Annotated in this window: 52 protein-coding genes and 2 tRNA genes (1 of these 54 running past the window's edge); 17 read left to right on the plus strand and 37 right to left on the minus strand. The window is 66.1% G+C overall.

From position 1 onward, the window contains the following. Window positions 1–11 precede the first annotated feature (11 nt). Window positions 12–86: transfer RNA gene (locus ACN4E0_RS13535), tRNA-Asn, on the plus strand. A gap of 6 nt (window positions 87–92) precedes the next feature. On the opposite strand, the gene ACN4E0_RS13540 is transcribed toward ACN4E0_RS13535, so the two are convergent. After that, window positions 93–833, minus strand: coding sequence for a sulfite exporter TauE/SafE family protein (locus ACN4E0_RS13540; RefSeq protein WP_419568668.1), 741 nt, complete (start codon window positions 831–833; stop codon window positions 93–95). A gap of 132 nt (window positions 834–965) precedes the next feature. Here ACN4E0_RS13540 and ACN4E0_RS13545 point away from each other — a divergent pair, with 132 nt between their 5' ends. After that, window positions 966–1,517, plus strand: coding sequence for a GNAT family N-acetyltransferase (locus ACN4E0_RS13545; RefSeq protein ID WP_419568670.1), 552 nt, complete (start codon window positions 966–968; stop codon window positions 1,515–1,517). 21 nt (window positions 1,518–1,538) lie between these two features. On the opposite strand, the gene secA is transcribed toward ACN4E0_RS13545, so the two are convergent. Beyond that, window positions 1,539–4,292, minus strand: a complete 2,754-nt coding sequence (gene secA, locus ACN4E0_RS13550) for a preprotein translocase subunit SecA (RefSeq protein ID WP_419568672.1) — start codon at window positions 4,290–4,292, stop codon at window positions 1,539–1,541. Between the two features lie 98 nt (window positions 4,293–4,390). Continuing rightward, complete coding sequence (locus ACN4E0_RS13555) at window positions 4,391–4,660, minus strand: hypothetical protein (protein ID WP_419568674.1); 270 nt, start codon at window positions 4,658–4,660, stop codon at window positions 4,391–4,393. 151 nt (window positions 4,661–4,811) lie between these two features. Between ACN4E0_RS13555 and ACN4E0_RS13560 the strand changes: the two genes are divergently transcribed. Next, the gene (locus ACN4E0_RS13560; RefSeq protein WP_419568676.1) at window positions 4,812–6,854 is read left to right on the plus strand and encodes a spermidine synthase; all 2,043 of its coding nucleotides are present in this window, start codon (window positions 4,812–4,814) and stop codon (window positions 6,852–6,854) included. 54 nt (window positions 6,855–6,908) lie between these two features. On the opposite strand, the gene ACN4E0_RS13565 is transcribed toward ACN4E0_RS13560, so the two are convergent. Then, window positions 6,909–7,340 (minus strand): energy transducer TonB, encoded by a 432-nt coding sequence (locus ACN4E0_RS13565; protein ID WP_419568678.1) that lies wholly within the window; start codon window positions 7,338–7,340, stop codon window positions 6,909–6,911. A 158-nt stretch (window positions 7,341–7,498) separates the two neighbouring features. Here ACN4E0_RS13565 and argJ point away from each other — a divergent pair, with 158 nt between their 5' ends. Both argJ and ACN4E0_RS13575 read left to right on the plus strand, forming a co-directional pair. Continuing rightward, complete coding sequence (argJ, locus tag ACN4E0_RS13570) at window positions 7,499–8,725, plus strand: bifunctional glutamate N-acetyltransferase/amino-acid acetyltransferase ArgJ (RefSeq protein ID WP_419568680.1); 1,227 nt, start codon at window positions 7,499–7,501, stop codon at window positions 8,723–8,725. 29 nt (window positions 8,726–8,754) lie between these two features. After that, window positions 8,755–9,522 carry an inositol monophosphatase family protein gene (locus ACN4E0_RS13575; protein ID WP_419568757.1) on the plus strand — a complete coding sequence of 256 codons (768 nt, stop codon included), beginning with the start codon at window positions 8,755–8,757 and terminating at the stop codon, window positions 9,520–9,522. Here ACN4E0_RS13575 and trxA read toward each other — a convergent pair. From trxA to ACN4E0_RS13620, 9 genes are all read right to left on the minus strand, one after another. Continuing rightward, window positions 9,519–9,839: a thioredoxin gene (gene trxA / locus ACN4E0_RS13580; protein WP_221603678.1), complete on the minus strand. Its 321-nt coding sequence runs from the start codon at window positions 9,837–9,839 to the stop codon at window positions 9,519–9,521. The two genes, ACN4E0_RS13575 and trxA, sit on opposite strands and share 4 nt — an antisense overlap. Before the next feature lie 51 nt (window positions 9,840–9,890). Beyond that, entirely contained in the window at window positions 9,891–13,376 is a 3,486-nt protein-coding gene (gene addA, locus ACN4E0_RS13585) for a double-strand break repair helicase AddA (RefSeq protein WP_419568682.1), read from the minus strand. Further along, entirely contained in the window at window positions 13,373–16,384 is a 3,012-nt protein-coding gene (gene addB / locus ACN4E0_RS13590; protein WP_419568684.1) for a double-strand break repair protein AddB, read from the minus strand. Before addB ends, addA begins: the two co-directional genes overlap by 4 nt. Beyond that, entirely contained in the window at window positions 16,377–17,099 is a 723-nt protein-coding gene (locus tag ACN4E0_RS13595; RefSeq protein WP_419568685.1) for a nucleotidyltransferase family protein, read from the minus strand. The genes addB and ACN4E0_RS13595 overlap by 8 nt, the downstream gene beginning before the upstream one ends. After that, window positions 17,096–18,085 (minus strand): aminoglycoside phosphotransferase family protein, encoded by a 990-nt coding sequence (locus tag ACN4E0_RS13600; RefSeq protein WP_419568687.1) that lies wholly within the window; start codon window positions 18,083–18,085, stop codon window positions 17,096–17,098. Before ACN4E0_RS13600 ends, ACN4E0_RS13595 begins: the two co-directional genes overlap by 4 nt. Beyond that, window positions 18,082–18,519: a tRNA (adenosine(37)-N6)-threonylcarbamoyltransferase complex ATPase subunit type 1 TsaE gene (gene tsaE, locus ACN4E0_RS13605; protein WP_419568688.1), complete on the minus strand. Its 438-nt coding sequence runs from the start codon at window positions 18,517–18,519 to the stop codon at window positions 18,082–18,084. Before tsaE ends, ACN4E0_RS13600 begins: the two co-directional genes overlap by 4 nt. Next, on the minus strand, window positions 18,516–20,861 hold the full coding sequence (locus ACN4E0_RS13610) for a PAS-domain containing protein (protein WP_419568690.1): 2,346 nt from the start codon (window positions 20,859–20,861) through the stop codon (window positions 18,516–18,518). The genes tsaE and ACN4E0_RS13610 overlap by 4 nt, the downstream gene beginning before the upstream one ends. A gap of 83 nt (window positions 20,862–20,944) precedes the next feature. Next, window positions 20,945–22,351 (minus strand): adenosylhomocysteinase, encoded by a 1,407-nt coding sequence (gene ahcY, locus ACN4E0_RS13615; RefSeq protein WP_419568692.1) that lies wholly within the window; start codon window positions 22,349–22,351, stop codon window positions 20,945–20,947. 129 nt (window positions 22,352–22,480) lie between these two features. Then, window positions 22,481–22,945, minus strand: coding sequence for an S-adenosyl-L-homocysteine hydrolase (locus ACN4E0_RS13620; protein WP_419568694.1), 465 nt, complete (start codon window positions 22,943–22,945; stop codon window positions 22,481–22,483). Between the two features lie 175 nt (window positions 22,946–23,120). Between ACN4E0_RS13620 and ACN4E0_RS13625 the strand changes: the two genes are divergently transcribed. Next, on the plus strand, window positions 23,121–23,600 hold the full coding sequence (locus ACN4E0_RS13625; RefSeq protein WP_419568696.1) for a peroxiredoxin: 480 nt from the start codon (window positions 23,121–23,123) through the stop codon (window positions 23,598–23,600). Window positions 23,601–23,726: 126 nt separating this feature from the next. On the opposite strand, the gene folE is transcribed toward ACN4E0_RS13625, so the two are convergent. The 3 genes from folE to ACN4E0_RS13640 are packed head-to-tail and all read right to left on the minus strand — an operon-like array spanning window position 23,727 to window position 26,387. Next, window positions 23,727–24,338 (minus strand): GTP cyclohydrolase I FolE, encoded by a 612-nt coding sequence (folE, locus tag ACN4E0_RS13630; protein ID WP_419568698.1) that lies wholly within the window; start codon window positions 24,336–24,338, stop codon window positions 23,727–23,729. After that, on the minus strand, window positions 24,335–25,876 hold the full coding sequence (locus ACN4E0_RS13635; protein WP_419568700.1) for a phospholipase D-like domain-containing protein: 1,542 nt from the start codon (window positions 25,874–25,876) through the stop codon (window positions 24,335–24,337). Before ACN4E0_RS13635 ends, folE begins: the two co-directional genes overlap by 4 nt. A 19-nt stretch (window positions 25,877–25,895) precedes the next feature. Continuing rightward, window positions 25,896–26,387 carry a hemerythrin domain-containing protein gene (locus tag ACN4E0_RS13640; RefSeq protein WP_419568702.1) on the minus strand — a complete coding sequence of 164 codons (492 nt, stop codon included), beginning with the start codon at window positions 26,385–26,387 and terminating at the stop codon, window positions 25,896–25,898. Window positions 26,388–26,480: 93 nt separating this feature from the next. On the opposite strand from ACN4E0_RS13640, the gene ACN4E0_RS13645 reads away from it, so the two are divergent. Continuing rightward, a complete protein-coding gene (locus tag ACN4E0_RS13645; RefSeq protein WP_419568704.1) occupies window positions 26,481–26,876 on the plus strand; it encodes a metallopeptidase family protein in 396 nt (131 codons plus the stop codon). An 80-nt stretch (window positions 26,877–26,956) separates the two neighbouring features. On the opposite strand, the gene ACN4E0_RS13650 is transcribed toward ACN4E0_RS13645, so the two are convergent. After that, window positions 26,957–27,033, minus strand: a tRNA-Arg gene (locus tag ACN4E0_RS13650). Between the two features lie 50 nt (window positions 27,034–27,083). Further along, complete coding sequence (locus ACN4E0_RS13655) at window positions 27,084–27,431, minus strand: NUDIX domain-containing protein (protein WP_419568706.1); 348 nt, start codon at window positions 27,429–27,431, stop codon at window positions 27,084–27,086. Between ACN4E0_RS13655 and ACN4E0_RS13660 the strand changes: the two genes are divergently transcribed. Both ACN4E0_RS13660 and ACN4E0_RS13665 read left to right on the plus strand, forming a co-directional pair. Next, window positions 27,426–27,770 carry a Flp family type IVb pilin gene (locus ACN4E0_RS13660; protein WP_419568708.1) on the plus strand — a complete coding sequence of 115 codons (345 nt, stop codon included), beginning with the start codon at window positions 27,426–27,428 and terminating at the stop codon, window positions 27,768–27,770. The genes ACN4E0_RS13655 and ACN4E0_RS13660 overlap by 6 nt on opposite strands. Window positions 27,771–27,893: 123 nt before the next feature. Then, complete coding sequence (locus tag ACN4E0_RS13665; protein ID WP_221603664.1) at window positions 27,894–28,064, plus strand: Flp family type IVb pilin; 171 nt, start codon at window positions 27,894–27,896, stop codon at window positions 28,062–28,064. A gap of 78 nt (window positions 28,065–28,142) precedes the next feature. On the opposite strand, the gene ACN4E0_RS13670 is transcribed toward ACN4E0_RS13665, so the two are convergent. The 5 genes from ACN4E0_RS13670 to ACN4E0_RS13690 form a co-directional block, all read right to left on the minus strand. Next, window positions 28,143–29,621 carry a M48 family metalloprotease gene (locus tag ACN4E0_RS13670; RefSeq protein ID WP_419568710.1) on the minus strand — a complete coding sequence of 493 codons (1,479 nt, stop codon included), beginning with the start codon at window positions 29,619–29,621 and terminating at the stop codon, window positions 28,143–28,145. 123 nt (window positions 29,622–29,744) lie between these two features. Next, complete coding sequence (locus ACN4E0_RS13675; protein WP_419568712.1) at window positions 29,745–30,689, minus strand: acetyl-CoA carboxylase carboxyltransferase subunit alpha; 945 nt, start codon at window positions 30,687–30,689, stop codon at window positions 29,745–29,747. A 10-nt stretch (window positions 30,690–30,699) separates the two neighbouring features. Further along, window positions 30,700–31,590 (minus strand): tyrosine recombinase, encoded by an 891-nt coding sequence (locus ACN4E0_RS13680; protein ID WP_419568714.1) that lies wholly within the window; start codon window positions 31,588–31,590, stop codon window positions 30,700–30,702. Window position 31,591: 1 nt separating this feature from the next. Next, entirely contained in the window at window positions 31,592–33,436 is a 1,845-nt protein-coding gene (locus tag ACN4E0_RS13685) for a hypothetical protein (protein WP_419568716.1), read from the minus strand. Then, on the minus strand, window positions 33,433–33,567 hold the full coding sequence (locus ACN4E0_RS13690; RefSeq protein ID WP_419568718.1) for a hypothetical protein: 135 nt from the start codon (window positions 33,565–33,567) through the stop codon (window positions 33,433–33,435). Before ACN4E0_RS13690 ends, ACN4E0_RS13685 begins: the two co-directional genes overlap by 4 nt. A gap of 75 nt (window positions 33,568–33,642) precedes the next feature. On the opposite strand from ACN4E0_RS13690, the gene ACN4E0_RS13695 reads away from it, so the two are divergent. From ACN4E0_RS13695 to ACN4E0_RS13710, 4 genes are read left to right on the plus strand one after another with little or no spacing between them, the layout of a single operon-like run. Beyond that, window positions 33,643–34,209 carry a shikimate kinase gene (locus ACN4E0_RS13695; RefSeq protein WP_419568720.1) on the plus strand — a complete coding sequence of 189 codons (567 nt, stop codon included), beginning with the start codon at window positions 33,643–33,645 and terminating at the stop codon, window positions 34,207–34,209. Next, window positions 34,200–35,309 (plus strand): 3-dehydroquinate synthase, encoded by a 1,110-nt coding sequence (aroB, locus tag ACN4E0_RS13700; protein WP_419568721.1) that lies wholly within the window; start codon window positions 34,200–34,202, stop codon window positions 35,307–35,309. Before ACN4E0_RS13695 ends, aroB begins: the two co-directional genes overlap by 10 nt. 31 nt (window positions 35,310–35,340) lie before the next feature. Beyond that, entirely contained in the window at window positions 35,341–36,111 is a 771-nt protein-coding gene (locus ACN4E0_RS13705) for a cyclase family protein (protein ID WP_419568722.1), read from the plus strand. A gap of 2 nt (window positions 36,112–36,113) precedes the next feature. Continuing rightward, a complete protein-coding gene (locus ACN4E0_RS13710; RefSeq protein WP_419568724.1) occupies window positions 36,114–36,569 on the plus strand; it encodes a GNAT family N-acetyltransferase in 456 nt (151 codons plus the stop codon). A 9-nt stretch (window positions 36,570–36,578) separates the two neighbouring features. On the opposite strand, the gene ACN4E0_RS13715 is transcribed toward ACN4E0_RS13710, so the two are convergent. The 10 genes from ACN4E0_RS13715 to ACN4E0_RS13760 form a co-directional block, all read right to left on the minus strand. After that, the gene (locus tag ACN4E0_RS13715; protein ID WP_419568726.1) at window positions 36,579–38,630 is read right to left on the minus strand and encodes a biotin carboxylase N-terminal domain-containing protein; all 2,052 of its coding nucleotides are present in this window, start codon (window positions 38,628–38,630) and stop codon (window positions 36,579–36,581) included. 2 nt (window positions 38,631–38,632) lie between these two features. Next, entirely contained in the window at window positions 38,633–39,643 is a 1,011-nt protein-coding gene (gene bioB / locus ACN4E0_RS13720; protein WP_419568727.1) for a biotin synthase BioB, read from the minus strand. Further along, a complete protein-coding gene (locus tag ACN4E0_RS13725; protein WP_419568729.1) occupies window positions 39,640–40,101 on the minus strand; it encodes a DMT family transporter in 462 nt (153 codons plus the stop codon). Before ACN4E0_RS13725 ends, bioB begins: the two co-directional genes overlap by 4 nt. Next, window positions 40,098–42,254 carry a methylmalonyl-CoA mutase gene (gene scpA, locus ACN4E0_RS13730; protein ID WP_419568730.1) on the minus strand — a complete coding sequence of 719 codons (2,157 nt, stop codon included), beginning with the start codon at window positions 42,252–42,254 and terminating at the stop codon, window positions 40,098–40,100. Before scpA ends, ACN4E0_RS13725 begins: the two co-directional genes overlap by 4 nt. Before the next feature lie 49 nt (window positions 42,255–42,303). Continuing rightward, window positions 42,304–43,089 (minus strand): enoyl-CoA hydratase-related protein, encoded by a 786-nt coding sequence (locus tag ACN4E0_RS13735; RefSeq protein ID WP_419568731.1) that lies wholly within the window; start codon window positions 43,087–43,089, stop codon window positions 42,304–42,306. Window positions 43,090–43,188: 99 nt separating this feature from the next. Beyond that, window positions 43,189–43,800 (minus strand): glutathione S-transferase family protein, encoded by a 612-nt coding sequence (locus ACN4E0_RS13740; protein ID WP_419568733.1) that lies wholly within the window; start codon window positions 43,798–43,800, stop codon window positions 43,189–43,191. 154 nt (window positions 43,801–43,954) lie between these two features. Next, window positions 43,955–44,404: a methylmalonyl-CoA epimerase gene (gene mce / locus ACN4E0_RS13745; RefSeq protein ID WP_419568735.1), complete on the minus strand. Its 450-nt coding sequence runs from the start codon at window positions 44,402–44,404 to the stop codon at window positions 43,955–43,957. Continuing rightward, complete coding sequence (locus ACN4E0_RS13750) at window positions 44,401–44,913, minus strand: hypothetical protein (RefSeq protein ID WP_419568737.1); 513 nt, start codon at window positions 44,911–44,913, stop codon at window positions 44,401–44,403. Before ACN4E0_RS13750 ends, mce begins: the two co-directional genes overlap by 4 nt. Then, window positions 44,894–46,426: an acyl-CoA carboxylase subunit beta gene (locus ACN4E0_RS13755; protein ID WP_419568739.1), complete on the minus strand. Its 1,533-nt coding sequence runs from the start codon at window positions 46,424–46,426 to the stop codon at window positions 44,894–44,896. The genes ACN4E0_RS13750 and ACN4E0_RS13755 overlap by 20 nt, the downstream gene beginning before the upstream one ends. Window positions 46,427–46,480: 54 nt before the next feature. After that, window positions 46,481–47,218 (minus strand): TlyA family RNA methyltransferase, encoded by a 738-nt coding sequence (locus tag ACN4E0_RS13760; protein ID WP_419568740.1) that lies wholly within the window; start codon window positions 47,216–47,218, stop codon window positions 46,481–46,483. Window positions 47,219–47,252: 34 nt separating this feature from the next. Here ACN4E0_RS13760 and ACN4E0_RS13765 point away from each other — a divergent pair, with 34 nt between their 5' ends. Next, window positions 47,253–47,801, plus strand: coding sequence for a hypothetical protein (locus tag ACN4E0_RS13765; protein WP_419568742.1), 549 nt, complete (start codon window positions 47,253–47,255; stop codon window positions 47,799–47,801). Window positions 47,802–48,392: 591 nt separating this feature from the next. Then, complete coding sequence (locus ACN4E0_RS13770; protein WP_419568743.1) at window positions 48,393–49,490, plus strand: branched-chain amino acid aminotransferase; 1,098 nt, start codon at window positions 48,393–48,395, stop codon at window positions 49,488–49,490. Here the strand turns inward: ACN4E0_RS13770 and ACN4E0_RS13775 are convergent, their stop codons facing one another. The 4 genes from ACN4E0_RS13775 to ACN4E0_RS13790 form a co-directional block, all read right to left on the minus strand. Next, window positions 49,491–50,378 (minus strand): DMT family transporter, encoded by an 888-nt coding sequence (locus ACN4E0_RS13775; RefSeq protein ID WP_419568745.1) that lies wholly within the window; start codon window positions 50,376–50,378, stop codon window positions 49,491–49,493. A 2-nt stretch (window positions 50,379–50,380) separates the two neighbouring features. Beyond that, window positions 50,381–52,450, minus strand: coding sequence for an NAD(+) synthase (locus ACN4E0_RS13780; RefSeq protein WP_419568759.1), 2,070 nt, complete (start codon window positions 52,448–52,450; stop codon window positions 50,381–50,383). Window positions 52,451–52,727: 277 nt separating this feature from the next. Further along, window positions 52,728–53,744 (minus strand): sensor histidine kinase, encoded by a 1,017-nt coding sequence (locus ACN4E0_RS13785; protein ID WP_419568747.1) that lies wholly within the window; start codon window positions 53,742–53,744, stop codon window positions 52,728–52,730. Window positions 53,745–53,880: 136 nt separating this feature from the next. After that, window positions 53,881–54,882 (minus strand): DNA topoisomerase IB, encoded by a 1,002-nt coding sequence (locus ACN4E0_RS13790; protein WP_419568749.1) that lies wholly within the window; start codon window positions 54,880–54,882, stop codon window positions 53,881–53,883. A gap of 92 nt (window positions 54,883–54,974) precedes the next feature. Between ACN4E0_RS13790 and yghU the strand changes: the two genes are divergently transcribed. Beyond that, window positions 54,975–55,826, plus strand: coding sequence for a glutathione-dependent disulfide-bond oxidoreductase (yghU, locus tag ACN4E0_RS13795; RefSeq protein WP_419568750.1), 852 nt, complete (start codon window positions 54,975–54,977; stop codon window positions 55,824–55,826). A 74-nt stretch (window positions 55,827–55,900) separates the two neighbouring features. After that, on the plus strand, window positions 55,901–56,639 hold the 5' portion of the coding sequence (locus ACN4E0_RS13800; RefSeq protein WP_419568752.1) for an MFS transporter. It continues 671 nt past the right edge of the window; the window shows 739 of its 1,410 coding nt (coding positions 1–739); it begins with the start codon at window positions 55,901–55,903; its stop codon lies beyond the right edge, outside the window.

Here is a 56,639-nt window from a genome sequence, read left to right on the forward strand (position 1 = left end):
CAGCGGGCTGCTCCCCGATAGCTCAGCGGTAGAGTAGGTGACTGTTAATCACTTGGTCGTTGGTTCGAATCCAACTCGGGGAGCCACTTTTCTCATAAAATCAGCAGCAAGCGCACGCCCACCCAGGTGGTGAGCGCCGCCGTGCCGAGGCGGATCCAGCGCTGCGGCAGGTATTTGAGTGCCAGCAGGCTGCCGATCTGCCCGCCGATGGCGACCGCGACGAGCAGCGGCAGGCCGAAATCGGCGGCCGCACCCAGCCGGCCCGCCCCGCCCTTGAGCATTTGCCCCGCGAGGCCGAAGAGCGAGTTGACCAGGATGAACAGGCTAGCCGTCGCCGCGATGGCGCGCGCGCCGTGCCATCGCGCGAGGTGCAGCACGGGGGCGAGGAAAATCCCCCCGCCGATACCGACCAGCCCGGCGAGATAGCCGAGCGGCATCGCGACGACCGGCATCAGCCGCGCCCAGCGGGCAGGCGTCGCGACGCTTTCCTCGCGCGCGGGGAGGAGGAGGCTCAGCCCGGTCATCACGAGGCAGGCGCCGAGCATGCCGAGAAAGGCCTTCTCACCGATCGGCGTCAGCCCCCCGAGAAAGGCGACCGGCGCGGCCGTCGCCGTAAGCAGCAGCGCATCGCGCCACGGGGTGACCCGCGCACGGGCGAAGCGCATGGTGCCGCCCGCCACCACCACGATATTGCAGGCTAGCGAGAGCAGCGGGAGCAGGCGGTAGTCGACCCCGCCCAGCGCGAGCAGCGCGGTATAGGTCGATCCGCCACCGAAACCGACGCTCGCATAAAGCAGCGCGGTGACAAGGAAAGCGGCGGCGAGCAGGAGCATGCCGACTGCCTAGACCGGCAGCGCGGCGCGGGCTAGCATTGTGGCCAGGGAAGGGAACGGGCGGCGATGCGGGGAGAAGACATCCGGTTGGGGGAGGAACTCAGGTGCGCCGGCCCGGGCGATGCAGCCCGCTTGGGCGAAATCACTGCCGATGCCTTTCGCACCGATCCCTTTAACCTCTGGCTGTTCGGCCGGTTCGCCGGCATCCGCAACCTCTTCGACCTCCAGGCCCGGCGCATCTACGCGCCGCGCGGCTTTTGCTACACGTCTGGCGATGAAGGGGCCTGCATGTGGATGCTTCCGGATGGCGATGCCAGCTTCTCGCTAGGCGATTACGCCGCCTTCGCCGTCCGGACGGTCTTCACCTGCGGTCCCGGCGCGGTGCGCCGCGGGATAAGGACAGGCAAGGCGATGGAGACGCGCCATCCCGACTTCGAGCACGCCTATCTCTTCAGCATCGGCGTGCGTCCCTCGGCACAGGGCAAAGGGCTCGGCCGCAGGCTGATCCAGCCCGTGCTCGACGCCTGTGACCGCGCCGCCCTTCCCGCCTATCTCGAGAACTCCAACCCGGCGAACACCGGATTCTATGCCTCGTGCGGCTTCGAACCGCTGGGCGAGCCGATCCTTCCGCAGCCGGACAGCCCGCCCCTGCAACCGATGGTCAGGCAGCCCCGCCGCAGCTAGCGGCGAAGCCGCCAGCACGGCTCAGCCGCCGAGCGCGCCGTGGCAATGCTTGTATTTGTTGCCCGAGCCGCAGGGGCACGGCGCATTGCGGCTGATCTCCATCCCGGCATAGGGGTTTTCGCCCACCGCACCGCCCGGGCCGACCGCGGCACGCGGGCTCCCTGCCAGCGCACCGAACAGCGCCGCGCGCGATGCCGAACCGTCGCCGTCGTTCGAATCCTCGAGACCCGTCAGCGGATCAATGTGACCGGTGAGGAAATCGGGCAGTTCGGGCAGGTCGATCTGCGGCAGCGGAGCAGGTTCGACGAGTTCGAGGCGGATGAGCTTGCTGGTCACCTCCTCGCGGAGCTTGTCGAGCATGGTCTCGAACAGGCTAAAGGCTTCCTGCTTGTACTCGTTGAGCGGCTGCTTCTGAGCATGGGCGCGCAGGCCCACGACCTGGCGCAGCGCATCGAGCGTGGCGAGGTGATCCTTCCACTGGCCGTCGAGTTCCTGCAGCAGGACGCTCTTTTCGATCCGGCGCCACAGCGAAGGATCGGCGGCAGCGATCTTCCGGTCCACCATCGCATCGGCCTGTTCGACGAGGCGCTCTTCGATGATCTCGGGTTCGACCTGGTCTTCCTCGATCCACTGCTCGAGCGGAGCGTCGATGCCGAGCACTTCGGCGATCCGGTCCTTGAGACCGGCCACATCCCACTGTTCGGGATAGGAGCCCGGAGGGCACGCTTCGGCGACCAGCGAATTGATCGCATCGTGGCGCATCGCGACGACCACGTCGTCGACCGCTTCCGAATCCATGATCTCGGCGCGCTGTTCGTAGATCACCTTGCGCTGGTCGTTCATCACGTCGTCGTACTGAACCACCTGCTTGCGGATCTCGTAGTTGCGCGCCTCGACCTTCTTCTGCGCGGTCTCGATCGCCTTCGACAGCCACTTCGAACCGATCGCCTCGCCATCCTCGAGGTTCGAGTTCATCATCTTCGCAAACAGCGTGTCGGGGCCGAAGATGCGCAGCAGGTCGTCTTCGAGGCAGAGGTAGAAACGGCTGAGGCCGAGGTCGCCCTGACGGCCCGACCGACCGCGCAACTGGTTGTCGATGCGACGACTTTCGTGCCGTTCGGTGCCGAGCACGAACAAGCCGCCCGCCTCAAGTACCTTCTGCCGCTCGGCCGCGACCTCGGCCTTGATGCGATCGATCTCGAGGTCCTTCTTGGCCCCCTCCTCCATCTCGCCGAGCTCGTCGCCGATGCGGAAGTCGACATTGCCGCCGAGCTGGATGTCGGTGCCGCGCCCGGCCATGTTGGTCGCGATCGTCACCGCGCCCAGGCGGCCGGCCTGCGCCACGATATGCGCCTCGCGTTCGTGCTGACGGGCGTTGAGCACCTCATGCTTGACGCCTTCCTTCTCGAGAAAGGCGCTCAGTAGCTCGCTCTTCTCGATCGACACCGTGCCGACCAGCACGGGCTGGCCGATCTTCGATTTCTCCGCGATCGCCTTGGCGATGGCCTGGAACTTGTCCTGCGTGTTCTTGTAGAACTCGTCGTCCTCGTCGATGCGCTGCACCGGCACGTTGGTCGGAATCTCGACCACGTTCATCTTGTAGATGTCCCAGAACTCGGCCGCCTCGGTCGCGGCGGTGCCAGTCATGCCCGACAGCTTGGGATACATGCGGAAATAGTTCTGGAAGGTGATCGAGGCGAGCGTCTGGTTCTCGGGCTCGATCTTGACGCCCTCCTTGGCTTCCACCGCTTGGTGCAGGCCGTTCGACCAGCGCCGACCATCCATCATGCGACCGGTGAACTCGTCGATGATGACGACCTTGTCGTCCTTGACGATGTAGTCGATGTCGCGCTTGAACATGTGCACCGCGCGCAGCGCCTGGTCGAGATGGTGGACGACCTGCGTGTTCTCGACGTCGTAGAGGTTCTCGGTCTCGAGCAGCCCCTTCTCGATCAGCAGCTTCTCGACTTCCTCGGTGCCTTCCTCGGTCAGCTGGATGCTGCGCTGCTTCTCGTCCTTCTCGTACCAGTCGTCGGGGAAGGTCTTCACCACCTCGTCGATGGAGATATAGAGGTCGGACTTGTCCTCGGTCGGGCCCGAGATGATCAGCGGGGTCCGCGCCTCGTCAATCAGGATCGAATCGACCTCGTCGACGATCGCGAAGTTGAAGGGGCGCTGCACCATCTGGCCGCGCTCGTGCTTCATGTTGTCGCGCAGATAGTCGAAGCCGAGCTCGTTGTTGGTCGAATAGGTGATGTCGGCATTATAGGCCTCGCGGCGCTCGTACTCGGACAGGTTGGGTACGATCACGCCGATGGTCAGGCCGAGGAAACGGTGCAGGCGGCCCATCCATTCGGCGTCGCGCGCGGCGAGGTAATCGTTGACCGTGACGACATGGACGCCCTTGCCCTCGATCGCGTTGAGATAGGTCGCGAGCGTGGCGACAAGCGTCTTGCCCTCGCCCGTTCGCATCTCGGCTATTTCACCGCGATGGAGCACGATCCCGCCGACCATCTGCACGTCGAAGTGGCGCATGCCGAGCACGCGAACCGAGGCTTCGCGCACGGTCGCGAAGGCTTCGGGGAGGATATCGTCGAGCGTCTTGCCGTCGGCGAGCTGCGCGCGGAACTTGTCGGTCTGCGCGGCCAGCTCCTCGTCGGTCAGCGCCTGGAGCTGGGGTTCGAGAGCGTTGATCTGGTTGACGATCTTGCCGAGCGACTTGACGTAGCGGTCGTTCGACGAACCGAAGACGGCTTTCATGATGGAATTGAGCATGTGGGGGCCTTCGAGCCTTCCTGATGAATTCTATGGAGTGAGCGCCCGCTCACGCTGATCGTGGCGGACCGAAACGGGGTGCTTTTGGGAAGCGGGCGCTATTCGTAGGCGCGGTCGGCACCCAGCTGTACGGTCGGGATAACGACCGTGATAACCGGGGCGGGCTTGCAAGGCTTCGCGGTGCGCCGATTCGCGAGCGACTGGCGCACGGCGCCAGGACATTCGCAGGTGTCGCTCTTGCAGGGCCTTTCCGCGCCTGCGGCGAGTTCGACCCCTGCTCCCGCGTCGTACACCAGCGCATGCGCAGGAGCCCCCGCGGCAGCGAGGCCGGTGAGCAGCGCGAGCAAAGTGATCAGGCGACGAAGCATGGCCGGACCGATACGCATTCGCGGGCCGATTGTCCATGCGCGAGCGCGCATGTGGGCGGTCTGGCGGTAAGGCTTTACTAATCATAACCGCGATAGCACACCCTCAGTCGGGTGGTTGCTAGGGCAACACCGGGTCAGGGCGGGGAAATTCGTGAACGAGCAGACAATGGATGCGTCGGCAGCCGCCGATCGTAATGAGCAAACGATACTCGAAGGCGCCGCAGCGCGACCGATCGAGCGGCGGCTGGCACTCGCCGCCTTCCTGATGCTGTTCCTCGAGCTGGCACTGATCCGCTGGCTCGGCTCGAACGTCGTCCACCTGTCCTATTTTTCGAACTTCGTCCTGCTCGGATCGTTTCTCGGCATCGGGGCGGGTTTCCTGATCAGCCGGAAAAGCTGGTCGGTCTGGCCGATCACGCTACCGCTGCTCGCGCTGCTGGTGATCCTGGTGATCATCTTCCCGGTTTCGGTCGAGCGTACCGGGTCCGACATCATCTATTTCACCTCGCTCGAGATAAGCGGTCCGCCCGCCTGGCTCGCGCTCCCATTCGTTTTCCTGCTGGTCGCCGTCATCCTTGCCGGGCCAGCCGAAATGGTCGGGCGCTGCTTCGCCAAATTGCCGCCCCTCATATCCTATCGAAGCGATCTTCTCGGCTCGCTTGGCGGCATCCTCGCCTTCATTGCGCTCAGCTTCCTCCAGGCCCCTTCGCTGGTCTGGGGAGTTGTCGCGCTTGTCCCGATGATGATCCTGACCGCAAAGGATCGGAAGTTGCGGGCAGCGCTGTGGTCGGTGGGGCTGCTGATCGGGCTGGCCGTCGAGACGCTGCAGCCTGGGGTCGCCTGGTCGCCCTACTACAAGGTGCAATCCGAAGTCCTGGTCCAGGGCGAGCAGGAGCTTCTGCTGATCAAGGCCAATGGCGTCCCCCACCAGCTGATGGCACCGGCGCGCTGGAAGCTCGAACAGGGAGAGCGGATCTATGAAACGCCCTACCTGCGCCTGCCCCACAAGCTCGACGACGTTCTGATCATCGGGGCGGGATCGGGCTCGGATGTGGCGATCGCGCTCAGCAAGGGCGCGAAGCGCGTCGATGCCGTCGATATCGACCCGCTCATCATGTCTATCGGTGCCCGGTTCAATCCCGACCGGCCCTATGCCGATCCGAAAGTGACCCGTCACGTCAACGATGGCCGGGCGTTTCTCGAGAATACCGCCCGGCGCTACGATCTCGTCCTCTTCGCCCTGCCCGATTCGCTGACACTGGTGAGCGGAGCTTCGCAAATCCGGCTCGAGAGTTTCCTCTTCACCGAGGAGGCCATCGCCTCGGTCCGCCGTGTGCTCAAGCCCGACGGCGCGTTCGCCATGTACAATTACTACCGCGAGCCCTGGCTGATCGACCGCCTCGCGGGGACCGCGCACAAGGTCTTCGGGCACGAACCCTGCGTCGATACATGGGCCGATGCGCAGGCAGTCGTCAGCGTGGCGATGCAGGAAGGGTCGCAGAGCTGCGGCGAGCCGTGGACGCCTTCCTCGAACATCAGCACCGTCAGCGACGATGCCCCGTTCCTCTATTTCCGGGGCACCAATTTCCCGCCGGTCTACGCGATTACCATCGCCACGATCCTGCTCGCCTCGCTGCTGACCGTGCGCGTGCTGGGCGGGCCGTTGGGCACGATGCGCCCCTATGCCGATCTGTTCTTCATGGGCGCGGCCTTCCTGCTGCTCGAAACCAAGAACATCGCCACCTTCGCGCTGCTGTTCGGGACGACTTGGTTCGTCAATGCGCTGGTCTTTGCCGGGGTGCTGCTGGTCGTGCTCGCGGCGGTGGAAACCGAGAGACGCGTCAGGACCCCGCCGCTCAAGATCGTCTTCCTGGCGATGGCGGCGGCTCTGGCGGCCGCCTGGATCATCAAGCCCGAATGGCTGCTGCCGCTGGCGTTCTGGCCGCGACTGGCGGCGGCGACCATGCTCGCCTTCCTGCCGATCTATCTCGCCAACATCGCTTTCGCCAAACGCTTCCGCGAAAGCGGCGATTCGCAATCGGCCTTTGCCATCAACCTGCTCGGCACGATTGTCGGAGGATGCCTGGAATATGCGGCACTGTTCACCGGCTACAACAACCTGCTGCTGGTCACCGGCCTGCTCTATCTGGTGGCGTTCCTGCTCGTGCCGAAGGGCAGTGCGCGGGCGGCCTGATATGCGGCTGTAATCCGCTAGTCCCACTGCATCGCCGGCGCTTGCGAAGACGGATCAATCGAGCGTCCAGATCACCGTGCTGGAGTAGCTTCCCTCAGTGGGACGGTCAGAATCATCCAAGGCGGGATAGAACTTCGCCCGGGTGGCCACTGCGCTGCAAACACGCTTGTCCAGTTCGGGATACCCGCTCTTCTTCGTGATGGTACACTCGTCAACCTCGCCGAACGGGGTGACTGTCACTCGAAATTTGGTCTCCCCCTTGATGCCGCCGTCCAACGCGATTTGCGGATAGTCCTTGGGCAGTATCCAGGATTGCGGCGCAGTAGCGGGAACCGCACCGCGGGGTCCTTCCATGGAAGGCTCGATCATCTCCTGGTCCGGTTCTCCCCCGGTATGAATGTACCGCGAAGAGTAGGACAAATAGGCAAAATGCATGATCGCCCCAATCGCCGTACACAGGACGATCATTTTGTGAAGTGACTTCATTGGTGGACTGGACCCAATCTTGCTGCAGCAAATCGATAGCAAGCATTGCCCGAAATCATAGGCTGCCGAGCGCCGATGTGCACATCGCCCCACAAGCGGCACTCGGCCGCGACCGAGTGCCGCTTGCGGCGAACCGTGACGACAACTACGGCACACCGATGGACCTGGAACGCTCGCCGCTTGCTCGCCCCTTTCCCCAGATGCCGCCGATCGCCGGTGTGACGCTGCGCGTCGCGCGGGCCGGCTACAAGGCGTGGGACCGCGCCGACCTGACCTTCGTCGAACTCGCCGAAGGCACCTCGGTGGCCGGCGTGTTCACCACCAGCGCCTGCGCCTCGAGCGAGGTCGAGATGGGCCGGGAACAGGTGAAGCAGGGCCATGCGCGCGCACTGATCGTCAATGCCGGGAATTCGAACGCCTTTACCGGGCAGCGCGGACGCGAGGCGGTCGAACAGATCGTCGGGCAGGTTTCGGGAGCGCTGCACTGCGGTAGCGAAGAGGTTTTCGTGTCTTCCACCGGCGTCATCGGCGTGCCGCTCCCCAAGGACAAGGCGCGCGCCGGAGTTGAGGCGGCACTCGCCGCCGATCCCTGCGGCTGGGAAGACGCCGCGCGTGCGATCGGCACGACCGACACCTTTGCCAAGGGCGCCGTGGCGGCCGCGATGCTGGGCGGGACCCGTGTCGACCTGGCCGGGTTCATCAAGGGCAGCGGCATGATCGCGCCCGATATGGCGACCATGCTCGGCTATATCTTTACTGACGCAGCGGTTGCCCCGGCCTTCTTGCAAGAGATGCTGGCGAAGGCGAATGACGCCACCTTTTCCTGCATCACGGTCGACGGTGACACTTCGACCAGCGACACGGTGTTGCTCTTCGCCACCGGCAATGCGGGCACTCCATTGCTGGCCGGTTGGGACGATGCCGGCGCCGACGCCTTCTACGCGGCGCTGCTCGAGGTCTGCCGCGAGCTCGCGCAACTCGTCGTCCGTGATGGCGAAGGCGCACAGAAGTTCATCGAGATCGCGGTGAGCGGCGCGGCCGAAGATTCGAGCGCCCGCCGTGTCGGCCTCGCCATCGCCAATTCGCCATTGGTCAAGACCGCGATCGCCGGGGGCGATGCCAATTGGGGCCGCGTGGTCATGGCGGTCGGCAAGGCCGGCGAACCCGCGGACCGCGACCGCCTGTCGATTGGCTTCGGCGGGACCTGGGCGGCCAGGGACGGACAACCCCTGCCCGATTACGACGAGGCGCCCGTCGCGAAGCATTTGGAAGGCGAGGACGTCCGTATCGATGTCGATCTCGGCATCGGATCGGGCCGCGCAACCGTGTGGACCTGCGATCTGACGCACGGCTATATCGCGATCAACGCGGACTACCGCTCGTGAGCTCGCTCGACGCCGAGATCCTCGCGCTGATGGAGCGCGTGACCGAGCAGGCGATCCTCCCGCGCTATCGCAACCTCTCGGCGGGCGAGGTCGAAGACAAGGGCGGCAACGATCCCGTCACCATCGCCGACAAGGAGAGCGAGGCGCTGCTGCGCGAAGGGCTCGCCGCCATCGACGGCTCGCTCGCCTTTGTGGGCGAGGAGGCGGCCCATGCCGATTCCTCAATCCTCGAGCGGCTCGACCGGCCCTGCTGGATCGTCGACCCGATCGACGGCACGCGTAATTTCGCGCACGGCAAGCCGCCCTTCGGCATCATCGTCGCGCGCGCCGATGGTGGGATCGCGCGCTCGGGCTGGATCTACGATTGTCTCTCGGGACGGTTCTGCGTTGCGCACGAAGGCCAGGGCGCGAGCGTAAACGGCGAGCGCGTGATGGCCCGACCTACCGGACGAACCCCGCCCATCGGCGCGATCTCGCTTATCTTCATGAAAGAAGGGCGGCGCGAGGCAACCAAGCGGCACATCTCGCCCAACTACGAGCTGGTCGACATCCCCTTCTGCGCGGCGGAGCAATATCCGCGGCTGGCCCTGGGGGTGAACGACGTATCGATCTTCGAGCGCACGCTCGCCTGGGATCATGCGGCGGGCGTGCTGTGGCTCAACGAGGCGGGCGGAAAAGCGGCAAGGCCCGACGGGTCCCCCTATCGCGTCGACGAATGGGACCGACCGGGCCTGCTGGGTGCGGCGAGCCCCGCCCTGTGGGAAGAGCTCGCCGAACTATATGCGAAAATGGATTAAAGCGCGCCTTCAAGCCACTGCTTGAGCTGGCCTTTCGGCGCCGCACCGCGCATCTGCGCAGCCGGTTCGCCATTCTTGAACAGCACGAGGAAGGGGATCGACTGGACGCCCATGGCGCCGGGCACGTCGGGATTTTCCATGATGTCCATCTTGGCGATGGTGACCTTGTCGCCCAGTTCGTCGCTCAGTTCCTCGAGCGCGGGGGCGATCATCTTGCACGGACCGCACCAGTCGGCCCAGAAATCGACCAATACGGGCTTGTCGCTTTCGAGCACGTCGGACTTGAAGCTGGCGTCGGTGACGGCGGTGGTGGCCATGGGGTGTCTCCTGAAAATTCCTTCGGCTGACGATGTGGGCAGCCGGGTCGATTACGCAACGGGCGGCAGGGCAAAACTTTCCTGCGGCGCCGCAAACGCGCTCTTGTAGGCAGCCATGCGCGCGGGCGGCAAGACGAAGAGCCGCGGCGTCTGGGTATAGAGCACCGCCGCCTCGATCCGGTGACCCGGATAGATGACCTCCAGCGCCGCGACATAGGCCGCCATCTGCTTCATCGTCGCATCGGGAATGGCATCGAGCGTGGCGGGTGGGCGGCGCGCGGTCTTGAAATCGACCACCCGCACCGCCTCGGGCGTGACCAGCAGACGGTCGGCGGTTCCCATGACCACCTGCCCCTCGACAGTGGCGGCCAGCGGGACTTCGGCGAGTGCGTCGGGCCCGAACACCTCGGCGAAATCGGGATCGTCCAGTACCGCCATCGCACTGGCGAGCATCGCCTCGCGATCGGCGGCGGCGAGATCGGGCGCATGTCTTGCGAGCCAGCCACCCGCCCTGTCGGCCCGCTCGGGAGGAGCGACCTGGGGCAGGCGCTCGAGCAGCGCATGGATCAACGTGCCGCGCCGCGCCGCCTCACTCGCGCTGCCTGGCGGAAGTGGCGGGTCGCTGCCCTCGACCTCGCCCAACCCCGAGGGAGCCAAGGGACGTGGGGGCCGAGGCTCGGGGCCGACCGGACGCGTCGCCCAGCCGGGCAGCAGCGGCAGCTCTTCAACCGCGCCCCCTCTGGCGGCAGCCGGGACCGGCGGGGCGCGCTCGCCCAGCTCCCAGCGCGCACCCCAGATCGGATCGGCCAGCCCCTCCTCCTCGCCGAACAGCAGCTTGAGGCGCGCATACCAGCTGTCTTCATGCGGGCCGTTGCGCGCATCTCTAGGCCCGAGCGAGCCGATAATGAACAGTGCCTCCTGCGCACGGGTGAGCGCGACATAGAGCAGCCGCCAGTGTTCCTGCATCGCCTTGGCCGCCTCGACCTCGTCGGCGCGCGCAACCGGACCGACCCGTTCCTCCTTGCCGAGCGCGGGCAGCGGAATTTCGCGGGGGCGCTCCGCGCCGGGCAGGTCCTCGCGCAAGACCAGCTCGCCGGAACCGTCGGGGCGGATTGCGGAATCGGCGAGGATCACGATCGGCGCCTCGAGCCCCTTCGAACCGTGGACGGTCATGACGCGGACCTGGTCGCCGCCCGCGCCCGCCTCGCGCTTCAGCTCGCCGTCGCCCGCGTCGAACCAGCGGATGAAGCCCTGGAGGCTGGCTGTATGTGCGCTGGCATAGGCGTTGGCAGCGTTGAGCAGCTCGTCGATCGGATCGTTCGCCTCGCGGCCCAGCCGGGCGACGAGCCGCCGGCGTCCGTCGAGCGGGCCGAGCAGGATCCAGTGGAGCAATTGCTGCGGGCTGTCGAAATCGGCGCGGCGCAGGATTTCGAGCAGCGAAGCGACCGTCGCGACGACGAAGGGATGGTCGCTTTCACGCAGATGCTCCCACAACCGTACGCCGCGAGGGCGGTAGCCATGCTCGAGCAGATCTTCCTGGCGCCAGCCGAGCAAAGGCGAAACCAGCAGGCTGGCAAGCGTCAGGTCGTCGAGCGGCTGCGCGGCGAAGCGCAGCGCGGCCATCAGGTCCTTCACTGCCAGCGGATTGCCCAACCGCAAGCGGTCTACCCCGGCGACGGGCACGCCGTGCCGATAAAGCCGCGCAACGATCAGCGATGCGAGCTCGCGTCGCTTCTGAACCAGGATCATGACATCGCCCGCCGTGGCGCGACGCGCCCCGCCCTTCGACAGCGTGAAACCTTCGCCCGCTGGATCGAGCCAGGCTGCAACCTGCTGAGCGATGCGGTCGGCAAGTTTTCGGTCGTGGCGGGCGAGCCAGCCCTCGGCTTCGCCCTCTCCATCGTCGTCCTCCGCCTCCGCGACGCGGACCACCTGCCACAGGCCGACCAGTCCCGGCTCGCCGCTGCCGCTGTGCGGGTCGGCGGGCGTATCGAGGCCGAAGCCCTCGTATCCGATCGCCCCGATCGCGCGGTCGACGAAGCCGAGAACCTCCTGGTTGGTGCGATAGCTGCGTCCGAGCCCGTATTTTTCGAGCGGGCGGATGCGCGGACCGCCGCGGATCGAGCCCGCCGCTTCCGCAGCGCCGCTGATCTTCGCATCGAAATAGTCGCGCGCCTCGCGAAAGTTCTCCGGGCTCGTGCCCTGGAAACCGAAGATCGCCTGCTTGTAGTCGCCCACCGCGAAAATCGTGCGGACCGCATCGCCGCGTGCGCCCTCGCCGTCGAAATAGTCGCTCGTGAGCGCCTTCACGATCGCCCATTGCGCGGCATTGGTATCCTGCGCCTCGTCGACGAGGATATGGTCGAAGCTGCGATCGAGCTTGTAGCGAATCCACTCGGACATCGTGCTGTCGGACAGCAGCGTGGCCGCGCGGGCGATGAGGTCGTCGAAATCGACCAGCCCCTCGCGCTCCTTCGCCTTGTCCCAGGCCAGCGCAAATGCGCGCCCCGCCTCGAGTTGCGGCGCGAGAAACGCGGCGAGATCGAGCAACGCGGCGCGCTCGCGCACCGCCCCGACGGCCTCGGCCACACGATTTTGATTCCCTGGCAACGAAGGATCGACCTTCTCGGCGCCCACCATCTTGCGCGGCGTACCGTCCTTTTTCAGGAGCGTGTCGAGGAAGCCATCGAGCCGGTCGAGCCGTGTTCCGACATCGCATGCCAGCCAGTTTTCGAGGAAGTCGGCACACTGCTGCCCGGTCTTGGCCGACCAGCCGCGCGTCGCTGCGAGGCAGGCGCGCAGGGAGGCGACCGGGAAAACCTCGTCCGAGCACGCCTCGGCCACCCAGGCCGCGTCGGCATCGGCGGGAATGCCCAGCAGGCGATGGACGCGGGGCCGCATCGGCGGCTGCCAGCTTCCCGGGCCGTGCCACAGGTCGCCGTGCCTCGCGCAGCGCATCATCCAGCCGCGTACCGCGTCGGGCCCCTTGCGCTTGCTCATCTCGGCGATCGCCCCGGTAACGCGAGGATCACCCTCGGTCAGCAGATCGGCGAGCACTTCGCGGCTCAAAAGGTCGCGCTCGCGATCCTCCATCGGGCGCGTCCCGGGCAATATCCCCGCCTCGCCCGGGAAGGCGGCGAGGAGGTATTGCGCGAAGGCGTGGATCGTATCGATGCGCAGCCCGCCGCCGGGGCAATCGAGCACGCGGGCAAAGAGCGCGCGGGCGCGGGATCGCGTCTCGGGATCGGCAGGCGCGCCGAGGAAAGCCAGTTCGCGCCCCAGCTGCGCGTCCTCCATCCGCACCCAGCGCGCGAGCACGGCATTGACACGCACCGCCATCTCGGCCGCGCCCGCCTTGGTGAAGGTCAGGCACAGAACCTGCGAAGGATCGGCGCCGGGTTCGAGCAGCAGCCGCAGCACGCGCGCCGAGAGCACCTGCGTCTTGCCCGTTCCCGCGCTTGCCGAGAGCCACACGCTGCCGAGCGGATCGACCGCGAGCCGCTGCTTGTCCTGCAGTTCGTAGACCGCCCCGCTCATGCCCCTTCCCCGCCATCCTGATGCGCGATCCATTCGTCGAGCCGCATCAGCTGGTCGTAGGTGTCGTAGCCTTCGTAATTCGGGTTTTCGCGCGCGGTGAAGGCATCTCCGCCCTTGATGAAGTGGGTGATCGCCAGCGCCAGCTTCTCCGCGGTCAGCGGCAGGAAATCCTCGGGCGCCACGCCCGACCGCTTGTTGCCGACCTTGAGCGGCACCTCGACATAACCGAAGCCGTGCGGATTCTCGGACTTGGCCTTGCCGAGCGACCAGTATTCATAGGCACCCGGATCGCCGGCGAGCCCGTCGAACCCGCCGCGTTCGGCGATCAGGCCAAGAATGCCGAGCTGGAGCGCGAAGCCCGCCTCGACTCGCGCGGCGCTCGGCGGCGTGCCGGTCTTGTAATCCACGATGGCGAGGCTGCCGTCGGCGAGCCGGTCGATCCGGTCGGCACGCCCGTGGACATGCACGCCCTCGAAGGTCATCGCGCCCTTCTTTTCGACCGCGAGCACGCGGCGGTCCTCGTAGGCGGAGACGGTGTCCTCGATCCATCGCAGAGCCGCCTCGAGCCGCGGTTGCCACAGCCCCCGCATCAGCGGGTCGGCATTCTCCTCGTCGAGCACCGCCTCCATGGTCGGCGCGAGCCTGGCACCATCGTCCTTCTCGCGCGCCTCGTGCCAGCGTTGCAGGATCGTGTGCGCGACCGTGCCCTGCCACGGCGCCGAAGGTTCGGCATCGAGCGCGTCGAGATCCTTCAGTCCCATGATCCGGTCGGCGTAGAACTGGTAGGGATCGCCCAGCAGCCGGTCGAGCGCGGTGGCGGAGATGTCGACGTCGCGCTGCTCGGGCGCGGGATCGGGCGCGGGCCGCGCATAGCGCGGAGCAGCAGGCGCGCGCGTCATCGCGCGGGCGAGTTCCAGCGCCGCGGTCTCTTCGTGAGCCTCGAGCTGCTCGCCCAGCAGCGCCTGCACGCGGAGCAGAAAGCGCGAGGGTATGGTCGGCCCTGCCTCGTCGCGCTGTGCGTGCGAGAGCACGACTTCGGGCGCGCCCATCGCCCCGGCGAGGTCGTGGGCCGAGAGGCCGATGCGAAAATCGGCGCCGGGCACCCCGAGCGCGCGCAGTACTGGCGGGGCGAGCAAGGCGTCGACCCCGCCACGGGTGGGCCAGACGCCCTCGTTGAGGCCAGCACAGATCACCAGCTCGGCACGGTTCATCCGGCTTTCGAGCAGGCCGAGCACCTGGACGCGCGCATGCCCGCCATAGGGCGGGCGCACCGCGATCTGCTCCATCGCGTCGCGCAGTGCGATGTGGGCTTCGCCAGGAGCGAGCGTGAATCCGGCCTCGCGCGCTTGGAGGCGCACCTCCTCGACGAATGTGGCGAGCGAACGCCCGTCCTCACGGCCCCATAGTGTCTCGCCGCACAGCGCCTCGCCGCTTGCGACGAGCGCATCGAGCAGATCGGCCAGCGCGATGCTTCCCTCATCGGCCAGCGAGAGCAGCGGGGCGAGCGCCGCCTCCGCCACCGCATACCACTCCGCCACGCGCGGATGGCGCTCCGCCAGTTTCGCCACGATCGCCGCCACCGGCGCAAGTCCGCCGGACCTGCGAGGTCCGCGCAGCGCGCGTTCGACCCGGCGCAGCTGGCGCAGCCAGGCGCCGCGCTCCATCCCGCCATCGACAAGCGGGTGGCCCAGGAGCCCCATCAGCGGTACCGGGGCGGCGCCATCCGCCATGACCTCGGCGAGCAGCAAGACCAGCCGTCCCGCCGCCGTCTGCGACAGCGGGCGCCCCGCCGAATCGTCGGTGGCGATGTTCCAGCGGTCGAGGTGATGCACCACGCGCCGCGCCAGCCCGCGATCGGGAGTAATCACGGCGACACGTCTCTCGGGCTGTGCGACCGCTTCGCGCACCAGTAGGGCGATCGCCTGTGCTTCCTCTTCTGGATTGGCCGCCGTCATGATCCGCACGCCCGACAGGCGGCGCTTCTCGGGCGGCAGCGCGACCCAGCTCTTGCTCGCCTCGGGTGGCAGGAACAGCGAGCCGATCGCATGGCTACGCTCGGGCGGCGCCGCAGCAAGCCCCTTGCGATGCCAGGGCTGCACCTCCTCGCGCGCCACGCCCATGCGGTTGAGCAGCAGCTTGAGATGGTACTGCGGGTGAGTGACCGCATCCTCGCGCGCGAAGGGCGTGTCGCCCGGACCGGGCGCCGCCCCTGCACGGCCGAGTTCCTCCCACACCGCCGGCGGCATCGTCAGGTCGAAATCGGGCAGGATCACCGCCCCGTTGTCGAGATCGGCGATGACGCGCAGCAGTCTCGCCAGAGAGGGCGCCGCGCTGGTCACCCCCGCAGCAACGATGGGCGTGGCGGGGGGGTGCTCCTTCCACCGGCGTGCCGCACAGTCGAACAGGCGATTGCGCCGCGCCGCTGCATCGAGCGCATCCCATTCCTGCAATCGCGCCAGCCACTTGGACTGCACAGTTGCGAAAAGATGGAGACTTCTCTGCCAATGGTCCGACAGCGATCCGAAGAGATCGAGCACGGGCTCGCCCACGAGTTCTTCGGGGCCCACGCCCTCAACCAGCAACCGGTCCATGGTCGCCCCGGTCTCGCGCGCGAGCCGCAGCAAGGTCGCCCCGCCGGGGGCGTCCTCGCCCATGGTCTCGGCAATCAGCCCGGCCAGTGCGAACAGCCGACGCTGCGGATCGACGGCGGGCGGGATGTCGGCCGCACCCAGCGGGTCGAGCAAGGGTCCGAGCATCTCGTCGAGGTCGAGGTCGCCGACCACCGCCATGCGCGGCATCAGCAGGCCCGGCGAACCGGTCTCGCCCGCGTGACGGATAAAGGCCTCGGAAATCGTCCGTCGCGCGCGGCTGCTCGGGACCAGCAGCGTCAGCCGGGCAAGGCCGAATTCGGGATCGGCGTAGCGCGGGACGAGACCCGCCACCAGCGCATCGGCGAAACCGCGATGCGCGGCGATCGAATAGAGCCTGGGCGCTGTCCGCTCAGCCACCCGTCAGGGCCTGTTCGGTCGGCCGGATATGCTCCGGCGTACCGACTTCGTACCACTGCCCGGTGAAGGCCACGCCGAAGAGGCGCCCTTCCTCGATCGCGCGATCCCACAGGACATTGGTCGAGAACGAACCGTCGGGCGCCTCGCGCAGCAGCCGATGCGAGACGAGCTGGATGCCGGTATAGATGAAGGGCGCGATCCGGCCCGGTTTCTTGCGGCTGAGCCGCCCCGCCCCGTCCATGTAGAAATCGCCGGTCCCGTCGAAATTGAACGCCCGTGCATGGGTCACGACCAGCAGCAGCGCGTCCATCCGCTCCGGGTCCCATTGCGCCGATAGGTCGGCAAAGGCGTTGCGCGGCCCGTCGAGCCAGATGCTGTCGGCATTGCAGGCGAAAAAGGGGTCGGGAAGCTGCCCGGCGGCCTGCGCCTTGGTCATGCCTCCGCCGGTTTCGAGCAAGTGGTCGCGCTCGTCCGAAAAGCTCACCTTGGGCAGCGCGCGATGGCCGATATGCGCCTCGATCGCATCGGCGAGATAGTGGACGTTCACCACCGCCTTCGCCACGCCCGCCTCTTCCAGCCGATCGAGTGTACGGTCGATCAGCGGCTTGCCCGCAACACGGACCAGAGGCTTGGGTGTCGCCGCCGTGAGCGGACGCATGCGCTTGCCCAGCCCCGCGGCCATCACCATGGCGGTATCGGATGCGAGCTGGGTCACCGGATTTCCCCACCGAAGCTGTCGCGGATCTGCTGCGGGATATTCGCGGCGAACCATTCGGCCACCGGCTGCAGCGCCAGATGCGTCAGATCGCGTTCCATCGCTTCCCACACGCGCGGGATCATCGCCAAGTAGCGGTCCTTGCCGTCGCGCTTCCACAGGCGGGTGAAGATGCCCACTATCTTGGCGTTGCGCTGCGCGCCCAGCAGGGCGTAGTCGGCCTCGAAATGCTCGCCCGGATCGGTCGCCGCACGGTAGCGACCGAGCATCTCATGCTCGAGATCGGCCGAGACGTCGCGGCGCGCGTCCTGCAGCAGGCTGACGAGGTCGTAGGCCGGATGCCCGACCAGCGCGTCCTGAAAATCGATCAGTCCCTGTTCGCCGGCCAGCTTGCCGGGTTCGAGCAGCATGATGTTCTCGGCATGGTAATCGCGCAGCACGGTGACCCCGGGCGTCTGGCGCGCCAGCAGTGGTTCGAGCGCCGCGATCCACGCCGCGCGATAGCCATCCTCGTCGACCTCAAGCCCCATTGCCGGGCAATACCATTCGGTCAGCAGCAGCGCCTCGCGCAGGTAGGTCGCCATGTCATAGGGTTCGAAAGGACCGGGCGGCAGGCTGTGCAGCTGTACCAGCGTATCGATCGCCTTGGCGTAGATGTCGCGCTCGTCGTCGGGGTTCTCGTCGATCCACTCGCGCATGCGCTGGTCGCCGAAATCCTCGGTCAGCACCCAGCCCACAGTGGCATCCTCGATCAGGATATGCGGCGCGCGCAGGCCGTTCTCTTCGAGCCAGTGCGCGACATGAAGGAAGGGTCCCGGGTCCTCGTGCGGGGGCGGCGCATGCATCAGCATGGCGCTTTTGCCGCCCAGCCTGATGCGGAAATAGCGGCGGAAGCTGGCGTCGCCGATCAGCGGCGCGATTTCCGCGCCTTCCCAATCGGTATCGCCCAGGAAGTGATGAATATCGTCGATTAGCGCGTCGCTCATGGCCAGCGGCTTTGCCAAGATGCGCCGGGGGTTACAACGGCTTCACGCCCGTCACCCACTTTTTCGAGATCGATCGACAGGCAGGCCGCCTCATGCGCGAACCCGCCCGCTTGATCGGGCCATTCCGCCAGCAGCGCCGCGCCTTCGCGGTAGTCGTCCAGACCCAGTTCCTCGACTTCGCCCGGGTCTTCGAGGCGATAGAAATCGGCATGCACCACCGGCAGCCGCAGGCCGTCGTAGGTCTCGACGATGGTATAGGTCGGAGAAGGCACTTCCCCCCGGTGCCCCAACGCAGCAAGGATCGCACGGGCGAGCGTGGTCTTGCCCGTCCCGAGCGTACCCGACAGCGCGACGACATCGCCGGGCGCGAGCCGCTCGGCGATCCGGTGGCCGAAAGCCTCCATTGTCGCGAGATCGGGCAGCGCGACTCTCACGGCAGGATGATCGTGGCGCTGGTGCCGGCATCCTTGCGGCTATGGATTTCGAGCGTGCCACCATGCGCTTCGATCAACTGCCGGGCGAGCGGGATGCCCAGCCCCTGACGCCGCTCGATCCCCTTGCCATCGGGCGACATGCGAATGCCCTCAAGCGCGCGGGCGAGTTCGTGCTGGCTCATTCCCCGGCCGTTGTCGGAGATCACGATCCGGGTTTCGTCCCGCTTGCGCCCGATCTCTACCACGATCCGGCCCCCGCGCGGCGTGCCGTTGATGGCATTGTCGAGCAGTTGGGAAATCGCCCGGCGCAGCTGGTGCGGATCGGCCGTGACCGATTTGTCGGGATTGCCCTTGAGGTCGAGCGTCAGCCCACTGTCGAGGATCCGCCGCTCCTGCTGGCGGACGATCTGGGTGACGAAGGGCATGAGTTCCAGATTGCTCCTGCGCAGGGGCATGAGGCCGGCCTCGGATTGCGAAAGATCGAGCACGTTCTCCACCTGCTCGGTCAACTTGCCCACCGAGAGCGAGATCGCCTGCGCATATTCCTTCGCCTGCGGCGTGAGTTCGCCCGCGATGCCGCTGGTCAGCAATTCGGCGAAGCCACCGATCGAAGTCAGCGGGGTGCGGAATTCGTAGCTCATATTGGCGAGGAAACGGGTCATTACCGCGTCGGCTTCCTCCAGCGCCCGGTTGCGCTCGCGCAGCGCCTCTTCGGCCTGTCGCGAGGCGGTGACATCGAGCACGGTCAGCATGCCGTTGCCGTCGGGTAGCGGAACCCCGGTGAAATCGAGCGTCCGCCCGTCGGCAAGCTCGATCCGGCCATTGCTCTTCTTGCGATCGAGCGTCGCCGCGCGAATGACCTGGTTGACCCGCGAGATGGCTGCCGACTCGGCGAGATTGGCGGCAATGGCGGCGAGCAGGTCTTCGGCCTGCGGATGGCCGTCGAGAACCTCGGGATCGATGCCCCAGGCCCCCGGGAAACCGCGGTTCCACAGTTCGAGGTGCCCGTCGGGCGCAAACACCGCCAGCGCCTCGAACAGATTGTCGAAGGTCGCCGTGCGGGTCCGCAGCAGCGTGTCGCGCGTCGCCGACAGCGCAAGTTGCTCGGTGCGGTCCTCGGCGATCATCACCAGCCCCCCATCGGGAAGCGGCTGCGCGACGATGCGCATATGCGTGCCGTCCGAGAGCGGCCAAGGCTCTTCATGCGGTTCGTCGCGCAGGAACCATTCGGCCAGCTCGCTCCGCCAGGCGGGAAAGTCGCGCACCTCGGGAATGCGGCCGTTTTCGCGCGCGATGAGCAGCATCTGCTCGAAAGTGGTGCGGTCGTTGACCACGCCCGGAGGCAGCGAGAACACACGGTGGAAGGGCTGGTTGGCGAAGGTCATCCGATGCCCGGCGTCGAACTGCGCCACGCCGATCGAGAGCTGGTCGAGCATCGAGCGCTGGGCTTCGCGGAAGGCGCGGAATTCGCGTGCCTGCTCCTCCATCTCCTCGATGTCGACCGCATAGCCGGCAATCCCCTCGCCCATCAGGGGGAGATCGGTGACGCGGATGGTCCGCCGCGCGCGATCGATCGTCGCGCTGACGATGCGCTCGATGGGCTGGCGGCGGTCGGAAGCCTGCTGCGCGACCTGCGCGGCGGTGCGGCCGTTGACGGTCTCGACCAGCTCGACCTGATCGGCCACCACCTGATCGGCGCTTTCCGCACCGACCGCGGCGACATAGGCCTGATTGACCAGCCGCAGGTGCATGTCGCCGCCGCGGAACCACATCGGCATGGGCGCGGCCTCGATCAGGCCAACCAGCGCGCCGAAATCCTCGCGCGCGCGGGCCGCTTCTTCGCGCAGCAGCGCCAGCTCCGCCTCGCTTTCGCTGAAGTCGAAGACCCACACCAATGCCGCGCCGCCTGGCGATACCGCAGGATCGGCCAGCGTTCCGTGGAGCGCGAGCGACTTGCCTGAACCCGGCGAGAGCGTGATCGCCATGCGGAACGGCTTGGCGGTCTTCTGGGTTCGCCGCACCGCGCGGGTGAGATTCTCGACCTGCTGCTCTGACAGGCCGCGCCCGTCCAGTCCGGACAATTCGCTGAGATATTCGGGGACCTTGTCGAGCCCGATCCAGCGCGCCAGCCGGTCGGGGGCCTCGATCCGTCCGTCGGCGCGAACCAGCAGAGGGATTGCCGGGCCTTCCTCGATCAGTCGCGACAGGCGCTGCGCGGCCTTGCGGGAGGAGAGCGATTTCTGTTCGCGCGTGCTGGCGCGCAGCATCACCCACACCGCCCCCGCGGTCCACAAGGCCAGCAGGAGGCCGAGCACGGCCATCAGTGCGGGTGAGCTTTCCATTACCCGCCAGCTATGCGGACGCGCGCGGGAGTGCAATGCCCCCGCGCGCGTTCATGCGCTTGTATTTCCGCCGATTGGCGCAATCAGTAGCGGTAATGCTCGGGCTTGAACGGGCCTTCGACCGGCACGCCGATATAGTCGGCCTGCTTCTGGCTGAGCTGGGTCAGCTTCACGCCAAGCTTGTCGAGATGCAGCGCCGCGACCTTCTCGTCGAGATGCTTGGGCAGGACGTAGACGTCGTTCTCGTATTCGTCGCCCTTGGTCCACAGCTCGATCTGCGCCAGCGTCTGGTTGGTGAAGGAGAAGCTCATCACGAAGCTCGGGTGCCCGGTGGCGCAGGCCAGGTTCACCAGTCGGCCCTTGCCGAGCACGATGATTTCCTTGCCGTCCGGGAACTTCACCAAATCGGTCCCGGGCTTGAGCTCGTTCCACTCGTAATTGTCGAGCGCCGAAATCTGGATCTCGCTATCGAAGTGGCCGATATTGCAGACGATCGCCTTGTCCTTCATCGCCTTCATGTGCTCGGCGGTGATGACGTGCTCATTGCCCGTCGCAGTGACGAAGATGTCGGCGACCTTCACCGCTTCTTCCATGGTCACGACCTCGAAACCGTCCATCGCCGCCTGCAGCGCGCAGATCGGGTCGATCTCGGTGACCAACACGCGCGCACCGCCGTTGCGGAGCGACTGGGCGCTGCCCTTGCCGACGTCGCCGAAACCGGCGACGCAGGCCACCTTGCCCGAGAGCATCACGTCGGTCGCGCGGCGGATCGCGTCGACCAGCGATTCGCGGCAACCGTAGAGGTTGTCGAACTTCGACTTGGTGACGCTGTCGTTCACGTTGATCGCCGGGAACGGGAGCTTGCCCTGCTTGGCAAGGTGATAGAGGCGATGGACGCCGGTGGTGGTTTCTTCCGAAACACCCACGATGTTCTTGACCGACTTGCTCAGGTAGCCGGGCTTGGCGGCGACGAAGGCCTTCAGTGCGCGCTGGAACTCGATTTCTTCCGCATTCTGCGGCTCGGGGAGTTCCTCGCCCGCTTCGATGCGCGCGCCCCACAGGGCGAACATGGTGGCATCGCCACCATCGTCGAGGATGATGTTGGCGGTCTGGTCGGCATCTTCGTCGGTCGACCAGTCGAAGATCTTGCCGACGTAGTCCCAATAATCGGCCAGGCTCTCGCCCTTGATGGCGAAGACCGGGATGTCCTTCGCGGCGATCGCGGCGGCGGCGTGGTCCTGCGTCGAGTAGATATTGCAGGTCGCCCAGCGCACGTCGGCGCCGAGCGCGACGAGCGTTTCGATCAGCACAGCGGTCTGGATCGTCATGTGCAGCGAACCGGTGATGCGTGCGCCCTTGAGCGGCTTGGCGGCATATTCCTCGCGCAGCGCCATCAGGCCCGGCATTTCAGTTTCGGCGATGGCGATCTCGGCGCGGCCATATTCGGCCAGCGCAATGTCCTTGACGACGTAATCGGTAAATTCGGTCACGAAAGAATCCTCGGCTTGCGGGTTGGGGGCACCGCACAGGGAAAAGGGGCGGTCACCATATTGGTGCCGCCCCTAGCCCGTGATCGACAAGAGGGCAACGCCCCCGATAACGTCGCTTCGCAAGGTGCCTCAGCGGGCCGCGGACCACCCCACGCGGCTCGATACCGAAGCAAGCAGCTCGACAGCCGCGATCCGCAGGTTGGCCGGATCGCGCGAGGCGGCGAGATCGGTGGTGATCTGCTTGAGTTCCCGGCACCCGAGCCAGGGATGGCCCTGGCCATATTCATTGGCCATGCCGACGCTGATACGGTCGAGCGCGCGCTTGGCGCCGCTTGCCCCGTGCTGGTTCACCAGGCCCGCCTCGAGCTGCCTGGCGGCACCGTTCAGCGTCGACAGATGGTTGGCCGAGAACTCGCGGTACTGCGGCTGGAAATCGTCCGCTCCCATGCGGCAGCGCAGCGATGTCACCATCAGCATGATGTCGAGGCGGCGCAGATTCTCGGCGTCGCTCGAACCCGAGGCGCTGGCCGAAGCGGGCGCGAGAAGGAGTGCCGCGGCACTGGCCGCAGCGGCGATAGTCTTGACGAAATGCATGTCCCTGATCTCCCTGGCGGGCCGATCCCTTGGCCCGCAGGACGCCAGCATCGCTCCAGAGATTTACGGGAAATTGAAGCGGCGCAGTAAAGCGAACTTAACCACGTCGTCGAGGTTGCGAAGCCCGTCGGGCAGGCCTACCTCACCCACGGACGGGAAAGACGGAGTTTCGAATATGACGATTTCGGTGGGTGACAAGCTGCCCGATGTGACACTGGTCAAGGCGACCGAGAACGGCCCCGAAAAGGTCAGTTCGTCGGACTATTTCAAGGGCAAGAAGGTGGCCCTGTTTTCGGTACCCGGTGCCTTCACCCCGACCTGCTCGGCTCGCCACCTGCCCGGCTATGTCGAGAAGGCCGACGAACTGAAGGGCAAGGGCGTCGACGAAATCGTCGCCACTGCGGTCAACGATGCCTTCGTCATGGGCGCGTGGAAGAGCGCGGCGGGCAGCGACGACATCACGATGCTGGCCGACGGCAATGGCGACTTCGCCGAAGCGGTGGGACTGACCATGGATGGCTCGGGATTCGGCCTGGGCAAGCGCGCCCAGCGTTATTCGATGGTGGTCGAGGATGGGGTCGTCACCCAGCTCAACGTCGAAGCGCCGGGCGATTTCTCCGTCTCGAGCGCGGAGCACATGCTCGGCCAGCTCTAGCGACGCCCAAATCTTCGATACGGATACGCCCCGCCCCGGCCCTGCGCCGGGCGGGGCATGTTCATTCCGGCTCGCCGCCTGAACACTCTGCCCCCTTCGGGTCGCGCCGAGGGGAATCGGGAGCCGTCAGCCGTAGCCCATCAGCTTGAGAACCTCCTCGCGGCTGCGATGGTCGTCGAGGAAAGTGCCCATCATGCGGCTGGTGACCATGCCCACGCCGGGCGTGCGCACGCCGCGCGCGGTCATGCAACTGTGCGAAGCCTCGATCACCACGGCCACGCCCTGGGGCTGGAGATTCTCCCAGATGCAGTCCGCCACCTCGGCGGTCAGGCGTTCCTGCACCTGCAGGCGGCGGGCAAAGCCGTGTAGCACCCGCGCCAGCTTCGAAATGCCGACCACGCGATCGTTGGGCAGGTAGGCGATCGCCGCCTTGCCGATGATCGGCGCCATGTGGTGCTCGCAATGTGACTGGAACGGGATATCCTTGAGCAGCACGATCTCGTTGTAGCCGCCGACTTCCTCGAACACGCGGCTCAGGTGATGGGCCGGGTCCTCCTCGTAGCCGACGCAATATTCCTTCCACGCGCGGGCCACGCGTGCCGGGGTATCGAGCAGCCCCTCGCGCGAGGGATCGTCGCCCGCCCATTCGATGAGCGTGCGGATCGCCTCCTGGACATGTTCGGGCACCGGCGGCTTGCCGCGCGGTTCGTCCTCGTCGGGTCCGACTAGGCTGCTCACGTTTTCCCTTTCCTCCTGAACCTCTCGCGAAAGCGCGCGAGCCTGCTCCCCTTGCGGAAAAGGCCGCCCTTTGCAAACGGCTCGAACATGTCGTCCGGATCCTCGGGATCGAGCAGGGCGCTGTCGGCCAGCTTTTCCTCGACCTCGTTGAGTTCTGGACGGTGGTAGCGACGAAGGTTGCGCGGCCCGTCGTCCTGCGATTGACGGATCAGTTCCGCCATCGAGCCGTGGCGCGCGAGCAAATCCGCCACCTCGTCCTCTTCGAGGCCGCAATGCTCGGCCAGCAGCGAGTGGCGCAGCGCCGCAATTCCGGTCCGTGCGTGGTCGTTGCCCGGCCGGGTCGCATCGATGAAGACGTCGCATTCGCTGTCGAGCCCCATCGAACGGTTGTTGAGATTGGCCGAACCGATCCGCACGATCTCGTCGTCGACGATCATGATCTTGGCATGGACGTAAATCGGCGTGTCTTCAACGAAGGGCGACCAGAGCGAGAAGCGCCCCTTCTTGTCGGCCGCCTCGATCACCCGAATGAGTTCCGCACGCGCGTGATCCATCGCCTGCTGCTCGAGCCAACCGTCCGCGTGACTGGGATGGACGATCACGATTTCAGGGGGATCGTCCTCCTGCAATCGGGCGATGATCGCCTCCGCCACGGCGCGGGAGGCGAAATACTGGCTCTCGGCATAGATGAACCGCTTGGCCTCGGCGATCTGGCGCAGATAGAGCTGCTTTATCTCGTCGACCTCGTCCCAATCACGATAGGCGGCGCGGGTCCGCGCAATGCCGACCTCGACATCTTCGAACTGGGCTTCGAGCGCGTCGGGCCATGGCGTGCCGGGTCGCTCGTCGCTGTCGGGCAATGCAGCTCCGCCGGCGCATATCCAACGGTCTTCGCCCAATTCCGCGAGTGCCGGAGCGATCTCGCCCTCCATGATCATCGCCGCGTCGTGCCACGGGCCATAGGGGTGCCCGCGCGGTGTCTTCCGGCGCGGATCATCGACCTTGTGCTCCCTCGTGTCCCAGCGCTGGTCGGTCATGTCGATTCCGCCGCATACCGCCACGCGGTTGTCGAGCACGGCGATCTTCTGGTGGTGCGTGCATCCGACCGGATGCGCGGTATCGAATTTGAAGGTGATCCGGCGGTGGCGCATCCAGCGCAGGACGTCCCACCACATCGAGGCGCGCCCGATCGTCGACAGCGCTCCGACGGACCATTTGAGGATGCGCACGTCGAGATCCGTCCGGTGGCGCACGAGCCAGGCGATGAAACTGCCGAGCCGAGAGGGATAGCCGCGCTTCCACGGGCGCTGCCACCAGCGCCGCCCGCGATCGAGATGGATGCGCGTATCGAAGTCCCACCCGATCAGCAGGATGCGATTGCGCGAATTGAGCATCGCTTCCTGCATCAGGGCGAAATAGTCGGCCGCGTCGACGACCACGCTGGCCCTGCTGGCCCGGGCATAGCGCCATACCCCGGGCTCGACCGAAGGCTCCAGCCGCGAGACCCGGCTCGGGTCCCCATCCTGTTTCGCGTTCACGCGCCCTCCCCGGCCTGGCCTATTCCTTGGCGTCTTCCTTCTTTTCGGGCGTCACCTCGGCATCGGCCTTTTCGTCCCGCTTGCGGCGTTCGAAGACCTTTTCCATGTGGCGCATATCGTTCTCGTCGAGATATTTTGCGAAGTCGGGGAAGTGCTCTTCTTCCTCCTCGTCGATGTGATGGCGATACTGGTGGTTGAAGCTCTTGAACTTGGTCAGCCACCCCCCGCTCGACATGTCGGTCGCGGCGAGATCGTTGAGCGCCTCCTCGATTTCGTGGTGCTCGGCGACCGAGTGGCGCGTTTCGCCCGTGGTCGGCGGCTTGCGCATCATGGTCGAATAAAGCGCCTGTTCTTCCGCCGCGGCATGCCCCTTGAGTTCCTTGGTAAGCGTTTCGAACAGGCTTTCGCGCTCGTCGCTGTCGCCGCTCGTCTGCATCAATTTGTCGAGCAGCTCGCGATGCTTGTCGTGATCCTGCTTGAGGCGGTCGAAGATGGCACTGGCGTCGGTCATGGTGGAAATATCTCCTTTCCCGAATGAACCTGCCACTCGCAGCCCGGTTCCGGGCTTGTGCGCCGATGCGACCCGCTCCATGTCTGCCGGGCGATGCACGACCGACAGGCCCCCACCCAGGCGCAGATGCAATTGCTCGCCGAGGAAGCGCTCGCCGCGTTGCCCGAAGCCTTCCGCGAGCAATTGGGCGACATCGTCCTGCGGGTCGAGGATTTCGCCACGCCCGAACAGCTGGAATCTGTCGGCATGAGCGATCGCTGGCAGCTCACCGGCCTCTACGATGGCGAGCCGCTGCCCGACCGGTCGATTTGGGAGAGCGGTCGAATGCCGCCGCGCATCTGGCTGTTCCGCGAACCGCTGATCGCCGAGTGGCGCGAGACGGGCGTACGCATGGACGATCTCGTGCGCCATGTGGTGGTGCACGAGGCGGGCCATCATTTCGGTTTCAGCGACGACGACATGCACGGGCTCGAAGACGAGGCCGACTAGGCCCATAGCGCGCCGCCAATCGGTTGCAGCGGAGCCCGGAACCACAAAAGGCCACCCCTCTTGCGAAGGATGGCCTTTTATGGCGCGCCCGGAAGGATTCGAACCTCCGGCCCCCAGATTCGTAGTCTGGTGCTCTATCCAGCTGAGCTACGGGCGCGCTTGGAGGGCGCCCAATAGGAAGGTGCCATGGGCTTGGCAATCCCTAAATCACCTTTTTTCGAACAAGCTCCCGGCCAGCGCGACATCGAGCGGTGGTTTGTCGAGCGCCGCAACCTCCTCGGGCGTGAACCAGCCGATTTCGCCACCCTCGAGAGCCGCGACAGCGCTGCCGTCCCATGTCGAACTGTAAAGCATTATGACAATCGGCGCGCGACCCTCGGCCCAGGTCTCCTCGGCAAAGCCGGCCGGCGAAAGCGCCTCCCCCGCAAGCGTCACGCCGAGCTCCTCGCAAATCTCGCGAATCAGCGCTTCCCGCGGGGTTTCGCCCGCATCGACCTTGCCGCCGGGGAATTCCCACAGCCCCGCATGGTGCTTGCCCGGCGGGCGGCGATGCATCAGCCAACGCCCTTCGCCGTCGGCGAGCGCCAGGGCCACGACGCAAAGCCATGTCGGAAAACTTTCCAACTGCGTGCCATCCTTCAACGTTTTCTTAACCAAGTTGCTCGTAAGTCCTTGAAGTCAGCCAAGGCAAGCGACGATTGGGGCATGAAGAGAATGGGCAAACTCCTGCGCAATTTGGGACGCGATACCCGCGGTGCCACGGCTGTCGAATATGGGCTTATCCTTGCCCTGGTGTTTCTCGCGATGATCGGGGGAATCCAGGCGTTCGGCACCCAGGCAACGACGATGTGGTCGAATATCGAGACCGCCGTCGTCGCAGTGACGAGTGTTTGAGGACTGATCCCGGACTGTCGGAGCGGTTAGCATTTTCTCAACCACTTCGATGCAGAAAGCATAGTCGCCCGAACCATGATTTCGGAACGGGCCGGGTACGAAGACTGAACCAGGAGACGACACATGAAATTTTTCCGCAAGCTGCGCCGCAATGAAGAAGGTGCAACCGCTATCGAATACGGCCTCATCGCCGCCCTGATCGCCGTCGCCGCGATCACCGCGATGCAGAGCCTCGGCAAGGAACTGAGCACGACCTTCAACAAGGTCTCGACCACGATGAGCTCGAGCGTCTAAGTTCACGCCAGCTGAAAAGAAGAGGGCGGCGGGTCCATCCCGCCGCCCTTTTTCTATGCGCTCTCCGCGCAGTTCCAATCAGCGCCCGCGGACGACGATCTTGACCTTCTGGCCCGCGGTCAGGCTTTCGTTCGAATCGAGTCCGTTGAGCACGCGGAAGCGTTCGGTCTGATTGCTCGAATAGGCCATCCGGCTCGCCAGCGACGCAACCGTGTCGCCGCTGCGCACGGTGACCACGTCGATCACGCGCGGGATGACATTCGCCGCGGTCTGCGCATCGATCCGCCGCATCGAGCCGAACATCTGGGTGAAGGGCGAGGTCTGGCCGGCCGGACTGATGGCGAGGAAGTGATAGGCCTGGTTGTTGGCGAATTCATAGGCGAACACGGTCACATCGACCTGTCCGCTGTTCGACGAAACGCGCGCCGTGCCATAGGCGGCGGGCAGGCCGTTCACCGTGGTCTTCTGGATCGCTTGCGGGCGAATCTGCTGCTGCTCGCTCAGCGCGGCGAAGACGCTGGTCACATAACTGTCGAGATTGCCGTTGAAGGCCGCGGTCGAGAATTGCGCCTGACCGCTCTGCCCGTTGATCGTCACGGCGCGGGTGCCGTTGACCAGGTAGAAGCCCTGCGGCGCGGTGAAGGCGAGCCGCAATTCGGGATGGATGAACTGGCGCCCTTCGACCACGCCCTGCTTCGGATCGTCGCCATAGGTGAGCCCGTCGATCCGCGTGAGGAAGGTGTCGCGATTGGTGATTCCGCCGGTCGTGCCGGTCGCCTGCGCGGTGGCCAGCGCCGACTGCACGCGGCTCGCCGGATCGGGGTGGGTCGAAGCCCATTCGGGAATATTGGCGTTGTCGCGTCCCTGGATCTGCGCATCGAGCGCATTCTGCATCGCGAGGCTCCTGAGGACGGTCGCCATGGCGCGCGGGTCGTAGCCGGCGTCGGCCAGATAACGGATACCCAGCTCGTCGGCCTCGAGTTCCTGCGAGCGCGAGAACTTGAGCGTCAGCAGTTGCGAACCCTGCAGCGCGGCCTGGCCGATCTGCTGGCCGAGGCCGCTGTTCCCGAGCAGGATGCCCGACAGGATCGCGCCCGCCGCGCCGAGCAGTGTGTTGCGCTGAGCGGCTGCCTGGCGACGCTGCGAATGACGCGCGGCGACATGGCCGATCTCATGCCCCAGAACACCGGCCAGCTCGGCCTCGTTGTTCATCAGCGCAACCAGCTGGCGGGTAGTGTAGATATAGCCGCCGGGAATCGCGAAGGCGTTGTTGACCGGGCTGTTGAGCAGCGAGACGGTGAAGGACTCGCGCGCGTTGCCGAGGCCCGAGTGGACCGCGATATTCTTGCCCACCTGCTCGACATATTGCGCCTGGCTGCCGCTCATCGCACCGCCGAATTCGGCCAGCAATTGCGGGTGCGCCTCGGCCCCCGTCTGGGCCTCGCTCTGGGTGATCGGCGCCGAAGCGCTGGGAATGTTGCCCCCGCCCATGCAGCCGGCCAGGGCCAGCGAAAGCGCGGTTACGGACGAAGCGGCGGCAAGTTTGAAGCGCGACATGAAGGGCTCTCCCCGATTGGCAGCCGACGCGGCCCGCACCGGGCGAGCCACGGGGCCGTGTCTGATTACGCTAGGGAGAACAGCAGCCGGCGGTGCTTGGTTCCCGCCAGCCTTTTCCGGCACTTATCCGGCGATGGCGAGGAAACGCTCTTCGCGCAGACGCTTGAGCTCGTCCGGCGCGAACCGGCCGAGCTTGTCGAGTTCCTCGGCAATGGCCGCACCCAGCGTGGTCGCCGCCTGCTGCGGGTCGCGATGCGCGCCGCCGACCGGTTCGGGGACGATCCGGTCGATCACGCCGAGCTTGAGGAGATCCTGGGCGGTCACCTTCATCGCCTCCGCCGCATCGGGTGCCTTTTCGGCCGTCCGCCAGAGGATCGAGGCGCAGCCTTCGGGGGAGATCACCGAATAGACCGCATGTTCCATCATCAGCACGCGTTCGGCGCTGGCGAGCGCCACGGCGCCGCCCGAACCGCCCTCACCCACGATCGCCGCAACCATCGGGACGGGCAGCGCGAGGCAGGCTTCGGTCGACCGGGCGATCGCTTCGGCCTGGCCGCGCTCTTCCGCCTCGACCCCCGGAAACGCGCCCGACGTATCGACCAGAGTGACCACCGGCAGGCCGAACCGCCCGGCCATCTCCATCAGGCGGATCGCCTTGCGATAGCCTTCTGGCTTGCCCATGCCGAAATTGTGACGGATGCGGCTGGCGGTGTCGTTGCCCTTTTCATGGCCGATCAGCACGACCTTGCGACCGTTGAGCTTGGCGAAGCCGCCGAGGATCGCCTCGTCGTCGCCATAGCAGCGATCGCCGCCGAGCGGGACGAACTCCTCGAAGGCCTGTGCGACATAGTCGCGGAAGTGCGGGCGCGAGGGATGCCGGGCGACCTGCGTCTTCTGCCACGGGCTGAGCGCCTCGTAGGTGCTTGCCAGAAGGGTGGCGCTTTTTTGCTCGAGCCGCTGGAGCTCGGCGGAAATGTCCACGTCGTCGCCCTCGGCTGCGCTGCGCAGTTCGGCGATACGCTGTTCGAGCTCGGCGACCGGCTTCTCGAATTCGAGATAGGAAATCATGGCGCCCGCGCTAGTCCGAAGATCGCGGTCGCGCAAGCGGATGGCGTTCGTTGACCAGTTTCACAAGCCGCGCGGCATCGACATGCGTGTAGATCTGGGTGGTCGAAATATCGGCATGGCCGAGCAGCGTCTGCAGCGCGCGCAGATCCGCCCCGCCCTCGAGCAGATGGGTGGCGAAGGCATGGCGCAGGACATGTGGGCTGAGCTTTTCCGGCGGCAGGTCGGCGCGGACCGCAAGCTCCTTGAGCAGCTGGAACAGGCGGACGCGCGACAGATGCCCTTTGCGCGAGGGGAACAGCCACGGCGAGCCCGCCTCGCGCAGCGCCAGCCAACGTGACAGCGCGGCGCGTGCGCGCTGGCTCACCGGGACCATGCGCGCCTGCCCCCCCTTCCCGACAACCGTCAGGAAAGGGGCATCGCGCGGCACGGAGGAAAGCGGCAGCGACACGAGCTCGCTCGCGCGCAGTCCCGAGCCATAGAGCATTTCGAGCAGCGTCAGGAGCCGAACCGCGTGCGGCGCATCGCTGCGGGCCGCCTCCTCGGCCGTGGCGAAGAGCGCCTCGACCTCGTCATGCGAGAGGATTTTCGGCAAGGGCCGCCGCGCGGCGGGCCGCGGCAGGGCATGCGTCGGATCGTCCTCGCGCAACCCTTCGTCGATGAGAAAACCGAAGAACTGCCTCAGCGCCGAGACCTTGCGCGCGACGGTCGACGGCGCGAGTGCGGACCAGCCCTGTGCGATCCTGGCGAGCTGTGCGGGACTGGCCTCCGCGAGCGCGCCGCCGAGCATGTCCTCGGCCTGCTCGAGATCGCGGCCATAGGCGAGGATGGTGTTGCGCGCCGCGCCGCGTTCGGCAGCGAGCATGGCCAGGAAATCGTCGGCCGAGGCGCCCGGAGCGCTCACCTCAGGCGCGCGCGACCGCCTCCGCGGCGATCATCCGGGCTTCGGCCTCGAGCCCCACGCCGCGCAGCGCTGCGACGATGTGGTAGAGATGCCGAGCGGTCATCCGGTCCCAGCTCGATCCCTGCATGCCGAGCCCTGCAAGCATGGCGACGAGCGCGCGGTTGTCGACCTCGGCGGCCCGGTCGATCATCCGGGTCCAGCGGGTGGGGGCGGCAAGGTCGATACCCAGGCGGCCGCTATATTCGGCGATCTCCGCATCGCCCACCCGTCCGAGCCCGGCGAGACCTGCGAGCAGCATGCGCGATTTGCGCTGGCCGGCCGAATCATCGTCGTCGATGAAGCTGTCGAGCTCGCCGTCGGGCACCGCTTGCGCGCGTCGGGGCGCCGCCACCGCGAGCAGCATCGCGGCCTCGCTGCCATCGTCGACCACACCCGCCCAGCGCATCGCGTCCCGGTCCAGACCCGCGGCGAGCATCGATGCGATCAGTCCCGCCGCATCGTCGGCATAGGCTTCGTCGGCGGGCATGCGGGCTGCAGCATAGGCGGTCAGCACGGCCCGGCCATAGGCGTAATCGCCGCCGCCTGCCCAGATATCCTTGATCGCCGCGAGCCGCGCGGCAGGGCCACCGACATAGGCTTCGCGCAGGCGCGCGGCGGTTTGCACCGCATCGCCCTCGGCCCCCTCCTCGGCGAAGATCTGGCTGTAGAGATCGACCATCGCGGCGGAGGAGAGGATCCCGCCCGTGGCTGCGATTCCCGCCCCCTGGGCGCGCTGGATCGGCGTCAGGGCCGGGATCAGCGCGGACCGGCGCAGCAGTTCCGGTCCCGCCTTCTGGAGCAGATTGTCCGGGATCGGCTCGCCCAGCGCATTGGCCAAAGCGAAGCGCCAGGGCGAGAGCGTTTCGATCCCGTCCCACTCGATCGTCACCGCGCGCCGTCCGCGTCCCGCCGCACCGGCGAAGCGTTGCGCAAGCAGCACGTCGATGCGGTCGTCCTCGGTCCGGTTGAGCAGGCGGCGAAGATCGTTCTGGGCGCGCGTTTCCTCGCCCGCATAGGCGTTGCATATCCCGGCGAGCATCTGCCACTGCGCATCGTCGCGCCCGGCATCGGCCAGCCTCACGGCGGGGCAAGCCCCGACGATATCGGCGCTGGCGACATAGGCCTCGATCGCGACATCGGTCAGTGCGGGCGAATAATTGCCCGTGTCGACATCCTGCACCAGCGCGCGGGAGACGACGTATTCGCCCATCGCATTGAGCGCCTGCGCGCGCAGGGTGGCGAATTCGACGGGATCCATGCCCTCGGGCGCATCGAGCCGGCTGGCGAGGGCGCGGCGCAGGAGAATATGTCCCCAGCGCGAGACGAGCGGCCCCTTGGTACCCGCAAGCACCGCGCGAACCAGCCCCGCCGGCTGGCGTGCGAGCGAGGCCGAGGGCAGCCCGCCCTCCTCCGCCCCGAGCACGCCGACGCGTTCCATCGAGCGACGCGCGGCGGGGGGAATGTCGTATTTGGGCTTGAGCCCGAACAATTCGTCGAGCTCGTCGGTCGACATCGCCTCGAGTTCCTCGAGCGTCGGCAGATTCGAGAGGTCGAGATCGGCGGTTGCCGGCCCTTGTTCCTCCGGCAGCGGCTGGACCACTTCCCCCGATTGCGTGGGGACGGCCTGCGGGGTGCCCGATTGCGCCGGGGCCGGGGCAGGCGCCTGCGTCGCCCGCGGGGCCGGTGTCGGGGTCGGAGCGGGCTTGTCGAATCCCGGCGGCAGCAGGTCGACCGGCGCGTCCTGCGCCCATACCACCGCGGAGGTCAGCGCCAGCGCCGCGCCGCCCATCAGCCAGGCCGATTTCATCGCGCGGCCTCCGGCAGTTCGACGGTCTGTTCGATCGGGCGCAGCGGCTCCTCGCCGCCATCGACCAGCGCCGCAACCAGCACCGCCACCACGATCGCCGCCAGTGCTCCGCCCATCTTCCTGCCGCTCATCGCCAAGTTTTTCGCGTCCCGCTTCAAGTGCTGATACCTTGCCCGCGCCCTAGCCCAGTTCTAGGCACGGCGGCAATGACCCATGCGACCACCCTCACCCCGGCCGAGATCGGCGGCATCGCGCGGCGGATCGACCGCCCGGTGGTGCTGGTCGGGCTGATGGGCGTCGGCAAGTCGACCGTCGGCCGTCGGCTCGCAGCCGTCCTCGGGACCGATTTCGTCGATGTCGACGAGGAAATCGAACGGGCTGCCGACCGCACGGTGAGCGAAATCTTCGAAAGCCATGGCGAGGCCTATTTCCGCGATGGCGAGCGGCGTGTCATCGCCCGGCTGATGGAGGAACGGCACGGCGTCATCGCCACCGGCGGCGGCGCCTTCGTCGATCCCGGCACGCGCGCGCTGATCCTCGAGCGCGGCCTCGCCGTCTGGCTCGACTGCGATGTCGAAACGCTGGTCGAGCGCACCGCGCGGCGCGACAATCGCCCGCTGCTGCGCACCGGCGACCCGCGCGCGATCCTGGCCGACCTCAAGCAACGGCGCGGCGCCTTCTATGCCGAGGCGCCGGTCCATGTCGTGACCGACAACGGCCCGCATGGCGAAACCGTGCAGCACATCCTGGAGGCGATCGACGCATGGCTGTGATTCCCGTCGACCTGGCCGGGCGCGGCTATGAAGTGCGCGTGGCCGGCGGCCTGCTCGCGGACATCGCGCATGAAGTGGAGCCTTTCCTGCGCAAACCCCACGCCTGCATCGTCGCTGATGCCAATGCCCGCGCGCATTGGGGCGCGACGGTGGCAGCCTCGCTCGAGGCGTCGGGTGTCGAGCCGCGCTGGTACGAGGTCGCCCCCGGCGAAGGCTCGAAGAGTTGGGACAGCCTCGCGCGGCTGACCGACTGGCTGCTCGAACAGGGCGTCGAGCGCGGCGACCATGTCATCGCGCTCGGCGGCGGGGTGGTCGGCGACCTCACCGGCTTCGCCTGCGCCATTCTCAAGCGCGGCTGCGGCTTCGTCCAGGTGCCGACGACGCTGCTTGCGCAGGTCGACAGCTCGGTCGGCGGCAAGACCGCGATCAACACGCCGGCGGGCAAGAACCTCGTCGGCGCCTTCCACCAGCCCGCGCTGGTGCTCGCAGACCTCGCAACGCTCGCCACGCTCCCTGCGCGCGAACTGCGCGCCGGCTATGCCGAGGTGCTCAAATACGGAGTGCTCGGCGATGCGGACTTCTTCGACTGGCTTGAAGCGCAGGGCCCGGCGGTGCTCGCGCTCGAGCCGGAACCGCTCGAGCACGCGGTCGCCGCCAGCGTCGCGGCCAAGGCGCGGATCGTCGCGGAGGACGAACACGAGACCAGCGGCGCGCGCGCGCTGCTCAATCTCGGGCATACCTTCGGCCATGCGATGGAGGCCGAGACCGGCTTTTCGGAGCGGCTGCTCCACGGCGAAGGCGTCGCGCTGGGCATGGTGCTGGCCGCGCGCTATTCGGCGCGGCGCGGCGCGATCACCCTCGACGATGCCACACGCGTCACCCGCGCGGTCGATGCCGCCGGGCTTCCGTCGGAGATTTCCGCGCTCGGCCTCGACTGCGACGGCGCCAGGCTTACCGCGCATATGCTCCACGACAAGAAGATGGATGCGGGCACGCTGCCCTTCATCCTGCTGCGCGGCATCGGGGAGGCGCATCTCGCGCGCGACGTCGATCTTTCCGACGTGGCCGCCTTCCTCGACGAGCAGCTGCAGGCGCATTGACCGCGCCGGGTGCTGCGCGCATTCTCGTGTCATGACCCGCTTCATCGACCTTTCGATCCCGATCACCAACGACGTGATCTCGGACCCGGAGGTGATGCGGCCCAAGGTCACCTACATGACGCACGAGAGCACCTGGCAGCAGATCGCCATGTTCTTCCCGGGGCTCGAACAGGACGATCTGCCCGACGGCGAAGGCTGGGCGGTCGAGATGCTCGAACTCTCGACCCACAACGGCACGCATATGGACGCGCCGTGGCACTACCATTCGACCACCAATGACGGCGCGAGCCCCGCGCCGAGCATCGACGAGGCCCCGCTCGACCGCTTCTTCCGCCCCGGCGTGAAGCTCGATTTCAGCCATCTGCCGCACGGCCATGTCGTGAGTGCTACCGAGGTCGAGGAAGCGTTCGCTGCGATCGGCTACGAACTCCAGCCGCTCGACATCGTGCTCGTCCAGTCGGGCGCGGTCTACGGCACCGAGAACTTCACCGATCAGGGCGTCGGGCTCGGCGCCGAAGCGACGCTGTGGCTGACCGAGCGCGGGGTCGAGGTGGTCGGCACCGATGCATGGAGCTGGGATGCGCCGTTCAGCCACACGGCGAAGCGTTGGGCCGAAGCCAGGGACCCGTCGATCATCTGGGAAGGCCACAAGGCCGGGCGCATCCGCCCCTATTATCAGATCGAGAAGCTCACCAATCTCGACAGCCTGCCCAGCCACGGTTTCACCTTCAGTTGCTTCCCGGTGAAGATCGAGCGCGCCAGCGCGGGCTGGATCCGCGCGGTGGCGCTGGTCGAGGACTGAGAATGCGAATCGAAACGGCGGACCTCGCCGACCCCGCGGTGCGTGCCATGATCGAATTCCACCAGCGCGACATGCTCGCGGTCTCGCCGCCCGGCACCAGCTTCGCGCTCGACGTCAGCGGGCTGTCGGGGCCTGCGGTGACGCTGCTCGGCGCTTGGGACGGCGAGCACCTGCTCGGCATCGGCGCGATGAAGCGGCTGTCGGAGGGCACTGCCGAGCTCAAGTCGATGCGCACGCATCCCGACCATCTCGGCAAGGGCGTCGCGCACGCGCTGCTCGAGGCGCTGATCGCAATCGCGCGCGACGAGGGCCTAACCCGGCTGAGCCTCGAGACCGGCACCAGCGCGGAATTCGCGCCCGCCATCGGGCTCTACACCGCACGCGGCTTCGCCCCGGGCGACGGCTTTGCGGACTACGCAAACGGCCCGCACAACCAGTGCTATCACCTCACGCTCTAGCGCGCGGCCCTATTCGAGTTCGAGGATCACCGCATCGACCGCGAGGCTGTCGCCCTCGGCGGCGTTGATCTTGCCGACCACCGCTTCCTTCTCGGCGCGGAGGATGTTCTCCATCTTCATCGCCTCGACGGTGGCGAGCGGCTGGCCCGGCTGGACTTCCTCGCCTTCCTCGACATGCAGCTTCACCAGCAGACCCGGCATCGGGCAGATCAGCAGCTTGGACAGGTCAGGCGGGATCTTCTCGATCATATGCTCGGCCAGCGGCGCGATGCGCGTCGGCAGCACCCGCAGCTCGTGCTTCGCGCCGCGCGTGGTCATGTGATAGCCGCTGCGCGTGGGTTCGATCTGGATGCCGTAGCTTTCGATCGCCGCGTCGTCCTCCTCCGCGCCGTTGTCGAACAGCTCGACCGCGATGAAGCGATCGCCCGGAGTGTATTCGAAGGCCAGCGTCACCTGCTCGCCGTCGACATAGACGCCGTCCTCCTCGAGCACGACCGCATGGTCCGCGCCGTCGATGCGGACCGTCCAGTCGCCCGGTGGCAGCAGCGGGCCGTTGAGCTGGCCCTCGATCCGGCGCGAGCGGTCGGCGTCGGCGGTGGAGACGAGCCCCGCGACCGCGGCGAGCACGCCGATCGTGCGCTCGGGCGTGGCGGCGCCGGTGAACCCTTCGGGATATTCCTCGGCAATGAAGCCGGTGGTCAGCTCGCCCGAGCGGAAGCGGGGATGCTGCATGATCGCGCTGAGGAAATCGACATTGTGCCCCAGCCCTTCGATGCGGAAGGCGTCGAGTGCGGCGACCTGCAAGTCGGCAGCCTCGTCGCGCGTTTCGCCCCAGGTCACCAGCTTGGCGATCATCGGGTCGTAGAACATCGACACCTCGCCGCCCTCGAACACGCCGTCGTCGACGCGGATGCCGTCCATGCCGCGGCGGCCGTTCTCGGCGCCATCATCGGCCCAGGGTTCGACCGGCGGCTGGTAGCGCACGAGGCGACCGGTGGAGGGCAGGAAGCCGCGATAGGGATCTTCGGCATAGACGCGGTTCTCGATCGCCCAGCCGTCGATCTTCACGTCGTCCTGAGTCATGGCGAGCTTCTCGCCCGCGGCGACGCGGATCATCTGCTCGACCAGGTCGACGCCGGTGATCGCTTCGGTCACTGGATGCTCAACCTGCAGGCGGGTGTTCATTTCGAGGAAGTAGAAGCTCTCGCCGGTCGCGTCGGCGCCGCTGACGATCAGTTCGACCGTGCCCGCGCTGTGATAGCCGACCGCCTTCGACAGGGCGACGCACTGCTCGCCCATGGCCTTGCGCATCTTCGGGGTGACGAAGGGCGACGGCGCTTCCTCGACCACCTTCTGGTGGCGGCGCTGGATCGAGCATTCGCGCTCGTTGAGGTAGATGACGTTGCCGTGCTGGTCGCCGAGGATCTGAATCTCGATATGACGCGGGTCCTCGATGAATTTCTCGATGAAGACGCGGTCGTCGCCGAAGGAGTTCAGGCCTTCGCGCTGCGTGGCCTCGAAGCCGTCCCTGACATCCTGGTCGTTCCACGCGAGGCGCATGCCCTTACCGCCGCCGCCGGCGCTGGCCTTCATCATCACCGGATAGCCGATCTTGTTGGCCCATTCGAGCGCCTCGGCCGTGTCGGCGATCGCCCCGCCCGAACCCGGCACGGTGTTGACCCCCGCTTCCTGCGCGATCTTTTTCGATTCGATCTTGTCGCCCATCGCTGCAATCGCCTTTGCAGGCGGGCCGATAAAGGCGATGTTTTCCTTGGCCAGCGCCTCGACGAAACTCGCACGCTCGGACAGGAATCCGTAACCGGGATGCACCGCCTCGGCGCCGGACTGCTTGCACGCGGCGATGATCTTGTCGGCGACGAGATAGCTCTCCGCCGCCTGCGCCGGGCCGATATGCACCGCCTCGTCGGCCATCCGCACGAAGGGCGCACGCGCGTCGGCATCGGAATAGACCGCGACCGTTGCGATACCCATGCGGCGCGCGGTCTTGATGACGCGGCAGGCGATTTCGCCGCGGTTGGCGATGAGAATTTTCTTGAACATTGTCACTCCGCTGGTTCCATGGCCTTGCACGCCCGCATCGGTTCTTCCTGCTGGAGGGCGGTGAGTCCCAGCTTGTTGAAGAGCGCGGCGTCGCTGTCGTCGCCCGCATTGGGCGCGGTGAGCAGCTTGTCGCCGGTGAAGATCGAATTCCCGCCCGCCATGAAACACAGGGCTTGCGTCGCTTCGCTCATGCTCTCGCGCCCGGCGGAGAGGCGCACCATGCTCATCGGCATGCAGATCCGTGCCACCGCAACGGTGCGGACGAATTCGATATCGTCGATCTTGGCGAGCGGCGTATCGGCCAGCATGTCGCCCAGCACCGTGCCCTTGACCGGCACCAGCGCATTAACCGGCACGCTTTCGGGGTGGCGCTCTAGCGTCGCGAGCGTGTGGACGAAGCTCACGCGGTCCGCGCGCGTTTCGCCCATGCCGACGATCCCGCCGCTGCACACGTTGATCCCCGCATCGCGCACGTTCTGCAGCGTATCGAGCCGGTCCTGGTAGTTGCGTGTCGAGATCACGCGCTCATAATATTCCGGACCGGTGTCGACATTGTGGTTGTAGTAATCGAGGCCCGCTTCCTTGAGCATGTCCGCCTGTTTCGGCGTCAGCATACCCAGCGTCATGCAGGTCTCCAGCCCCATGGCGCGCACGCCCTTCACGATCTCGACAATCGCGGGCATGTCGCGGTCCTTCGGGTTGCGCCACGCCGCGCCCATGCAGAAGCGCTGGCTGCCCGCATCCTTGGCCTGTGCCGCGCGCTGGAGGACAGACTGCACCTCCATCAGCTTGGTCGCCTCGACGCCCGATTCCGCCTTCACCGACTGCGAGCAATAGCCGCAATCCTCCGGACACCCGCCGGTCTTGATCGACAGCAGCGTGCAGAGCTGCACCTGCTCGGGCGGATGAAAATCGCGGTGGACGGTGGCGGCGCGGAAGAGCAGCTCGGTGAAAGGAAGGTCGAACAGCGCCGCGATTTCTGCGCGGGTCCAGTCGGTGCGGATGTCAGTCATGCGGGTTTCCTCGCAAGGTAGAGGCCCACCGCCATCACGACCAGCCCGAGCGCGCGCTTGGGGGTGATGGCGCTCTGGATCGAACCCAGCAGGCCGAAGTGATCAATAATCGCCGCAGCGACGATCTGGCCAAGCAGCACGAAGAAGATCGCGTTGCCCAATCCGATGCGCGGCGCGGAGAATGCCACCGACGTGGCGTAGAACAGCATCACGATGGCCCCGATCCAGAGCCACGGCCGCTCGAAGGTAAAGGCGCTCGCGGGCGGGAATCCGGTGAAGGCCAGCATGATCGCGGCGATGACGACGCCGACGGCGAAGGTCACCGCGGTCGCCGCCACCGGCCCGCCTAGCTGCTGGCCGAGCGCCGAGTTGAGCGCCGCGAAAACGGGAATGCCCAGCCCCGCCGCGAACATCATCGCGGCGATAGGGACGAATGCGGTCGACGGCGAACCGCTCATTCCTCCGCCTCATCGAGGTCTTCGCCTGCAGGTGGCATATTATGCCCCAGAAGGCGAAGCACGTCCGCGGCGCATTCGACCACATTGCTGCCCGGGCCGTAAATGCCCTGCACCCCGGCATCGCGGAGGAAATCGTAATCCTTCTGCGGAATCACGCCGCCGGCGATGACCTTGATGTCGGGGCGGCCCGCGTCCTTCAGCAGGCCGATCAGTTCGGGGATCAGCGTCTTGTGGCCTGCCGCGAGGCTGCTCGCGCCGATGGCGTCTACGTCGTTCTCCAGCGCCATGTCGCGCGTTTCTTGCGGCGTCTGGAACAGCGGGCCGGAGACGACCTCGAAGCCCATGTCGGCGAAGGCGCTGGCGATGACGTTGGCGCCGCGGTCGTGGCCGTCCTGGCCCATCTTGGCGACCATCAGCTTGGGCGCACGGCCCAGCTGTCGTTCGACCGCCTTTACCCCTGCGACTACCTGCGCATACCGCTCGTCCTCGGCATAGGCGGCGGAATACACGCCGCGCACCGGTTTGGGCATGGTGTCATAACGGCCATAGGCGTCCTCCATCGCAGTGGAGATCTCGCCCAGCGTCGCATCGTGGCGTGCCGCCTCGACCGCGAGGGCGAGGAGATTGCCCTCGCGCTGCGCCGCGCCGCGCGCCAGCGAATCGAGCGCGGCCTTGCAGGCGAATTCGTCGCGGCCTGCGCGGACCTTTTCGAGCCGCGCGATCTGGCTCTGGCGGACGGCGTGGTTGTCGATATCGAGCGTGTCGATCTCGTCTTCCTTGTCGCGGCGATACTTGTTCACGCCCACGATCACCGTCTCGCCGCGATCGACGCTGGCCTGCTTGGCGGCGGCGGCCTCCTCGATCTGCGCCTTGGGCTTGCCGCTCGCGACATAGGCGGTCATCCCGCCCGCCGCCTCGACCTCGTCGAGCAGGCCCTGTGCCTTCTCGACCAGCGCGGCGGTTAGGCTTTCGATGTAGTAGCTGCCGCCCAGCGGATCGGCGACATTGGTGATGCCGGTCTCTTCCTGGATCACCAGCTGCGTGTTGCGCGCGATGCGGGCGGAGAAATCGGTCGGCAGCGCGATCGCCTCGTCGAGCGCATTGGTGTGGAGCGACTGCGTGCCGCCCAGCACCGCCGCCATCGCCTCCACCGTGGTGCGGATGACGTTGTTGTAGGGGTCCTGCTCCTGAAGCGACACACCGCTGGTCTGGCAGTGCGTGCGCAGCATCTTCGATTTCTCGTTCTGCGCGCCCAGGCCGGTCATCACGTCATGCCACAGATGGCGCGCGGCGCGCATCTTGGCGATCTCCATGAAGAAGTTCATGCCGATGCCCCAGAAGAAGGACAGGCGCGGCGCGAAGGCGTCGATATCGAGCCCCGCTTCCATCGCGCGCTTGGCGTATTCCTTGCCGTCGGCGATGGTGAAGGCGAGCTCCTGCACGGCGGTCGCCCCGGCCTCGTGCATGTGATAGCCCGAGATCGAAATGCTGTTGAATTTCGGCATGTTGGCCGAGGTATATGCGATGATGTCCGAAACGATCCGCATGGAGGGTTCGGGCGGGTAGATATAGGTGTTGCGGACCATGAACTCCTTGAGGATGTCGTTCTGGATGGTCCCCGAAAGCTTGTCCTGCGCAACGCCCTGCCGCTCGGCCGCGACGATGTAGAAGGCCATGACCGGGATCACCGCGCCGTTCATCGTCATGCTGACGCTCATCTGGTCGAGCGGGATCTGGTCGAACAGCACTTCCATGTCGCGCACGGTGTCGATCGCGACGCCCGCCTTGCCGACATCGCCCACGACACGGGGATGGTCGGAATCATAGCCGCGGTGGGTCGCGAGATCGAAGGCGACCGACAGGCCCTTCTGCCCCGCCGCGAGGTTGCGGCGATAGAAGGCGTTCGATTCCTCGGCGGTGGAGAAGCCCGCGTACTGGCGGATGGTCCACGGGCGCCCGGTGTACATCGAGGCATAGGGCCCGCGCGTGAAGGGCGCGATGCCGGGAACGCCCGGATCGATGTCGTCGGTGTCCGCGCTCGTATAGAGCGGCTTCACATCGATCCCCTCGGGCGTGTGCCAGGTGAGATCGCGCCCCTTCACCTCCTTGTCGGCGAGAGGCTTCCAGTCGTCGTAGCTCGGCGTGTCACTCATGCCCTGCCCCTAAACACAATCGTATGCAGAGGGGAAGAGGTCCCCGCGATTACTCGCCCTTGAAGGCAGGCTTGCGCTTCTGGAGGAAGGCCATGCCGCCTTCCATCGCATCCTTGCTCGCGCCCGCCAGCCGCTGGCCCTCAGCCTCGGCGAGGAAGACCTCGGTCAGGGTACCGTCGAGCGCCTTGGCGATATTCGCCTTCATCGTGGCGTAGGCGAGCGTCGGGCCGTTGGCGAGCTTCTCCGCCAGAGCCTTGGCTTCGTCGAGCAGGGCATCGTCGTCGCAGGCCTTGTAGATCAGCCCCCAGTCCTCGGCCTGCTCGGCGGAAATCTTCTCGCCCAGCATCATCATCCGCGTCGCGCGCGCCCGGCCGATCGCGCGGCTGAGCAGCCAGGTCGACCCGCCGTCGGGCACCAGGCCGATATTGACGAAGGCCTGGAGGAAATAGGCAGAGCGTCCGGCAAGGACGAAGTCGCCCGCCAGCGCGAGGCTACAGCCGACGCCCGCCGCGGGACCGTTGACCGCGCAGATCACCGGCACCGGCGCGCGCAGCACCATGTTGACTGCCGGGTTGTAGTGGTTCTGCAGCGCGCGGTGGCTGCCGCCCTTGTTCTGCAGCGCGCTGCCCTCGCCCCGCGCGGCAAGGTCCGCGCCAGAGCAGAAGCCCTTGCCCGCGCCGGTGATCAGCACCGCGCGGCTGTCGCCGAGGTCGTAGAAGGCCGCGCCGATCTCGTCCGCCATCTGCGGCGGCATCGCGTTCAGCCGGTCGGGCCGGTTGAGCGTGATGGTGGTCAGCGGACCGTCCTTCTCGACGATGATGGTTTCGTAGCTCACGCGTCTCTCCCAAAGGTGCGTTTGTCTGGTTTTATTTCGCAACCGAGATTGGCCGCGAACAGGGCGCGGCGCAAGTCCGCTACGGCGCGGCGCGGAAAATCAGGCCCCGGCGCTGGGTCGCGCCGAGACGCGCGCGTGCCAGGCAGCGAGGTTGCCGCACTCCTCGGGCATCTCCAGCCCGACGAATGTCGCAAAATCGACCGTCGTCAACAACAGGATATCGGCGACGGAATAGGCATCGCCCGCGAGGTAGTCGCGTCCGTCGAGCGACTCGTCGAAGAAGCGCATGGCGTCGGCGACGCGCGGGCGGTTGGCCTCGCCCCATTCCTCGTTGCGGCCGGGCAGCGCGGCGGTGAAGGGATGCGTGTGGACCCACACCGCGCCGACCGGCGGCATGAGGATCATCTCGACCCGGCGGCTCCACATCTCGATTGCGGCGATTTCGCGCGAGGTCGTACCGAACAGCGGCGGCTCGGGATGCTCGGCCTCGAGATAGCGCATGATCGCGACGCTCTCGGCGATCACCGTGCCGTCATCGAGTTCGAGGATCGGCGTCTGCCCGCGCGGGTTCTTGGCGACGTATTCAGGCGCCTTCTGCTCGCGCTTGGGGATCGAGACTTCCTGCATCGGAAGCTCGATGCCCTTTTCCGCCGCGAAGATACGCACGCGGCGCGGATTGGGCGCCGGATTGGGGCTGTCGTAGAATAGCATTCGAAGATCCTCTCAAATCCGCTTCACCCCGCCCGTCATCCCCGCGCAGGCGGGGATCCAGACAAGGGTCGCTCTCTGCCTCAAGGTCGGCTGGACCCCCGCCTTCGCGGGGGTGACGAAAAGGTTGGTGGAATGCGGCGCGCTCTCCGCCCCCTCAGTTCGACCAGTGCGAGTCGTCCTTGGGCGTTTCCATGATCTCGGTCAGCTGGCCCATCATGTCCTTGGGGTGGAGGAAGAAGATCGGCGTGCCATGCGCGCCGATGCGCGTCGGGCCGAGGATGCGCTTGCCCAGTCCCTCGAACCAGTTGCGCGCCTCCTCGATGTCCTCGACCTCGTAGCACAAATGATGCTGCCCCCCGGCGGGGTTCTTGGCGAGGAAACCGGTCAGCGTCGAGTTCTCGCCCAGCGGCTCGATCAGCTCGATCTGCGTGCCGTGCGTGCCCTCCTCGCCGGGCGTGTCGACGAAGCAGACCTTCACCCCCTGCTCCTCGAGATCGAATGGCTCATGCGTGAGCGTGGCGCCCATGACGTCGCGATAATAGCGCAGCGATTCCTCGATCGAGGGCGTCGCGACGCCGATATGATTGAGACGGCCGAGTTTCATTTTTGCACTCCTGCTCGGTGACAGTCGTCGAACGTCAAATCATTAACACCTACAACCCGCATGCGCTTGCATTTTAATGTGATCTTTGCACCCGCCTTAAGCTTTCCAGCGTTGGTTCTGCTGAACCTAGTCATCCATGCCGTTATGGATTTCGGGCGATTTGGTATGGAGAATATTTCCGGAGGCTGGTCGCCCAGAGTTAACATGAATGGTGGCGCTTCGTGCTGCGGATCGATCTGCCTGAGGATGTCGCCCCTCGGATCGAATTTTGGAATTGGTCCAAGCCACCCGTTGATTTCCCAGTTCCCGTCGAAATAATCTGATGAGAATTGGTTAGGATTTTGTGCATAGCTCTTAAGGAAAATGGCCTCATCGAAGGGCTTACCACTCTTGATGATAGAATAGACGGATGGCAAAGCGTCCTGAGGAGCCAAATCTTGCGTTTTCTCCTTACAGCCAGCCACAAGGGCGAGCGCGACAATCCCAACGCTATAGCGGAATATTATCATGCTTCTTCCACGGGTTCTCGAGCTGCTTTGTCCGCAGCTTGCGTAGCCCCAGCGCGATCCGCCGCCTTGTCGAATGCGGGTAGATGACCTCGTCGATATAGCCGCGCTGGGCAGCCACGAAGGGGTTGGCGAAGCGATCTTCGTATTCCTTGGTTTTCTCGGCGATCTTGCCGGGATCGTCGCGGTCCTGGCGGAAGATGATCTCCACCGCGCCCTTGGCGCCCATCACGGCGATTTCGGCGGTCGGCCAGGCGTAGTTGAGGTCGCCGCGCAGGTGCTTGGACGCCATCACGTCGTAGGCGCCGCCATAGGCCTTGCGCGTGATCACGGTGATCTTGGGCACGGTCGCCTCGGCATAGGCGAAGAGCAGCTTGGCGCCGTGCTTGATGATGCCATTATGCTCCTGTGCCGTGCCGGGCAAGAAGCCGGGCACGTCGACGAAGGTCACGAGCGGGATCTCGAAGGCGTCGCAGAAACGTACGAAGCGCGCGGCCTTCTTCGAGCTGTTGATGTCGAGCACGCCCGCGAGCACCATCGGCTGGTTCGCCACCACGCCCACCGTGCGCCCTTCCACCCGGCCGAAGCCGCAGATGATGTTTCCGGCATGGCCCGGCTGGATCTCGAAGAAATCGCCCTCGTCGAGCGTCTTACGGATGACCTCGTGCATGTCGTAAGGCTGGTTGGCATTGTCGGGGATCAGCGTGTCGAGGCTCTGCTCCTCGCGGTCCCAGGCGTCCGAGGTCGGCCGCTCGGGCACCTCCTCGCGGTTCGACAGCGGGAGGTAGTCGAAGAAATCGCGCGTCGCGAGCAGCGTCTCGATGTCGTTTTCGAAGCTGTTGTCGGCGACGCTGGTCTTGGTGGTGTGCGTTTTCGCCCCGCCCAGTTCCTCCTGCGTGACGACCTCGTTGGTCACCGTCTTGACCACGTCGGGGCCGGTGACGAACATGTAGGAACTGTCCTCGACCATGAAGATGAAGTCGGTCATGGCAGGCGAGTAAACCGCCCCGCCCGCGCACGGCCCCATGATCAGGCTGATCTGCGGCACCACCCCGCTGGCGAGGACGTTGCGCTGGAACACCTCGGCGTAGCCGCCGAGCGAGGCCACGCCTTCCTGGATGCGCGCGCCGCCGCTGTCGTTGAGGCCGATCACCGGTGCGCCGACCTTCATAGCCGTGTCCATCACCTTGCAGATCTTCTCCGCATGGCGCTTCGACAGCGAGCCGCCGAAGACGGTGAAATCCTGGCTGAAGACATAGACCAGCCGGCCATTGATCGTGCCCGAGCCGGTGACCACGCCGTCGCCGGGGATCTTCTGGTCCTGCATGCCGAAATCGACGCAATCGTGCTCGACATAGCGATCGAGCTCTTCGAAGCTGCCTTCGTCGAGCAGCACATCGAGGCGCTCGCGCGCGGTCAGCTTGCCCTTGGCGTGTTGCGCATCGATGCGCTTCTGCCCGCCACCCAGTTCTGCGGCTTCGCGGCGACGTTCCATTTCGGCGATATTGGCGGACATGCTCTCTCCGTACATACGTTTGCACGAGCGCCTAGGGCGAAGCGTGCCGCAGCGTCAATCACGCTGGGCCGAAATCAGGAACTCGATATTCCCTTCGGGGCCGGTAATGGGGCTTTCGACGATCCCCTGGACCGCGAAACCGAGCCCCTCGACCCAGGCCTGGACCTCGGCGCAGACGCGCCGGTGCAGCGCCGGATCGCTGACCACGCCCTTCTTGCCGACCTCCTCGCGCCCGACTTCGAATTGCGGCTTGATCAGCGCGACGAGCCGGCAGTGCGATTGAGCCAATTTCAGCGGGACTTCGAGTACCTTTGCGAGGCCGATGAAGCTCGCATCGCACACCACCCAGCCCACCGGGCGGTCGATCATGGCCGGGGTGAGTACGCGCGCGCTGGTCTGTTCGAGCACGGTAACACGAGGATCCTGCCGCAGTTTCCAGGCGAGCTGGTTGGTCCCGGAATCGACCGCGAAGACATGCTCCGCGCCGCCCTGCAGCAGCACGTCGGTGAAGCCGCCGGTCGAGCTGCCGATGTCCATTGCTATGACGCCGGCAGGGTCGAGCCCGAAGTGCTCGATCGCATGCGCGAGCTTGATTCCCCCGCGCGAAACCCACGGATGGTCACGCCCGCGCACATCGAGCGGCGCATCCTCGGCAAGTTGCTGGCCGGGCTTGGCGAGTTTCTGCTCGCCGCTGAACACCAAGCCCGCCATCACCAGCGCCTGCGCCCGCGTGCGGCTCTCGACGAGCCCGCGGTCCACCAGCATCTGATCGAGGCGCTTCTTCTTTGCCATTGGAAACATGGCCGTTAGCGATCATTGATGCGTCATGAAACCGATCTATGCCCATCTCGGCGGCGCATTGGCGCTCAGCTTCACTATCGCCGCCTGCGTCCCCGCGCCGGATTCAACTCCCGCGCCCACGCCGACACCCACGCCAGTCGCGAGTGCACCGGCCCCGATGCCGCCGGCGCCGCCACCTGCGGAGAACTGGATCGACAATCCGCGCACGCCGGGCGACTGGGCCTATCGTGCGGAGGCCGACGGTGGCATCGCGCTATACGGCGAACGGGCAAGCGAGGCGCTGTTCTCGATCGACTGCGATCGTAGCTCGGGCCGCGTCACGGTGACGCGCAGCGGGCGCGGCGCCTCGCCCACCGCAATGACGATCCGCACCGAGACGACCGACCGCACCCTGGCGGCCCGGGCCACCGGCTCGCAGCTACCATCGGTGACGACGTCGCTTGCCGCGAGCGATCCCCTGCTCGACGCGATGGCGATCACGCGCGGACGATTCGCTGTGGAAACTCCCGGCTTGTCCACGCTCTACCTGCCGCCCTGGGCCGAAGTGACGCGGGTTATCGAGGATTGCCGTTGACCGGAGTCGCCGTGGTTTCACCCTCGTGGTGCCCGCCAGCGACAGGTACGAAAACGGCCCGGAAAACCTTCCGGGCCACAAACGCCAATTCTGACGTGGGAAAACTTTTTTTCAAGGGTTGTTTTGCGGGCGCGAAAGACTCAAATATGCCCTCAAGATCAGCGGCGAAACGCGGTCTTGTTCCCCGGAGACGGGGTACTTTGGCTCTTAACAGCGCGAAAGGAGGTGATCCGATGTCTCATGGTTCAGCAGAGAGGTCGGCAAGTTTCCGCGCGGGGTACTATCGGTAAGCAGAGTCGATAGAGACCTCGTGAGCGGCACTTCCCGCCGCTGACCATGCGAAGGGCAGCATCACCCCAGGGTGGCGCTGCCCTTCTCATTTTGGTGGGTGCGCTCTCGACATCCGTCGATAGCTTGCGGCACCAGCCCTCACCCCCACCCGGCCACCCACGGAATTATGCTGATGGGTGGCCGGGTGGGGGTGAGGGCTGGTGCCGCCGCAAGGGAAGCGCGGATGCGCTTCACGCACGCAACAAAAACTCCTACCCCGAAACCTTGCGGAAAACCGCTTCCGGCCTTACCCGCGCATCCATGGATTTCGAGCATCTCCCCCACCCCGCCCCGGTTCCCGGCGAGACCCGCCAGCAGGCGCTGCAGGACCCCGGATTCGGCAAGTTGTTCACCGATCACATGGTCGTGATCGATTACGATGCCGACGCTCCGAATTCGGTGGGAGGCGGCTGGCACAGGGCCACGCTCGGTCCGCGTGAACCGATCACTCTCGATCCCGCGGCGGCAGTGTTGCACTACGCGCAGGAAATCTTCGAGGGCATGAAAGCCTACAAGCGCGAGGACGGCAGCCTCGCCCTGTTCCGGCCCGAGCAGAACGCGCGCCGCTTCAACGACAGCGCGCGCCGGATGGCGATGCCCGAGCTCCCCGAGGAGCTGTTCCTCGAATCGATCCGCCAGCTGGTCGCCAGGGATCGCGACTGGGTGCCGGGCGATCCCGACGGCTCGCTCTACTTGCGGCCCTTCATGTTCGCCTCGGAAGCCTTCCTCGGCGTGCGCCCCGCGCGGCAGTACAAATATATCCTCATCGCCAGCCCGGTCGGCCCCTATTTCAAGGGCGGCGCCAAGCCGGTGAAGATCTGGGTCAGCCGCAACTACACCCGCGCGGCCCCCGGCGGCACGGGAGCGGCCAAGACCGGCGGCAATTACGCCGCATCGCTCGTACCGCAGGCCGAGGGCATCGCCAATGGCTGCGACCAGGTGGTCTTTCTCGACGCGGTCGAGAAGAAATGGGTCGAGGAACTGGGCGGGATGAACCTGTTCTTCGTCTTCGACGACGGCAGCGTTGTCACCCCCCCGCTCACCGGCACGATCCTCCCGGGCATTACCCGCGACAGCCTCATCCAGCTTCTGCGCGAAGAAGGCCTGCAGGTGCGCGAGGAGCCCTATAGCATCGACCAGTGGCGCGCCGATGCCACGACGGGCAAGCTGCTCGAGACAATGGCTTGCGGCACCGCCGCGGTTGTCACGCCCGTTGGCACCGTGCTCGGCCCCGATGGCGAGTTCACCATCGGCAACGGCGGCACCGGACAGATGACCAACAGGATCCGCGAGAGACTGATCGGCATCCAGAAGGGCACCGTCGAGGACACCCACGGCTGGACGGTCACGCTCGACTGATCAGAACCGTGGCCTGACGAGAAAGCGTCGGGTGAACGTCGCGCTCGGGCGCAGGACGATGATCGCCACGCCGAGCAAGGCAATCGCCCCGCCCGCCAGAAGGCGACCGCCGATGGCATCGCCGGTCAGCCAGGCGCCGAATGCGATGGTCAGAATCGGCGTGAACAGCGTCAGCGGCACGATCAGATTGGCGTCATGCTCCTGCAACAGCCGGTAATAAGCGGTATGCGCACCCACCGAGACGACGACCGAGGCGAAGAACAGGCAGGCGACCAGTTCGAGCGGGGCCTTGGCCAATGACGCGACCTGACCGCTTTCCATCGTCGCCGTGAGTGGCAACAGCACCATGATCGAAGCGACCGCCGCCCAGGCCTGGATGCGGATCGAGGGCAGCTCCAGTCGCTTGACGAAGACCGAGCCCAAGGCGCCGACCAGCGCCGAGATGAACACCAGCAGCAGGCCGGTGCTCGTCTCCATCTGGTTGTCGCCCGCCATGGCGAACAGCACCCCGCCGAAGGCGAGACCGATGCCCATCCCGCGCCGCCAGCGAACGCGCTCGCCGAGGAAGAGGATCGCGAAGAGCACGGTCATCGGCGCGCCGGTCAGGCTCACCACGCCCGCGGCTGAAGGACTCGCGGTCGCCAAGCCCATGAACAGCAGGGCGAAGGAGCCGCCGCTGATCGCCAGCCCGATCACCAGCACCTGCCACAGCCTTGCCGGAAGCGGGCGCAGCAGCGGGACCAGCACGAGCGCGACGATCACCGATCGCAGCAGCGCGTAGAACAGCGGCGGTGCGCCGAGATCGGCGATGGCGATCTTGCTCACCACGACGTTGAGCGCCCAGACGACGTTGCACGCCATCATGACCACGAGCGCGCGCGCAGGCACGATCAGGCGTCCAGCGGCGGCAGGGCGGCCGCAAGTTCGGCCAGCCAGGTATCGGCCACCGCGTCGCTGGGAGCCCGCCAGTCACCCCGCGGACTCAGCGCGCCGCCCGCCGAGACCTTCGGTCCGTTGGGCATGGCGCTGCGCTTGAACTGGCTGAAGCCGAAGAACCGCCTGAGGAACTTCTCGAGCCATTCGGCGATGGTGACGAGGTCGTAGGCGTTCTTCGCATCATCCGGGAAGTCGATCGGCCAAAGCCCTGATTTTGCATCCTTCCAGGCATGCCAGGCGAGGAAGGCAACATGGCTCGGCTTCTGGCCCCAGCGGATGACATGATGAAGGAAGAAGTCGTTGAGCTCGTAGGGCCCGATGATCGATTCCGTGCTCTGGATCCGACCGTCGGCGCCAACCGGAACCAGCTCGGGGCTGATTTCCGTGTCGAGCACATCGCCCAGCACCGCATCGACGCCGGGATCGAACTGCCCGGTCTGGATAGCCCAGCGGATGAGATACTGGATCAGCGTCTTGGGCACGCCCGCATTGACCCCGTAGTGGCTCATCTGATCGCCGACGCCGTAGGTGCACCAGCCGAGCGCGAGTTCGCTCAGATCGCCCGTCCCGATGACCCAGCCGCCATGCTGGCCGGCTAGCCGGAAGAGATAGTCGGTCCGCAGCCCCGCCTGGACGTTTTCGAAGGTGGTGTCGTAGACGGGCTCGCCGTCGGCGAAGGCATGGCCGATGTTCTCGAGCATCAGCGTGGCACTGGGCCGGATATCGATTTCCTCGGCGGTGGTCCCGAAGGCCTTCATCAGCCGCCAGGCATTGCTCTTCGTGCTGTCGGACGTGGCGAAACCGGGCATGGTATAGCCGCGGATATCGCTGCGCGGACGGCCGAGCCGGTCCATCGCCTTCGCCGCCACGATCAGCGCATGCGTGCTGTCGAGTCCGCCCGAAATCCCGATGACAAGGCATTTGGGGCGTGTCGCCTCGATCCGCCGCATCAGCGCGTCGACCTGAATATTGAAGGCTTCGTAGCAGTCCTCGTCGAGCTTGTCCGCGCGATTGGGTACGAAGGGGAAGCGACGGATCGGTCGTCGTAGGCCATGGTCTCCGCGCGGCGCGGCATGTGCGAAACCGATCCTGCGGTAGCTGTCCTCGGGCCGGCCCGCCGCCTCGGCGGCGTCGTTGAAAGTCTGCATGCGCATGCGCTCGGCAAGAATGCGCTGGGTATCGACATCGACCACGCATAGCTCGGGCGCGAGATCGAACCGCTCGCTTTCCGCCAGCAGGTCGCCCAGTTCGTAGATCATGCCCTGCCCGTCCCACGCGAGATCGGTGGTGCTTTCGCCATGACCGCTTGCAGAGTAAGCATAGGCGCAGACCGCGCGGCTCGAGCTCGCCCGGCTGAGCAGGTGGCGTTCGTCGGCCTTGCCGATGGTAATGTTCGAGGCCGACAGGTTGAGCACGATCGTGGCTCCGGCGAGTGCGGCCATTGTGCCCGGAGGGGTGGGCGCCCAGAAATCCTCGCAGATTTCGATCCCGAAGACGAAGCCCGGAAGATCGCTGGCGGCAAAGAGCAGATCGGTCCCGAACGGCACTTCGTGCCCCGCGCAGGCGATCGTCAGCCCCACGCAGCCGCGCCCATGGGCGAACCAGCGCTTTTCGTAATATTCGCGGTAATTGGGCAGGTAGCTCTTGGGCACAACGCCGAGCAACTCGCCGCGCGACACCACGACCGCGCAATTATAAATCCGTCCATTGCGGCGCAGCGGTGCGCCGAAGACCAGCACCGGGGCGAGCTCGCGAGACGCCTCGATGATCGCCTCGGCCTGCGCCTCCACCGCATCGAGCAACGCCGACTGCAAATGAAGATCGTCAAGCGCGTAGGAGGACAGCGCGAGTTCGGGATAAAGCAGCAGATCGACATGCTCCTCCGCTGCATCGCGCGCGCATTCCAGGATCGCCGCGGCGTTGAAGGCCACGTCCGCGGTGCGAACCTTCGGCGTTGCCGTCGCGACGCGGACGAAGCCATGCGTATGCAGGTCGTAGAAGGGATGCGTGTCGCTGCCGCTCATGCTGGCGGGGCCTTTCTCGTCTGAGGACGGCGGGGCCGGTTCGATCCAGTCGGCCGGCTGGCAGACGCCGAGTTCGGCCAGCCGTTTCTGCACCGAGGCGCGGGCGATCTTGCCCTTCGCCTCCCAGCCGTAAACCGTGCGGCTCGGCCAGGCGGCGGGAACGCCATAACGCGCGCCGAATTCCTCCGCGCTGAGCGGTGGATCCTGCGCTTCGCGCCATTGGCGAATCTTGATGCCGGCCAAGTGCATGGCCAAGCGAGTATCCTTTTAGGCTACTCTACGCAACCGCAGCCTGCTCTTCCTTGCGCATCTCGCTGCGGAAGCCATTGAGGACGGGGCCGGCATGGTGCGTTGCGCCCGCCTGCGATGCAAAGGCCGCCAGCAGCTGGCTGCCGAGCCCGCCATCGGGATCGACGAGGGCGTCGTCACCGACACCGTCATCCTCGATCGTGAAGCGCCAGCCGTCGTCGCGGACATGGAAGAAGACGGCGATGGTCCCCGGACGTCCGTCGGGGAAGGCGTATTTGCAGGCATTGGCGACCGCCTCGTTGAGATAGAGGCCGATTGCCACGGCTTCCTCGCGGGTCAGCGTGGCGGGTTCGACCTCGCGGAACAGCCGCACTGCGGGAGACAGGCTCGCCCCCTCGATCCGGTCGAGCAGGAATTCGAGATAGGGCTTCATCTCGACATTGGGCTGGTCCGACTGCTCGAGCGCCAGCGCAGAATAGGCATCGGCAAAAGTCCGCACGCGGCCCACAGCCTCTTCGAGCGGGGCATGCAGTTCCTGCTGCGGAATGCGACGCTTCTGCAGTTCGAGCATGCTGGCGACGAGAGCGAAATTGTTCTTGGTCCGGTGCTCGAGGTCGGCCAGCAGCGTCAGGCGGCGGTCCGCCCGCTCGCGAATTTCATCCATCGTGCTATGCGCCGCGCGCCGGAACGCCTCGGCAAAGATCAGCACCACCAGCGCACTCGCCGCATTGAGCAGCACGCGCGCCGGGTCCGTGGGATCCGCGAACAGCAGCGATTGCGTCGGCGGCAGGATGACGAACCAGGCCCAGAAGAAGGTCAGCAGGAACGCCACCGCGCCCGCCTGCCAGTGACCGTAGAGCGTGGCGAGCAGGATCGTGGGATAGATCAGCGCAAACGGCCCCGAGACGGGCGCCCAGACGTCGAACAGCGAGCGCAAGCCGATCATGGCGCCTCCGCACAGGACGCCGAAGATCACTTGCGCAGCGATCTTGCTCCGGCGCGTGAGGAAATCGCGACTGACGTCGAAATTGGCGAGACGCTGCATTGGGGCGACCTTCCAGCGGAAGACTGATGCCAGGCGAACTGCGAATGCAGCGACGGGCAATCGACGGCTCCGCTCCATCGAATTTGCAGCTTTATCCGATTTCGAGCGCGAACATAACCCTTCGCAACACCGCCAGTCAGGCGGCGAGCAATTCCTTCGCCTTGGGGCTTTCGTGCAGCAACTCGATCAGGCCGCGTTCTTCGCGGGTGAGCCAGCGCGTCGCGCGCGGCAGGCGCAGAGAGTCGCGCCACTCTTCCTGCTCGGCGAGCAGTTCGAAGACGGCCGGGTGAATATAGCTCTTGCGCGTCACGGCAGGGGTATTGCCCAGGTGCGCCGCAACGCATTCGAGCAGCGCTTTCATCGGCATCGCTCCCTCGGCTTCGTTGAGGCAGGTCAGAGCCCTCACGCTCGCGTGCCAGGTGCGAAAGTTCTTGGCGGTGAAATCCTGCCCCATGGTCTCGCGCAGGTAATCGTTCACATCGCCCGAGCCGACGGTGTGCAGTTCCCCGTCTTCATCGATATATTTGAACAGGTTCTGCCCCGGCAGATCCTGCATCTTGCGGACCATCCGCGCCAGGCTGCCGTCGGACAGCGTCACCTCGCGCAATTTGCCGCCCTTGCCCTTGTAGCGCAGGCGGAGTGTCTTGCCGGTCAGCTCCGCATGGCGCTTGCGCAGCGTCGTCGCCCCGAAACTCTTGTTGGTCTTCGCATAGCCTTCGTTGCCGACGCGCACCGCGCCGAGATCGAGCAGCCGGACCACGCTCGCCACCGCGCGTTCACGCGTCAGCTTGTGTCCGCGCAGATCCTCTTCGACGCGCTTGCGCACCAGCGGGAGCAGGCTGCCGAAGGTGACGCAGCTGTCGAACTTCTCGCCCTCGCGCGCAGCACGGAACTCGGGGTGGTAGCGATATTGTTTGCGCCCCTTGGCGTCGACGCCGGTGGCCAGGATGTGACCGTTGGGTGCGGGGCAAAACCACGCGTCCGTATAGGCGGGCGGCAGTGCGATCGCGCTGAGCCGGCGCTTTTCCGAAGGGTCGGTGATCAGACCGCCTTCGGGATCGTAATAGGCCCATCCCCTACCCGCCCCCTTGCGTGTTATCCCGGGCAGGTCGTCGTCGACATAGATGAGCTTCGTCATGGCGAAGGCAACAACCGTGGGATTGGCATCACGGTTCCCCACCTTGCGGCGAATGGAGGGGTGGATTAGCACCCGACCAGAGGAGAACGAGCTTGGCCGACGCAACCTACACCCCGCCTGAAGTCTGGACCCACGACGCCGAGAACGGCGGACGTTTCGCCAGCATCAATCGCCCCACCGCGGGTGCGCGCGAGCAGAAGGAGCTGCCGGTCGGCGAGCACGACTTCCAGCTCTATTCGCTGGCGACGCCCAATGGCGTGAAGGCGACCATCATGTTCGAGGAACTGCTCGAGGCGGGTCACTCCGGCGCCGAGTACGATGCCTGGACGATCAATATCGGCGAGGGAAACCAGTTCGGATCGGGTTTCGTCGACCTCAACCCCAATTCCAAGATTCCCACCCTGCTCGATTGCAGCGGGAAGACGCCTTTTCGCGTGTTCGAAAGCGGTGCGATCCTGATGCACCTCGCCGAAAAATTCGGCGCCCTCCTGCCCACCGATCACACGCGTGCAGAGGTGCTCAGCTGGCTCTTCTGGCAGGTCGGCAGCGCCCCCTTCATCGGCGGCGGATTCGGCCATTTCTACGCCTATGCGCCGGAGAAATACGAATATCCGATCAATCGCTATGCAATGGAAACCAAGCGGTTGTTCGATGTCGCCGACCAGCGCCTCGCCCAGTCCGAATATCTCGGCGGCACGGATTATACGGTTGCCGACATCGCGACCTTCCCCTGGCTCGCGCCCTTCGTTCTCGGCGGCATCTACGGCGAGGCACGTACCTTCCTGTCGATCCACGAGTACGAGAATGTCGAACGCTGGGTGAAGCAGATAGCGGAGCGCCCGGCGGTACGCCGCGGACGCATCGTCAACAAGGCATGGGGCGAGGAAGACGAGCAATTGCTCGAGCGTCATTCGGCAGCCGATTTCGAAGGCAAGAAATACTAGCCGCCCCGCGCACCAGCGCTTGACTTGCATTCGGGCCTGTCCTCTCATCGCCAGCGTGACGAGAGGACATCCGATTGGCTGACGCGCGGCCGCCCGTCTCACGGCTGGAGAAGATCGGCTATGGCGTGGGCGAGCTCGCCTCGTCCTTCTACATCAACTTCTTCAACATCTACCTGCTCTACTTCTTCGTCGAGCTCGGCGGGGTCGGTCCGGCGGCTATGGGGCTGATGCTGCTGCTGACCAAGTTCTTCGACGCGGTCACCGATCCGGTGATGGGCGCGATCGGCGACCGGACCCGCAGCCGCTGGGGGCGCTATCGCCCCTTCCTGCTTTGGGGAGCGGTCCCCTTCGGACTGTTCGGCGCAGCGATCTTCGCCGCCCCTCCGATGTCCCCCACGGGTATGCTGGTCTGGGCCTATGTCACCTATACGTTGACTATGGTCGCCTTCACCGCGACCAATGTCCCCTACGCCGCGCTCATGGGCGTGATCTCGCCGAGCGCCGACACGCGCGCCTCGGTTGCGGCCTATCGCATGGTATTCTCTGCGCTGGCCGTGGTCGCCGTCGCCGTCGTCGCGACCACGCTGGTACGCGAACTGGGCGCGGGCGACGAACGCTACGGGATCAGTCTGACCATGGTCCTGCTCGCCGGAAGCAGCACGCTCGCCCTGCTCTCGGCCTTCGCCTTCAGCCGTGAGCGCATTCCCCCGGCCGAAACCAATGGCCGCATCCGCGACGATGTGAAGCTGCTCGTGCACACCCCGGCATGGATCGCGGTCGCCATTGCCGCGGTGCTGACCCCGGTCGCGCTCG

The organism is Qipengyuania sp., assembly GCF_048550555.1.
Lineage (GTDB): Bacteria > Pseudomonadota > Alphaproteobacteria > Sphingomonadales > Sphingomonadaceae > Qipengyuania.

Coding starts and splice junctions, on each gene's coding strand:
- ACN4E0_RS13540 (WP_419568668.1), bottom strand. CDS start 833: ATGCTCCTGCTCGCCGCCGCTTTCCTTGTCACCGCGCTGCTTTATGCG.
- secA (WP_419568672.1), bottom strand. CDS start 4,292: ATGCTCAATTCCATCATGAAAGCCGTCTTCGGTTCGTCGAACGACCGC.
- ACN4E0_RS13555 (WP_419568674.1), bottom strand. CDS start 4,660: ATGCTTCGTCGCCTGATCACTTTGCTCGCGCTGCTCACCGGCCTCGCT.
- ACN4E0_RS13565 (WP_419568678.1), bottom strand. CDS start 7,340: ATGAAGTCACTTCACAAAATGATCGTCCTGTGTACGGCGATTGGGGCG.
- argJ (WP_419568680.1), top strand. CDS start 7,499: ATGGACCTGGAACGCTCGCCGCTTGCTCGCCCCTTTCCCCAGATGCCG.
- ACN4E0_RS13575 (WP_419568757.1), top strand. CDS start 8,755: ATGGAGCGCGTGACCGAGCAGGCGATCCTCCCGCGCTATCGCAACCTC.
- trxA (WP_221603678.1), bottom strand. CDS start 9,839: ATGGCCACCACCGCCGTCACCGACGCCAGCTTCAAGTCCGACGTGCTC.
- addA (WP_419568682.1), bottom strand. CDS start 13,376: ATGAGCGGGGCGGTCTACGAACTGCAGGACAAGCAGCGGCTCGCGGTC.
- ACN4E0_RS13600 (WP_419568687.1), bottom strand. CDS start 18,085: ATGAGCGACGCGCTAATCGACGATATTCATCACTTCCTGGGCGATACC.
- ACN4E0_RS13610 (WP_419568690.1), bottom strand. CDS start 20,861: ATGGAAAGCTCACCCGCACTGATGGCCGTGCTCGGCCTCCTGCTGGCC.
- ACN4E0_RS13620 (WP_419568694.1), bottom strand. CDS start 22,945: ATGCATTTCGTCAAGACTATCGCCGCTGCGGCCAGTGCCGCGGCACTC.
- ACN4E0_RS13625 (WP_419568696.1), top strand. CDS start 23,121: ATGACGATTTCGGTGGGTGACAAGCTGCCCGATGTGACACTGGTCAAG.
- ACN4E0_RS13640 (WP_419568702.1), bottom strand. CDS start 26,387: ATGACCGACGCCAGTGCCATCTTCGACCGCCTCAAGCAGGATCACGAC.
- ACN4E0_RS13645 (WP_419568704.1), top strand. CDS start 26,481: ATGCACGACCGACAGGCCCCCACCCAGGCGCAGATGCAATTGCTCGCC.
- ACN4E0_RS13660 (WP_419568708.1), top strand. CDS start 27,426: ATGCATCAGCCAACGCCCTTCGCCGTCGGCGAGCGCCAGGGCCACGAC.
- ACN4E0_RS13655 (WP_419568706.1), bottom strand. CDS start 27,431: ATGCATCGCCGCCCGCCGGGCAAGCACCATGCGGGGCTGTGGGAATTC.
- ACN4E0_RS13665 (WP_221603664.1), top strand. CDS start 27,894: ATGAAATTTTTCCGCAAGCTGCGCCGCAATGAAGAAGGTGCAACCGCT.
- ACN4E0_RS13670 (WP_419568710.1), bottom strand. CDS start 29,621: ATGTCGCGCTTCAAACTTGCCGCCGCTTCGTCCGTAACCGCGCTTTCG.
- ACN4E0_RS13675 (WP_419568712.1), bottom strand. CDS start 30,689: ATGATTTCCTATCTCGAATTCGAGAAGCCGGTCGCCGAGCTCGAACAG.
- ACN4E0_RS13685 (WP_419568716.1), bottom strand. CDS start 33,436: ATGAAATCGGCCTGGCTGATGGGCGGCGCGGCGCTGGCGCTGACCTCC.
- ACN4E0_RS13690 (WP_419568718.1), bottom strand. CDS start 33,567: ATGAGCGGCAGGAAGATGGGCGGAGCACTGGCGGCGATCGTGGTGGCG.
- ACN4E0_RS13695 (WP_419568720.1), top strand. CDS start 33,643: ATGACCCATGCGACCACCCTCACCCCGGCCGAGATCGGCGGCATCGCG.
- aroB (WP_419568721.1), top strand. CDS start 34,200: ATGGCTGTGATTCCCGTCGACCTGGCCGGGCGCGGCTATGAAGTGCGC.
- ACN4E0_RS13705 (WP_419568722.1), top strand. CDS start 35,341: ATGACCCGCTTCATCGACCTTTCGATCCCGATCACCAACGACGTGATC.
- ACN4E0_RS13710 (WP_419568724.1), top strand. CDS start 36,114: ATGCGAATCGAAACGGCGGACCTCGCCGACCCCGCGGTGCGTGCCATG.
- ACN4E0_RS13715 (WP_419568726.1), bottom strand. CDS start 38,630: ATGTTCAAGAAAATTCTCATCGCCAACCGCGGCGAAATCGCCTGCCGC.
- bioB (WP_419568727.1), bottom strand. CDS start 39,643: ATGACTGACATCCGCACCGACTGGACCCGCGCAGAAATCGCGGCGCTG.
- ACN4E0_RS13725 (WP_419568729.1), bottom strand. CDS start 40,101: ATGAGCGGTTCGCCGTCGACCGCATTCGTCCCTATCGCCGCGATGATG.
- scpA (WP_419568730.1), bottom strand. CDS start 42,254: ATGAGTGACACGCCGAGCTACGACGACTGGAAGCCTCTCGCCGACAAG.
- ACN4E0_RS13740 (WP_419568733.1), bottom strand. CDS start 43,800: ATGCTATTCTACGACAGCCCCAATCCGGCGCCCAATCCGCGCCGCGTG.
- mce (WP_419568735.1), bottom strand. CDS start 44,404: ATGAAACTCGGCCGTCTCAATCATATCGGCGTCGCGACGCCCTCGATC.
- ACN4E0_RS13750 (WP_419568737.1), bottom strand. CDS start 44,913: ATGATAATATTCCGCTATAGCGTTGGGATTGTCGCGCTCGCCCTTGTG.
- ACN4E0_RS13755 (WP_419568739.1), bottom strand. CDS start 46,426: ATGTCCGCCAATATCGCCGAAATGGAACGTCGCCGCGAAGCCGCAGAA.
- ACN4E0_RS13760 (WP_419568740.1), bottom strand. CDS start 47,218: ATGGCAAAGAAGAAGCGCCTCGATCAGATGCTGGTGGACCGCGGGCTC.
- ACN4E0_RS13765 (WP_419568742.1), top strand. CDS start 47,253: ATGAAACCGATCTATGCCCATCTCGGCGGCGCATTGGCGCTCAGCTTC.
- ACN4E0_RS13770 (WP_419568743.1), top strand. CDS start 48,393: ATGGATTTCGAGCATCTCCCCCACCCCGCCCCGGTTCCCGGCGAGACC.
- ACN4E0_RS13780 (WP_419568759.1), bottom strand. CDS start 52,450: ATGAGCGGCAGCGACACGCATCCCTTCTACGACCTGCATACGCATGGC.
- ACN4E0_RS13785 (WP_419568747.1), bottom strand. CDS start 53,744: ATGCAGCGTCTCGCCAATTTCGACGTCAGTCGCGATTTCCTCACGCGC.
- ACN4E0_RS13790 (WP_419568749.1), bottom strand. CDS start 54,882: ATGACGAAGCTCATCTATGTCGACGACGACCTGCCCGGGATAACACGC.